Raw genomic sequence first — 51,593 nt, 5'->3', positions numbered from 1 at the left:
ATTTGATCTTCGCAAATCCAGTCCTACCAGGGGCCCCACGCCTCACCTCAAGACAACACGCACCCCACCAGCCCTACTGAGAAAACCTCATTGGGGCGCTCTGGTCAGGCGGGCGGGTCAGGCGGCGACGCTGTGCGGGACGCGCGCCGTCTGCGTCACGTGGGCGCCGCGGTCGGCGATCCACGCCAGCGCCGCGTCCGCCCGCTCGCCGCGGACACCGATGCGGAAGCGCGCGATCGGGGTGTCACCGATGCGCGTGAGTCCGCCGCCGATGGTGGCGACCTCCACGTCGAAGCGGCCGGCCGCCTCGGGCAGCAGGGCGCCGACGGACGCGAAGCCGATCAGCACGACATCGGCAGACCGGTCGTACTTCGCGGCCTGCGCGCGGGCGGTCTCGATCACCGGCAGCACCGCCTGCGCCGTCCAGCTGCCCGGCGAGGCGATGAGGTCGAGCACGTGACCGCGTTCGACGACCGCACCGTCTTCGAGCACCGCGACGTCGTCGCAGACGCGGCGGACGACACCGGCGTCCGGGGTGGTCAGCAGCACGGTGGTGCCCAGCTCGGCGCGCGCCCGGTCGAGCACGGCCAGCACGGCGCCGGCCTCCTCGGGGGCGATGCCGGCGGTGGGGTCGTCGGCGAGCAGCACGGCCGGGCCGGCGGCGAGCGCCCTGGCCACGGCGACGCGGCGGAGCTGGCCGGGCGTGAGGTCGGCCGGCTTCTGCGCGGCACGGGCAGTGAGGCCCACGAGGTCGAGCAGGTTGCCGACGCGGGTCTTGCGCTGCGGCCCGTCGATGCCGAGCTGCTCCAGCGGGGTGGCGATGTTGCCGGCGACGGTGCGCTCGGCGAGCAGCTCCGGCTTGGTGCCGACGACACCCAGCTGACGGCGGACCTCACGCAGCCGGCGGCCGTCGAGCGCGCCGGTGTTGAGGCCGTCGAGCCGCACGACACCGCGGTCCGGGCGCTCCTGCAGGGCGATGCAGCGGGCGAGCGTGGACTTGCCGGAGCCGGCGGGGCCCACCACGCCGAAGAGGGAACCGGCCTGCACGTCGACGCTCACATCACGCAGCGCGGCGACCGGATTTCCGTTGAGGGGAAAGGACTTGGACACGTTTTCGACAGTGATCACGAAGAGAGCTCCAGGCATGAGGCGCAGCACCGTTTCCGGGCGCGCCGGGCGTCACCGAATTACCGTCCTTTTCGGACGGTGCGCAGAATTGCGGAAGAAAGGATCAGGCGATGACTGTGGAGCGTCGACACGCACATACCGTGCGGCGACCTTCATCGACGACGCGCCGCCGGGTCAACAGGAGCGGGCGGGCTACCCTCTGCATCGGAAACAGCCTCCATCGGTCCTGGCTGTAGCACCTGCCCCATGGAGGGTGGTTGCTGCGACTTCGGCGAGCCAGGTCTCTCAGTCGCTCGGGATGGACGTTTCTGAGTAAAGCCGATCCCATTGGGTGAACGCAAGCGCGTTGGTGCAGATCACACGAGTGGTGGTGCCCGGATACCGGGACACCCGCAGCCACATCGTGGACCCCGAAAGCTCCGGCACCGAATTTCTTCCGCGCGGCGAATCCGGCACCTATTCCACTGTGGACTCTGCCGATCCCTGGTGGAGCCGCGATTCCGGGACGGGAATCGCGGGGCAGCTCGCGCGTGGGTAAATGACGGTTCGGCGAGGTAGTTCGCCACGGCGAGACACTTCGTCTTCCCGGCCGGACGTCCACTCCCGTCCACGAGCCGGATCCGGACGTCCGTCACGCCCGTTTGTGATACGTGCGTATCGGATACAGTTGTACCACTACAGCGGAGGAGGACCGTGGCGCACCGAGTCGACCACGAGCAGCGCCGGCGCGAGATCGCCACGGCGGTGTGGCGCATCGCGGCCGAACGCGGGCTCGACTCCGTGAGCATGCGCGAGGTGGCCGCCGAGGCCGGCGTGTCACTGCGGCTGGTGCAGTACTACTTCGAAACGAAGCACAACCTGCTCGTGCTGTCCCTGCGTTACCTCCATGAACGCGGCGAGCAGCGCACGCAGGCCCGCATCGCGGCACAGCTCGACCAGAGCGTGCGCGGCGTGGTCCGGACGCTGCTCACGGAGCTGCTCCCGCTGGACGCCGAGCGCGAACTGTCGCTACGCGTCCACCGCGCCTACTTCAGCCGCACCCACAGCGACCCGGCCCTGGCGAAGGTGTTCCTGCACGCCGAGACGCCGATCGAAGACCTGCTCACCAGCCTGTTGCGCCGCGTGGCGCTCCCGCCTGGCGTCCACCCGCGGCACGAGGCCAACCTGCTGGTCGCGGGCTTCACCGGCCTGGGCCTCGACGTCCTGCACGGCCGCTTCACCCCGCCCGAAGTCCTCGCAACGCTGGACTACCACCTGCGCCGGATCTTTCAGGCTTGAGCCGCGAGCCGGACGAAGTCGTGCACGTCGAGCTGCTCACCGCGCGTCTTCGGGTCGATTCCTGCCGCCACGAGGAGCTCGCCGGCGCGATCGGCCGAACCGGCCCAGCCGGCGAGGGCCGCGCGCAGCGTCTTGCGGCGTTGGGAGAACGCGGCGTCCACGACCGCGAACAGGCGTTGCCGCTCGACGCCCTCCATCGGAGTGCCGCGTTCGAAAGCCACGAGGGACGAGTCGACGTTCGGCACCGGCCAGAACACCGACCGCGGCACGGCACCGACCTTGCGCGCCGGCCCGTACCAAGCGAGCTTCACACTGGGCACGCCGTAGATGCGGCTGCCGGGACCGGCGGCCATGCGGTCGGCGACCTCCGTCTGGACCATCACCATCCCGCGCTGCAGCGAGGGCAGCTCGGCCAGCAGGTGCAGCACGACGGGGACCGCGACGTTGTACGGGAGGTTCGCGACCAGCGACACAGGTTCGGCCGGCAGATCAGCCGCGCTGATCCGCAACGCGTCGGCGCCGACCACGCTCAGCTGATCCGCGACGGAAGAAGCGCGTTCGGCGGCAGTGCGCGGAAGCCGCGCCGCCAGCTTCGGATCGATCTCGACGGCCACCACGCGCGCCCCGGCGTCGAGCAGGCCCAGCGTCAGCGACCCCAACCCTGGGCCGACCTCGAGGACGACGTCGCCCGGCTGAACTCCGGCCAGCTCGACGATGCGGCGAACCGTGTTGGGATCGTGCACAAAGTTCTGGCCGAGCTTCTTCGTCGGCCGGACGTCGAGCTCGTCCGCCAGCCCGCGGATCTCGGCAGGCCCCAGCAGTTCAACCACCGGCGAAGCCTACCGAGCCTCGGGAACCGCGGAACTCAGGCCCGCTTGCCGCAGACCGGCCAGGCGCTGTAACTGCCGCCGCGAGCGTCGCGGACCTTCTCCGCGATCGCGATCTGCTGGGCACGCGAAGCCTGGTTCGGGTAGGCCGCGTACTGGTCGCCGCCGTAGGCGTCCCAGGTCTGCTTGTCGAACTGGAGGCCGCCGTAGTAGCCGTTGCCGCTGTTGATGGCCCAGTTGCCGGTGGACTCGCACTGCGCGATGCGGTCCCACGCGGAACCGTCGCCGATCACCGGGTCGGCGGGCTTCTTCGTGCCCACCTTGAGGATCTTCGGCTTGGCCTCGAGGAGGACCTTGACCGAGACCTGCTCGCGGGAGATCTCTTCGCCGTTCTTCTTGGTGACCTTGTAGGTCACCATCTTCTGGCCCGCGGTGCCCGGGTCCTGAACGGTGGTCTTGCCCTGCTCGAGCGTCGGGTCGTCGACCTTCTGCACGTCGGGGTCGATAGTCTCCTGCTGGTTGACCATCGAGACGCCCATGCGGCTGACGTGGACTTCGGCGCCGTCCTTGAGGGAGACGTCCAGACCACCCTCGACCGCGTCGTCCGGGCCGAGGCTCATCTTGAAGTCGGAGAGGAACTCCTTGGTGGTCACCGCATTGGTGGCGACCTGGCGCGGCGCGTTGGTGCCGTCGAAGAGCGTGACGTGCTTGAGCGTCTTGACCTGCACGGTCGAGCCCTCGAGCGGCAGCTCGCCGGTGCCCGGCATCGAGGTCCAAGCGCCCTTGCCCATCATGTCGGCCATGCCGAGCTGGGTCATGGCCTCGCCGAGCGTGGTCGCGCGCACCCAGGACGGGCGGGACACACCGTCGACGACGAGGTTCAGCTGGCGGCCGCGCTCGAGCTTGATGACGCCGCCGTCGCCGACCTCGGCCTGCGGCGAGGGCGAAAGCGAGTCGTGGGCGCCGACGGAAAGCCCGGCGTCTTCCAGGACCTCGCCGACGGTGTCGCCGTAGCTGTGGACGGTGACCTCGTGGCCGTCGACGTCGACGGTCACGCTCTTGTTCATCGCCAGCGCCGCGGCACCGCCGCCGCCGACGGCGATCAGGACCGACAGCACGGCACCCTTGAGGAAACGGCGCTTCCAGACGCGGGTGGCCTCACGCAGGCCGTCCTCGACGGCGGCCTTCTTGGCCTCCGGAGAAGCGGTGCGGTCCTCGGCGAGCTCGTCCGGGAGGGCGAGCGGCGGGAGCATCGTGGTCTCGGCGTTGATCAGGCGGATCAGCTCGTCGACGTCGACGTCGATCTCGGCCATCATCGCGTCGGCGTCGGGCCCGAGGGCCGCGAGCACATCCTGTTGCGTCACATACAGCTCGTCGGAGAATTCAAGCTCTCCATAGGCGGTGTCGTCGAGCTCTCGCTCGAGCACGGCCACCGAACCGGCGGAAGAGAATAGGGTCTGCGCAGCACCACGGTTCTCGGTGCTATGGCGCGAGGCACCCTGCCTGCTACCAGTCACTGGGTCGTTCCCTTTCCCAGGACAGGACGTGTCACCACGACCTGTTCCTTCGTCGCGACGCGCCATTCGGCGCGCCTCTCAAGTCCGACACCCCCAGTCAGCGCCATCGTCACGGTCCCGAGTCGTACCAACCTCGGTGCCGCTTCCCCGACGTGCACTGACGTGACTGTGGGCGTATCAGCCAGATCCGCGTCTACGGTTCCGACCGGCACGATCACGGGACAGTAACGGAGGTCGCCGGGTTGCGCAAACACCCCCCGGAGTGTCGTGACCTGTGTCACTCGTCAGTGTGGGCTAGTGCGTTCCCCGAACGTCGCAATCCGTTCAACCCGTTGTGACACTGGGCAATTGGTAGACGCGTTCGGCAGTGGTCCGGACCGCTTGGGCCACTTCGTGGACCGCTTCGCCCCTCAGCGTCGCGAGGTGCCGGATGGTATATGCGGTGCAGTAGGGCTCGTTCGGGCGCCCACGGAACGGGTGGGGGGTCAGGAACGGCGCGTCGGTCTCGGCGAGGTACTGCCCCGTCGGCGCGAGCCGGGCGGCCTCGTGGAGCCCGCGGGCGTTCTTGAAGGTGACGGTGCCGGCGAACGAGAGCACGTAGCCCTTGTCGAGGCAGCGGCGCGCGATGTGCTCGTCGCCGGAGAAGCAGTGGAAGACGACGGTGTCCGGTGCGCCCTCTTCGTCCAGGATGCGCAGCACGTCCTCGTGGGCGTCGCGGTCGTGGATCATCAGCGTCTTGCCGAGGCGCTTGGCGAGGTCGATGTGCCAGCGGAACGCGTCCTGCTGGGCGTCGTGCGGCGAGTAGTCCCAGTAGTAGTCGAGGCCGGTCTCGCCGACGGCGACCACGCGCTCGGCCGACGCCAGACGCTCCACTTCGGACTTGTCGGCGTCCGAGAACTCCTTGGTACGCGTGGGATGGATCGCCACGGCGGCGAACACGCGCTCGTCCCACGTGGACGCGTCGACGGCCCAGCGCGCCGAGGCGAGGTCGTCGGCGACCGTGACGACGCGCGCCACGCCGGCGCGTTCGGCGCGGTCGACCATGGCCGTCACGTCGGCGGCGGTCACCGCTCCGCAGGCGTCGAGGTGGGTGTGGGCGTCGACCACGGCGGCCGGGAGGCGGTCCGGGATCGGCGGCAGTTCGCGCTTGTCTTCACCCATGCCCTGAACTTAGCCCGGACGGCGAAGGGCGCCCCGAGGGAGTCCTCGAGGCGCCCTTGACGGACCTAGCCGGCCGACCTTTTGCCAACCATGCCGCGAGATCGCTTGAGGCGATCTCGCACGCCCTGCCGGAGGCGGGGCCAAAAACACTGCTTACTTGACGATCGGAGCCCAGTCGGGGCCGTCTTCACCGAGCTTCGGGTCGAGCTTGGTGAACAGCGGCGTCGGCTTCTGCAGGGGACGACCGACCTCGATCGGCCGCGACTCCCACTTGGCCTGCTCGCCCGCGTAGTCACCGGTGAGGATCGGGTTGATCCGGCCCGGGATGTCGAGGTCCTCGACCTCCTGCAGCTCCGGCTGCGCGGCCCACACGCCCGTGCCGCCGAGCGCCTCGTGGACCTTCTGCGCCGAGTGGGGCAGGAACGGCGTGAGCAGCGTGTTCGCGTCGCTGACCACCTGCAACGCCGTGTGCAGCACGCTGTCGCGGCGCGCGGGATCGTCCTTGAGCTTCCACGGCTCCTGGTCCGACAGGTACCGGTTCGCGGCCGTGACCACGCGCATCGCCTCCGACGCCGCCGCCTTGAAGCGCGAGCGGCCCAGGTGGGCGCCGGCGACGTCGAACGCCTTGCGCGACAGCGCCTTCAGCTCCTCGTCGGCCGCCGTGGGGGCGTCCGGACGCGGGATGGCGCCGACGTTCTTGTGCGCCATCGAAATCGAGCGGTTCACGAGGTTGCCCCACTCGTTGGCCAGCTCGAAGTTGGTGCGGCGGACGAACTCGTCCCACGTGAAGTCGGTGTCCTGCGTCTCCGGGCCCGCCACGGAGATGAAGTAGCGCAGCGCGTCGGGGCCGAACTCGCGCAGGAAGTCGTGCACGTAGATGACCGTGCCGCGCGAGGTGGAGAACTTCGAGCCGCTCATGGTGAGGAACTCGCTGGACACGATCTCGTCCGGCAGGTGCAGCTTGCCGTACTTGCCCGCCTGGCCGCCGTGGTCGCCCTCGCCGTTGTGGCCGAGCAGCAGCGCCGGCCAGATCTGGGCGTGGAAGGTGATGTTGTCCTTGCCCATGAAGTAGTAGGACCGCGCGTCGGCGTTGTTCCACCACTCCTGCCACGCATCGGGGTTGCCGGTGCGCCGCGCCCACTCGACGCTGGCGGAGAAGTAGCCGATCACGGCGTCGAACCACACGTAGAAGCGCTTCATCGACTGGTCGCGCCAGCCGTCGAGCGGGATCTTCACGCCCCAGTCGAGGTCGCGCGTGATCGGGCGCGGCCGCATGTCGTCGATGAGGTTCTTGGTGAAGTTGAGGACGTTCGGGCGCCAGTCGTTCTTCGTCGACAGCCAGTCGCCGAGCGTCTTGGTGAACGCGGGCAGGTCGAGGAAGTAGTGCTCGGTCTCGACGAACTTCGGCGTCTCGCCGTTGATGCGCGAGTGCGGGTTGATGAGCTCGGCGGCGTCGAGCTGGTTGCCGCAGTTGTCGCACTGGTCGCCGCGCGCGAACTCGTAGCCGCAGATCGGGCAGGTGCCCTCGACGTAGCGGTCGGGCAGCGTGCGCCCGGTCGACGGGCTGATCGCGCCGCGAGTGGTCTTGGGGACCACGTACCCGTTGCGGTTGAGCGCGAGGAAGATCTGCTGCGTGACCTCGGCGTGGTTGCCGGTGGACGTGCGCGTGAACAGGTCGTAGGACAGACCGAGACCGCGCAGGTCCTCGTCGATCTGACGGGTGTACTTGTCGGCGGTCTGCTGCGGGGTGAGGCCCTCGTTGTCGGCCTGGACGGTGATCGGAGTGCCGTGTTCGTCGGTCCCGGACACCATGAGCACCCGGTTGCCGGCCATTCGCTGGTAGCGGGAGAAGACGTCGGACGGGACGCCGAATCCGGATACGTGGCCGATGTGGCGGGGGCCGTTGGCGTAGGGCCAGGCCACCGCTGTCAACACAGAGGTGCTCATACCTGTTTAGCCTACGGAAACCGTCCAAGGCGTTTGTGGGCGGTACGCGAAGGGAGAAGCGGTGTCGGCGACGCGTCTGCTCGTGCTCGGGGTCGTGCGCATGTTCGGCCGGGCGCACGGCTACCAGGTGCGCCGGGAGCTGCTCACGTGGTCGGCGGAGAAGTGGGCGAACGTCCAGCCGGGTTCGATCTACCACGCGCTGAAGAAGATGACGGCCGAGAACCTGCTGGAGAAGGTGGACGTCGAGCCGGGCGACTCGGGGCCCGACCGCGTCGCCTACCGGCTCACCGACGACGGCGAGCAGGAGTTCCAGCTGCTGCTGACCCGGGCGTTGTCCGATCCCGAGGTGGGTCATCCGGAGATGTCGGCGGGCATCGGGCTCATGCCCGCGCTGCCCCGCCAGCACGCGATCAGCCTGCTGCGGCAGCGGCTCGTGCACCTCGAAGGTGAGGAACGACGGGCGCGACTGATGCTCGACGATCAGGCCGACTGGGGCCAGCCGGCGCACGTCGTGGAGCTGTTCCGGCTGTGGGCTGGCATCTCGGGGGCGAGCCACACGTGGCTGGAGAACCTGATTGAGCGTCTGGAGAAGGGCGAGTACGTGATGGCCGACGACGACGAACCGTTGTTCCGCAAGCCGTCGGAGTAATCAAATTTGACTAGCGTTCGCGACTCCGGCACTGTGTGCTCGTCGATTAGTCAACTTTGACTAGTTGATCTCTGGGAGGAGAGGGGTTCTTCATGATCACGGCACGCGGCCTCGAGCGGCGGTTTCGCCGCAAGGGCCGGGGCGGGGGTGAAGTCCACGCCGTCAAGGGGGTCGACCTCGACGTGGAGGCCGGCGAGCTGGTGGGGTTCCTCGGCCCGAACGGGGCGGGCAAGACGACGACCCTGCGCATGCTCACCACGCTGCTGAAACCGTCGGCCGGGACGGCGACCGTCGGCGGGCACGACCTGCTCGCCGATCCACTGGGGGTCCGGCGCAACATCGGCTACGTCGCGCAGGGCGGGGGCGCGTCGCCGGAGGTGCGCGTCGCCGAGGAGATCGAGCTGCAGGGCCGGCTCTACGGCATGTCGAAGGCCGACGCGATCGCGCGCGGCGCGGTGCTGAGCGAGCAGCTCGACCTCGCGGGGCTGGACCAGCGGCTCACGAAGACGCTGTCCGGGGGTCAGCGCCGCCGGCTCGACATCGTGCTCGGGCTCGTGCACAACCCTGGCCTCGTGTTCCTCGACGAGCCCTCGACCGGGCTCGACCCGCAGAGCCGCGCGAACCTGTGGGACCACATCCGCCGGCTGCGCGCGGAGCACGGCGTGACGATCTTCCTGACCACGCACTACCTCGACGAGGCCGACGCTTTGGCCGACCGGCTGATCGTGATCGACGACGGCCGGATCGTCGCAGAGGGCACGCCCGATTCGCTGAAGTCCCGGGTTTCCGGCGACGGCGTGGTCATCGGCGTCGACCCTGCCGTGACGACGGAGGCCGCCGACGTCGCCCGGCAGCTGGCGGGCGCGCACGAGTTCGACGTGGCGGACGGGCTGATCCGCTTCCGCGTGCCGCGCGGCGACACGGCCATGCCGGAGCTGCTGCGCGCGCTCGACGCGAAGGGCATCGTGATGGAGTCCATGCAGGTCACGCGCCCGACACTCGACGACGTATTCCTCACTCTGACCGGCCGCACCCTGCGCGACGCCGAGCAGCCGAGTTCCCCGGAGGTGTCCGGTGTTGCTTGACACGTGGCTGATCTTCCGCCGCGACATGACCGCGGCGCTGCGCAATCCCGCGTGGCTGCTGATCGGGATCATGCAGCCGCTGCTGTACCTGTTCTTCTTCGGGCCATTGCTCGTGAAGACGCTCAACGCGCAGGGGATGTCCGACGTCGACGGCTGGATGGTGCTCACGCCCGCGCTCATCGCGCAGCTGGCGCTGTTCGGCAGCTCGTTCGTCGGGTTCTCGCTGCTGGCCGACTACCGCTCCGGCGTGGTCGAGCGGCTGCGCGTGACGCCGGTGAGCCGCGTGGCGCTGCTGCTCGGGAAGGTGCTGGCCAACGCGTTGCAGGCGGTGGTGCAGTCGGTGCTGATCATCGTGCTCGCGTACCTGGTGTTCGACCTCGACGCGCCGGTGGGCGGGGTGCTGCTGAGCCTGCTGATCGTGTTCCTGCTGGCGCTGACGCTGGCTTCATGCTCGTACGCGCTGGCGCTCACGTTGAAGAGTGAGGAGTCGTTCCCCGCGCTGCTCAACGCGGTGCTCATGCCGCTGCTCCTGCTGTCGGGGATCCTCATCCCGATCACGGCGGGGCTGGCGCCGAAGTGGCTTTACACGATTTCGCAGATCAACCCGTTCCGGCACGTCGTGGACGTGGAGCGCAACAGCTTCCGCGGCGACTACTCCATGGACGCGCTGTTCACCGGCAGCGTGGTGGTGCTCGTGATGGCCGTGCTCGCGATCTGGTGGGGCACGCGCACGTTCCAGCGGGAAAACGCCTGATCAAAGCCGGGACACGCCGGGTCTTCGGCCGCGCCGCTTTCGGGCCGGGGACGTAAGGTGGCCTCTCACCCGTAGTGGGGCTGGCAGGGGCGCAGAGTGACCGAACCGGAGTGCGAGCGTGGGCTCACCCTCACCCATCGAGAGCAAGTGCTCGACTGGGCGTCGGTGCGTGCCGCCGACGTCCGCTTCGCGTCGGTGACGATCAGCGAGAACGTGAACTGGAGCGACCCCGGCGCCGAGCGCATGCTCTCCTCGGCCCAGCACGCGGGCATCCACACGGGCGCGCGGCACTACGCGCGGCCCGGCGCCGTGCACGACCAGGCCGACCACTTCGTGCGGACGGCCAGCAAGCTGGGGGCGTTCGCGCCGGGGTCTCTCGCGCCTGCTCTTGAGGTGGACGCTGTCAGCGTCGACGACCGGTTCGTGAAGTCGTGGATCAAGCACGTGCGGCACGCCGCCCGGATCCGGCGCGTGCTCGTGTACGCCGGCCACGACTGCTGGGCCCGCCGCCTGCACCCCGACCGCTGGGCCGACCCCGACGTGGTGCTGTGGCTGGTGCGGCACAACGGCATTCCCGGCCGGCCCGGCTGGTTCCACGCGCGGCTGGGGCTGCACCAGCACGCGTTCTCGGCGCTGCCGGGCGTGGCGGGACCGGTGGCGCAGGACGCTGTGGTCTATCCGTTCACGATGTCTGACGTGCTGCTCTGATCACGGTTTCGGCTTTTTGTCGGTGTTCGTTGGCAAGATGTGCGAGTGCGCTTCTTCCGGCAGCGGTTGGCCACGGACGTGACACCTTCACGGGCCGTCGCGTTGTTGTCCGCTTTTGCCGCTTCCACTGGGCGCCCGCAGCCGGCGGCGTTGTGCGGGTCGTGGTTCGGGTCGTCGGCGGTGGTGGCTCCGTTTGTTTCGGTTTCCGCTCGGGCGTTTCCTGCCGGCTCTTTGGAGGTTGCCGCGCCGCCGGGGTGTGTCGGGGGCGGGTGGTTCGGTTACCTGTCGTACGACTCGGCTGACCCGTCGGGGCGGTCTTCGGGGGTGCCTGCTTCGGCGTGGGGGTGGGCGGATCACGTGCTGCGGTGGGATTCTTCGGGTGCGTGCTGGTTCGAGTCGCTGGCCGATGAGCCCGGGACGTCGTTGTCCACTGTGGAGTCTGCGCTTTCCGGCGCTGGCTCTTTGTCGTGGACTGCTTCGCCACTGGAGCGGCCTTCTGCCGCAACGCACGAGCAGGCCGTGAAATCGTGCGTCGCCTCTATCGAGGCCGGGGAGCTGTTTCAGGCGAACGTCTGCACGCGGTTCACGGGGACGTTCTCGGGATCTCCCGCCGCGTTGTTCTCGGAGGGAGTTTCTCGCCTGTCCCCTCGGCGCGCTGCTTTTGTCGCCGGCTCTTGGGGTTCTGTCGTTTCACTGTCACCGGAGCTGTTCCTGTCCCGGCACGACCGGCAGGTGCGTTCGACGCCGATCAAGGGCACGTTGCCGCGCCGGGGCGCCTTTGACGATGGGAACGCGGAGCTGCTGCGACAGTCGGTGAAGGACGTCGCCGAGAACGTGATGATCACCGACTTGGTGCGCAACGACCTCGGCCGGGTGTGCGCGGTCGGGAGCGTAGTGGTGCCTTCGTTGCTCAGGGTGGAGCCGGCGCCGGGGGTGTGGCACCTGGCGTCCACTGTGGAGGGTGTGCTGGCCGAGGGCGTCTCGGATCCGGCTTTGCTGGACGCGACTTTCCCGCCGGGTTCGGTGACGGGCGCCCCGAAGATCCGTGCGCTGGATGAGATCGCTTCGCTGGAACCAGTTGCGCGTGGGGTTTACACGGGCGCGGTCGGGATGTTGTCCCCGGTGGCGGGCCTGGAGCTGAACGTCGCCATCCGCACCTTCGAGATCTCCGGCTCCCGGATTTCTTTGGGCGTCGGCGGCGGCATCACGGCCGACTCGGACAGCGCGGCGGAGTGGCAGGAGTGCCTCCACAAGGCTGCGCCTCTGGAAGTTCTCCTGGCCACTCCACCTGTGGTTTAGCTCAGCGGCCGCCCTTCGCTCTGTCCATTGGGCGACGGCCCGGTCGTTCGTACCGGCGTTCGCTACTTGCGGGGGTCGAGCAGGAGCTTGCCGACCGTGCCGCGGGAGCGGAGGGCTTCGTGGGCCGCGCGGGCGTCGGCGAGGGCGTACTCGCCGCCGGCGATGGCGCGGAGCTTGCCGTCCTGGATGAGGGTGAAGAGCTCGGTCAGGGCGGTGCCGAAGACGTTGCCGGGCAGGCGGAAGACGTGCGGAAGCCACATGCCGGTGACCGTGGTGCTGTGGCCGAGCAGGTTGCGCAGCTCCACGGGCTTGGGCTGCTGGCGGCCGGCCATGCCGTAGAACGCGAGGCGGCCGAACGGGGCCAGCGCCGCGATGCTCTGGTCCGTGGTCGTGCCGCCGACCATGTCGAGGACGATGTCGACGCGCTTGCCGTTGTTGGCCTGCATGAGCGTCTCGGTCATGTTCTCGGCTCGGGAGTCGACCGCGACGTCGGCGCCGAGCTCCAGCGCCAGGTTTCGCTTCTCCTCGCTGCTGGCCGTCGCGATGACCCGCCCCGCGCCCCACACCTTTGCCAGCTGCACCGCGATCGACCCGACCCCGCCGGCCGCCGCGTGGACGACCACGGACTCGCCGGGCTGCAGGTGGGCGTTCTTACGCAGCAGGATCCACGCCGTCGCGCCCTGGACCAGCATGGACAACGCGTTGAGATCGTCGACGCCCTCGGGCACCTCGAACGCCATCGCCTCCTCGGCAACGGCCTTCTCCGCGTACCCACCCCCACCGTTGAGCAGCGCGACGACCCGCTTCCCGTCCTGCGTCCGCCCGACCACCTCGCCCCCTGGCACCAGCGGCAACTTGCTCGGCGCCAGGTACGAGTTCTCCGCCTGATGCGTATCCGCGTAGTTCACCCCGACGCGGTCCACGTCGATCAGCACCTGCCCGGCTTGGGGCGTCGGCTCCGGCAGCTCGACCGGGGTCAGGACCTCGGGACCGCCGAACTCGGTCACCTGCACAGCACGCATGGCTTCTTCTTTCGTCGTCGGGTGGTGAGACATTCTGCCAGATGTCTCATCAGTGCGACACTCCGTGGTAACGTCTTGCCCCATCGACACACCCTTCCCCTCCCGCCCGGACGCGGCTTCCGCGTTCACCCTGGCGCGCTCGTGGTTCGCCGCGGGCCGCCGCGTCGACATGCGCGAACTGGCCGTGTCTTTGGGTGTCTCCCGCGCCACCCTCCACCGCTGGGTCGGCAGTCGCGACCACCTGCTGGCGGAGATCTTGTGGGCCGAGACTTCCTTGGTGTTCAACACCGTCACCTTCACCGGCCGCGGCGGGGCTGGAGTGGCGGACGCGATCGGTTCGTTCGTCTCGACGGTCAACTCGTCGCCGGCCTTCCGCACCTTCTTGCAGCGGGAACCGGAGCGAGCGTTACGGCTTTTGACCACCAAGGCGAGCGTGGTCCAGTCTCGAACCATCGCTCAACTCCTCGACCTCCTGACAACGGAAACCTCAGCGCGCCGACTGTCTCCCCCGTTGCCCCTACCGGACCTCGCCTACGTCCTCGTCCGTCTGGGCGAATCCTTCATCTACACCGACGTGATCACCGGCGAGGAACCCGACGCGGAGAAGGCGCGGGCTGCGGTGTCCGCCCTACTCAGCTGACCGGCGCCAGTCACAATTGGCCCCTTTGCCGCCAACGCGCGAAGCCTTTGGCCAGTCGACTTTCGGGCTTCCCGTCTTCATCGACACTTCGACCAAGATCGGCTTCGGCCCGAATCACGCGGTCGACTTCGTCCTGCAGCAACGCCGTGAACGACGGCCACCCATAGGACGGCGCCTCTTCACCTTTGATGTACAGGACAACTTCCGAGCCGGCCGCGTGCGGGCCTCCGATGACGTAGAACTCGCGCTCCGAGTGCGTCCCGACCACAACGAGGTCATCGGCACGCGCGACCCGACCGCGAAGCGACGGGAACTCGTCGAGCGCTTCTCTCTTGATGCCGAGGATGTGCGGATAGAACAGATCGGTGTCCTCAAACAATAATCCACCGGCTCGACGCCCCATGAGGGACAGGAACCTCCGCCACTCCCGCGGAAGCGCGGCGACGCTCTGATCGCACCTGACCTCTTCGACCTCGGTATTCGACAGGCCGACGACGCCCGACTTCCCATACCGATCACGCAAGACGCGCGCGAGCGCATCGATGTCGGTCACCGAACCTCCCCACACGCCGAGAACGAGTCCATAACCCGCCCGCGGGCAACTGGGAACGAAGCGATCGCCCGCTCAACCGACGTCACTTCCGAGAAGCGACCACAGCGTCATAAAGGTCCTTTTTAGACACCCCAGCCCCCTCCGCCACCTCAGCCGCCACTGCCTTCAGTCGCTCCCCAGCCGCCACTCGGGCAGAAACCTCGCCCACGAGGTCCGATACCGACACCTCGGGCGCCACAGCCCCCTCAAGCACCACCGTGATCTCACCCCGGACCCCATCAGCAGCCCACTCAGCCAACTCACCCAGCGTGCCCCGTTTGACCTCTTCGTACGTCTTCGTCAGCTCACGACAAACCGCAGCCCGACGAGAAGAACCCAAAGCCGCGGCAGCGTCCGCCAACAATGACCCCACCCGGTGCGGCGACTCGAAGAACACCACCGTCCGCGGCTCCGACGCCAACGAAGCGAACCACCGAGAACGCTCCCCCGGCTTCCGCGGCGCGAAGCCCTCGAAGCAGAACCGGTCACAAGGCAAACCGGACAAAGCCAACGCCGTCGTCACCGCGGACGGGCCCGGCAGACACGTCACCGGGATATCCGCATCGACGCAAGCCGCAACCAGGCGGAAGCCCGGGTCCGACACCGAGGGCATGCCGGCGTCCGTCACGAGCAGCACCGTCTCGCCGGAGTGCAAGGCCTCCAGCAAGCGAGGCAGCCGGGCAACCTCCACGTCCTCGTAGAAGGACACCACGCGCCCGGAAGGGGTGACGCCCAAGGCCGTGGCCAGTGAGCGCAGGCGGCGAGTGTCCTCGGCGGCGATGACGTCCGCCGAGGCCAGGGCGGAGACCAGGCGCGGCGAAGCGTCACCCGGGTCGCCCAGCGGGGTGGCGGCGAGCACGAGACGTCCCATGCCCGCCAGCCTAACGACACGACCATCACACCCGGGGTCGTAGTATCAGGCCCCGTGACCGCGCTGCTGACCCGTCCCGACGACGAGAGCGTGCGGCCGGACCCGGTCGACTCGCTGCGACCGCCGACCGACCGCGAGGCCACCCTGCTGGGCCGCGGCATGCCGACCGACCGCCTGCGCGGCTGGCTCGTCACGCTGATCCTCACGGTGATCGGCGGCGTCGTGCGCCTGCAGAACCTCGGGGTTCCCACCGATCACGGCACGCCGGTGTTCGACGAGAAGCACTACGTGCCCCAGGCGGCGCAGATGCTGCGCAACGGCGGGTACGAGGACAACGCCGGCTACGAGCTCATCGTGCACCCGCCGCTGGCGAAGGACTTCATCGCGATCGGCGAGTGGCTGTTCGGCTACAACGGCTGGGGCTGGCGCATCATGCCGGCGCTCGCGGGCACGCTGATCATCCTGCTCACCATCCGCATCGCGCGGCGGCTCACGCGCTCGACGCTGCTCGGCGGCATCGCGGGCGTCCTCGTGATCAGCGACGGCGTGCTGCACCTGCAGTCGCGCATGGGGATGCTCGACATCTTCATCGCGCTGTTCGTGCTGGCGGCGTTCGCGTGTGTGCTGTGCGACCGCGACCAGGTGCGGCAACGGCTGGCTGTCGCGGTGCGTGAAGGCTGGGTCAACGAGTCGGTGTGGGGGCCGAAGCTCGGGTTCCGCTGGTGGCGCTTCGCCGCGGGCCTCATGATCGGGCTGACGTTCGGCGTGAAGTGGTCGGCGCTGTACTACATCGCGGCGTTCGGCCTGCTCACGGTATTCTTCGACGTCGCGGCGCGGCGCGCGGCGGGCGTCGAGCGGCCGTGGGTGGGGACGATCCGGCGGGACGTCGCGCCGGCGTTGTGGGCGATCGTCGCGATTCCGCTGCTGATGTATTTGGCCGCGTTCTGGGCGTGGTTCGCCAGCGAGACGGCCACCGACCGGCACTACACCGAGATCAAGGACATCGACCCCGGCCTGTTCGCCTGGGTGCCGCCCGCGTTGCGCTCGCTCGGCGACTACACGCTCAACGTCCTGCACTTCCACGAGACGCTGCTGACCCCCAAGGACAACCCGCACCCGTGGGAGTCGAAGCCGTGGACGTGGCCCATGGGCCTGCGCCCGATGCTCTACTACTACGACGGCGCCGTCACCGGCTGCGGCGAGTCGCGCTGCGTCGGCGCGACGATGCTGATCGGCACGCCCGCGATGTGGTGGCTCGCGCTGCCGATGCTCGGCTGGGGCCTGTGGCGCTGGATCTTCCGCGCCGACTGGCGCTACGCCGCCGTGCTCACGGCCTACTTCGCCGGCCTGCTGCCGTGGTTCACGAACATCGACCGGCAGATGTACTTCTTCTACGCCACGCCGATGGCGCCGTTCCTGGTGCTCGGCCTCGTGCTGGTGCTGGGCCAGATCCTCGGCGGCGCCCGGCGCGGGTTCGAGCGGCGGGGCACCGGTCTGCTCGTCGTGGCCCTCTACACGGGACTCGTGGTGGCGAACTTCGTGTGGCTGTGGCCGATCCTGAATGGGGTGCCGATCACGACCGCGCAATGGAACGCGGAGATGTGGTTGCCCTCCTGGCGATAACGGTTGTGGCGGTGAAGTAGGCGCCTGGCGGCACCCCGACGGCCCGCCGGAACGCCGCGACGAACGCGCTCGCCGTCGCGTACCCCACCCGGTGCGCGACGGTCGTCATCGGCAGGCCTTCGGCTAGCAACGGCAGCGACGCACGCAGCCGCGCCTGCGTGCGCCAGGTCCCGAACGTCATGCGGCAGTCGCGCACAAACGCGCGCGCCAGCGTCCGCTCGCTCGCCCCGACGGCGCGGCCCAGCGCGGCCAGCCCACGGCGGTCGGCGGGGTCGGCGAGCACCATCGTCTCGACGTCACGCGCCCGCGGATCCTCCGGCGACGGCACCACGATCGGCGCGACGTCCACCGGCTCCAGCACGTCGAACACCACAGCCTCGGCTCGTTCGCGGGCCTCCGGCGCGGGGTTGCCCGTGAGGTACTCCAGCAGCTCACGCAGCAGCGGTCCCACCGCGACGATCCGCGGCTGCGCCCACGTGACAGGGCAGCGCTGTGGGTCGGCGTAGACGCCGCGCAGCTCCGCGTTGGCCACGGCGCCCGTCCGGTGCGGCACGCCGGCGGGCACCCACAGCGCCCGCGTGGGCGGCAGCACCCAGTGCGCCTCGCCGATGCCGACCGCGACCACACCCTCGGCCGCCCAGACGAGCTGGTGCACCGGGTGCTCGTGCCACGGATACCACGCCCCCGCAGGCAACCGCAGCTCGCCGAGAAGCATCGCCCCGGCGTGACCGTCCCACGACATGACTTGGCAGCCTATCGCCTATCGGTCACGCGTGGCGGTTTCTACCGTTTGAGGCATGCCCATGAACCTCATCCACCGCCGCCTCTGCTCCTCCGACAGTGGGCGTCGATGATCGCCCAGGTGCTCCCGCCGTGGCTCGCGCAGTACGACCTCGGCGACGACGTTCTCGAAATCGGCCCCGGCTTCGGGGCAACGACGCGCGTCCTGCTCGACGCGGTGCCTCGGCTGACTTTGCTGGAGATCGACCTGGCGTCCGCTGGGTTGCTGCGCGCCGAGTTCGGGTCGCGCGCTTCCGTGGTCGACGGCAGCGGCGCGGACATGCCCTTCGACGCGGGGCGCTTTTCGGCCGTCGTGTGTTTCACGATGCTGCACCACGTGCCGACCGCTGACCTGCAGGATTCGATCTTTTCGGAGGCGTTTCGGGTGTTGCGTCCTGGTGGCGTGTACTGCGGGACGGACAGTCAGCTGAGCTTCCGCTTCCGGTTGTTGCACCTCGGCGACACGATGAACGTGGTCGACGCTTCGACGCTGCCTTCGCGGCTTTCTGCGGCGGGATTCGGGGAGGTGGACGTGAAGCACCGGCCGAAGGAGCGGCTGGAGTTCTCAGCGGTGAAGCCTGGTCAGTAGCTGATGCGGCGCTCCCACCACGGCCACTCCGGCGGGGCCGCCGGGTCGGGCAGGGTCTTGCGGCGGATCTCCTCGTCGAACTTCGCGATGACGGCCCGCAGAGCCTTGCGGCTTCGCGGTGGCAGTGCGCGCAGAGCTTCCTCGAGTGTCCAGCGGGTGTCGGGTTCGCAGCAGGGACATTCGAGCGTCAGGGAGGCCCCTGTCCGGTGGGCCACGCGAGCGTATTCGCGCAGGTCACGGACCGCTGTGGCGACGTGGCCAGGCCTCAGGTGGGTCGCCTCGACGCGGTGGATGTCGGCGAGAACCCAGCGCGGCAATCCGGAGATGACTGAGAACGGGCGTCCCTGGCGCGGCCGCACTGGCAGCCGAGCGCGAACGCCGGCAGGCGGTCTACGCGCCATGGCCCTTTCGAAAAGTCGTCATGGCTCGATCATCCCGCACGGCGCCACCGAATTTCAGCGGTGCAGCCGCCGCGGGACGATCTGCGTGACCGGGCCGTCCGGGGACTTCCCGGCACGAGACAGCCAGCCCTCGACCTCGCGGCGGACGGCATTCAACGTCGGACGACGGCGGGGCTCCTGGTCCAGCGAAGCACCCAAGATCCGCGCGTGCGCAGACCGCACCGGCAGCCGAGACACAGGCTCCGCCCGCGCAGCCGCCATCAAAGCCGCCATCGGCGTCTCCCGCGTGCCCCGCGGAGGCTGGCCGGTCAGCGCGTAACTGATGGTCGCCGCGAGCTGCCACGCGTCGGAGGCCGGGCTGGCTTGCGCGCCCATGGCCTGTTCCGGGGCGACGAAGTCGGGCGTGCCGATCATCATGCCGGTGGCGGTCATCTTGGAGTCGCCCTGGCTGCGGGCGATGCCGAAGTCGATGAGGTGGGCCAGGCCGGCCGGGTCGAGGACGATGTTGGACGGCTTGATGTCGCGGTGCAGCACGCCCTTCTCGTGGGCCGCGACGAGGGCGCCGGCCATCGTGGACCAGAGGCGGCCGGCGGCGACGTCGTCGAGGGGGCCCTGGCCGTCGACGACCTCGGCGAGCGGGCGGCCCTCCAGGTACTCCATCACCAGCGCGAGGCCGTCGGGTTCCTCGACGAGGTCGTACACCTTCACGCAGTTCGGGTGGTTCACCACGGCCAGCGCCCGGGCCTCGCGCTGCATGCGCTCCTCGGTGTCGCGGTCCGGCGCGTGCGCGATCTTCAGCGCGACAGTGCGGTTGAGCTGTGTGTCGACGGCCTCCCAGACCGTGCCGAATCCACCGTGGCCCAGGCGGCGGACACGGCGGTAACGACTACCGCCGGCACCGCGCGAGCCGGGAGGCAGCGGAACCGGGCCGGGTGCGGCGGCCAGCAACCCCGGCTCAGGCGCCGAAGCGAGCGCCGTGGCCGGATAAGGCTTGTTGACGGGCGGCGGAGGGGGCGGCAGCTGCGGACGAGGCGCGACCTGGGACACCGGCTGACGCTCCGGCGACGACAACGGCGCACGGTCCGGATCCCGGCGCGGCTCCGGCCGGTTGATCACCGACCAAGGCGGCGGCCCGACCAGGCCGACGGGGATCAGGCCCAGCACGCTGAACGGCAGGAACCCGAGCCAGAAGTGCACGGCCACGTTGGCCGTCATCCCGACGCTCGCCACCGCCATCACCACGAACGGGATCCAGAAGAACCGCGACGGCCACTTCGGCCCGCGCCGGAACGCCGTGCGCGCCTGCAGCATCACGAACAGCAGCGAGCCCGCGGGCAGCACCGTGAACGCGAGCAGGTAGATCCCGAACGACAGCTTCAGGCCCTGGTTGTAGAACAGCGCCTCGTAGACGTTGCTGCCCCCACCCAGGTACGTCTTCTGCACGCCGGCGAAACAGTAGTCGGTGCTCAGCGACGCGGCTTCGGCGTGCGACAGGCCGCCGCTCCCGCCCGCGGCGACCGAGCGGAACGACTCGGAGATGCCGTTGGACAGCAGCCACGGCAGCACCAGCACAGTGACCACGCCGATCAACCCGAACACGGTCAGCGTCGTCGCGTCGTAGCGGTTGCCCGTGCCCTTGCGGACGATGGCCACCACCAGCGCCCCCAGCGCGGGGAACAGCGCGACGAGCGCACCGGCTGTGGTCGTCGCCCAGACCCAGTCACCCGGGCAGAACCCCGGGCCGAACAGGGTGTGGGCGAACGAGAGCAGCGCGCTCGCGAATCCGCTCACCGCCTGGTTCCCCTCACTCTCGGTGGTCACGTGGTGCCACCACGCGGCCGAACTCCGTAGTCCAGCTTAGGACGCACGCCGCCTTCGCGGGGTTGCCGGGTCTATGGGTCGTGACCGTCGTGAAACCTGCGCGACACCCTCGCCAGGGCCATCATGAGTGACGGGTCCGGCCGACCGGATCGAGTGACGCTGTCGAGGGAGACACCGTGGGCGCTTATTCCGAGACCTACCGGCGCAGCCTGGACGATCCCGAGGGATTCTGGCTGGACGCGGCGAGGGCGATCGACTGGACGAAGCCACCGACGAAGGCCCTGGGCGCCTCACGGGAACCCTTCTACCGCTGGTTCCCCGACGGCGAGCTGAACACTGCGTACAACGCGCTCGACCGCCACGCCGACGGTGGCCGCGGCGCGCAGCCCGCGTTGATCTGGGACTCGCCGGTCACAGGGCAGAAGCGGCGCTACACCTACGCCGAGCTGCGCGACGAGGTGGCGGTGTTCGCGGGCGCGCTCAAGGCGCTCGGTGTGACGCGGGGCGACCGCGTGATCCTGTACCTGCCGATGATCCCCGAGGCGGTCGTCGCGATGCTGGCGTGCGCGCGGATCGGGGCGGTGCACTCGGTGGTGTTCGGCGGATTCGCGCCGAAGGAGCTCGCGGCGCGCATCGAGGACGCGAAGCCCAAGCTCGTGCTCGCCGCGTCGTGCGGGATCGAGCCGACGCGGGTGGTCGAGTACAAGCCGATCATCGACGCGGCGCTGGAGCTGACCGAGCACCAGCCGGACCACGTCGTGGTGTTCCAGCGCGAGCAGGCGCCCGCGGAGCTGTCGGGAACGGACCTGGACTGGGTGGACCTCGTCGAGACCGCGCGGCCGGCCGATCCCGTGCCGGTGAAGGCCACGGACCCGCTCTACATCCTCTACACGTCCGGCACCACCGGGAAGCCGAAGGGTGTGGTGCGCGACGCGGGTGGCCACGCCGTCGCGCTGGCCTGGTCGATGGGCGCGGTCTACGACGTCCACGCGGGCGACACGTGGTGGACGGCGTCCGACGTCGGGTGGGTCGTCGGGCACTCCTACATCGTCTACGCGCCGCTGCTGATCGGGGCGACAACCGTCCTGTACGAGGGCAAGCCCGTCGGCACTCCTGACGCCGGCGCGTTCTGGCGCGTGATCGCCGAGCATGGCGTAGAGGCGCTGTTCACCGCGCCGACGGCGTTGCGCGCGGTGAAGAAGGTCGACCCGGGCGCGGCGGAGCTCAAGAAGTACAACCTGGCCAAGTTCCGCACGCTCTTCATGGCCGGCGAGCGCCTCGACCCCGAGACCTACCACTGGGCGAGCGACATCCTCGGCACGCCGGTGATCGACCACTGGTGGCAGACGGAAACGGGCTGGCCGATCGCCGCCAACCCGCGCGGCCTCGAGCCGATGCCCGTGAAGCCCGGGTCGGCGACGAAACCCGTGCCAGGCTGGGACGTGCGCGTGCTCGACCAGGGCGGCGACGAGCTGCCCGCGGGCCGCGAGGGTGCGATCGTGATCAAGCTGCCGCTGCCGCCCGGCTCGCTGCCCACGCTGTGGGGTGACGACGAGCGCTACCGCGAGGCCTACCTGGCGCGCTTCCCCGGCTACTACCTCACCGGCGACTCCGGTTACCTCGACGAAGACGGCTACCTGTTCGTGATGGGCCGCACCGACGACGTGATCAACGTGGCCGGCCACCGCCTGTCGACGGGATCGATGGAGGCCGCGCTCGCGTCTCACCCGGCCGTGGCGGAGTGCGCGGTGATCGGGGTCGCCGACGAGCTCAAGGGCCAGGTGCCGCGCGGGTTCGTGGTGCTGAAGGCGGGCGTGGACGTCGACGAAGGGCAGCTGCACGACGAGCTCGTGGCCGTGGTGCGCCGCGATGTCGGGCCGGTGGCGGCGTTCCGTGACGTGGCCGTGGTCGAGGCGCTGCCGAAGACGCGTTCGGGGAAGATCCTGCGCAAGACCATGCGCGGGATCGCCAACGGACGCGAGGAGCCGGTGCCCTCGACGATCGAGGACCCGGCGGTGCTCGACGCCCTGCGGGCCGTGCTGCAGCGCTGACATTTCTCCAAGACGGGCGGCGGTGCGCGGGCGCATCGTCGCCGGTATGAACGACTACCTCCACGTGGTCCACGACGGCCCGGCCGACGCGCCGCCGCTGCTGCTCATCCACGGCTCGGGAGCAACGAGCGGCTCCTGGAGCGAGGTGGTGCCGGCGTTGGCCGAGCGCCACCACGTCATCCGCGTCGACCTGCCCGGCTGCGGGCGGTCGACGCCGCCACCGTCGTTCGCCGTGCCGCGGCAGGCGAGCCGGGTGGCGGCGGTGCTCGACGAGCTGGGCCTCGCCCACGTCGTCGTGGCCGGGCATTCGAGCGGCGGCTACGTCGCCACCTCGCTCGCCGAACAGCGGCCTGACCTGGTGGGCTCACTCGCGTTGGTCAGCACCGGCCCGCGGCTCGACGCACTCCTGCCGCAGCCGCTGATCCTGCGGATACTGCTGGCGCCGCCGTTCGGCCCGTTGCTGTGGCGGAGGCGTTCGGACGCGGTCATCCGACGCGGAATCGGGGCGACGATGGCCCGTCCCGTGGCCATCCCGGACGACATGGTCACCGAGCTTCGCGGGACCACCTATCGCGCGTTCCGGCAGGTGCTGCACCACAACGGCGCGTACCTCGCCGAGCGCGGCCTGCCCGAGCGGCTGGCGGCGCTCGACGTGCCGGCGCTGGTGGTGTTCGGCGCGGCGGACCCGCGGTGGGACCCGTCGTCGGCGCACGACTACGACGCCGTGGCGCGCGTCGAGTACCTGCCGGGCGTCGGGCACGTGCCGCTCGTCGAGGAGCCCGCGAAGACCGGCGAGCTGCTGCTGGCCTTCGCGGCAACCCGCCTGTGACCCACGCCGTCTAGCGTGGTCACGTGCAGGCCTTCGACTGGACGGGCGTGGACATCGCGGTCCCGCCGCGACGGCTGCCGGGCATCCGCATGGCCGGGTTCCGGCAGGCGGCGCCGGCGCCCGTCGACATCACGATGGTGGCGCACCCGGCCGTCACGGTGCTCGTGGACCTGAGCGACGGCCTCGGTTACGAGGCTTTCGGACGGCGTGGGCGAGGCAGCGTCGTCGTCGGGCTGTGTCCCGGCGAGCTGCGGGCCGCCGGCCGGATCGGCGAGTGCTTGCAGATCCGGCTCGAACCGGCCGTGGCCGCGGCGCTGCTCGGGGACACGCCGAGCGGGGCGGTCTCGCTCGAGGACGTCGTGGGCCGCGACGCCGCGCGCTGGGAGGATCGGCTGCGCGCGGCGACGTCGTGGGACGACCGGTTCGCACTCGCGGCCGAGCTGCTGAGACGGCGGCTGGGGTCCCGTCGCGTCGATCCGGAGGTGGTCCAGAGCTGGCGGCAGACGTTGGCGGCTCGGGGGCTCGCCCGCGTCGAGGCGCTGGCGGACGAGGTCGGGTGGAGCCGCAAACGGCTGTGGGCGCGGTTCCGGACGCAGCTCGGCATCACGCCGAAACGTGCTGCTCGCCTGGTTCGGTTCGACCATGCCGCGCATTTGCTGGCGTCGGGGCGGGCGCCTGCCGAGGTTGCCGCGGAGAGCGGGTTCGCCGACCAGTCGCACCTGCACCACGAGGTGAAGGCGTTTTCGGGACTGACGCCCGCGGCCGTCGCGGTGGCGCCGTGGCTGGCGATCGACGACGTCGCGTGGCCCGCCGAACCGAACCGTTCGCGATGGGCGTGACGGGGCAGGCAACCGGGTGCGGGAGGTCCGGGCGATCCTTTCGGCTGTTGTCCACGACCTGCCTAGTGGTCTATACCTCTTAGGGTCTGTCTTCTCCCCGACCGGAGGTAGTCCGTGAGGAAGAGCTTGTCCAGAGCCGTGCTGGGGGCGACCGTGCTGAGCCTCGCGGCGCTCGGCCTGCCGGCGTCGGCGACGGCCGCGACCGCCGCGCCCGAACGCAGCGTCACCGACATCGTCCCGCTGCCCGTGCAGGCCAAGGCCGACCCGAAGGCGAACTTCACGCTGTCCCCACTGACCGTGATCCGCGCGGGCAAGGGCACGAACCAGGTGGCCGACTACCTGCGCGGCCTGCTGCGCCCCGACACCGGCTACCCGCTGCCGGTCGTGCCGGTGAACGCCGGCCTGCCCGCCATCTCGCTCGACCTGGGTCACGCCGACAGCCGTGTGGGCACCGAGGGTTACCAGCTGTCCGTGGCGAAATCAGGCGTGACGCTGAAGGCCAACACCGCCGACGGCCTGTTCGAGGGTGTGCAGTCGCTGCGGCAGCTGCTGCCGTCGGCGATCGAGGCGAAGAGCGTGCAGTTCCGCAAGTGGACGATCGCGGGCGGCACCGTGCTCGACTACCCGCGCTTCGGCACGCGCGGCGCGATGCTCGACGTCGCGCGGCACTTCTTCAACCCGGCGCAGGTGAAGACGTACATCGACCAGCTGGCGCAGTACAAGATCAACACCCTGCACCTGCACCTGGCCGACGACCAGGGCTGGCGCATCGAGATCAAGAGCTGGCCGCGCCTGGCGACCGAGGGCGGCAAGGGCGCCGCGGACGGCGACCCCGGCGGCTACTACACGCAGGCGCAGTACAAGGACATCGTCGCCTACGCGGCGTCGCGGCACATCACGATCGTGCCGGAGATCGACATGCCCGGTCACACGAACGCGGCCCAGTCGGTGTACGCGGAGCTCAACTGCGACGGCGTCGCGGTCCCGCCGCGCACCGACACCGAGGTCGGCTACAGCTCGCTGTGCATCGACTCGCCGACGACGTACAAGTTCGTCGAGGACGTGATCCGCGAGCTGGCGGCCATCACGCCCGGCAAGTACCTCGGCATCGGCGGCGACGAGGCGCACTCGACGTCCGACCCGGACTACAAAGCCTTCTACGCCAAGGTGAACCCGCTCGTCGCGAAGTACGGCAAGCTCATCACGGGCTGGCACGAGATCGCGAAGTCGGACCTGCCCGCCACGGCCATGCCGGAGTACTGGGACCAGGGCGGCGCGAACCCCGACCTCGCCGCGTTCGCCGCGCGCGGCGGCAAGGTGCTGATGGCGCCGTCGAACCACGCGTACCTCGACATGAAGTACACGGAGGACACGCCGCTGGGCCAGGACTGGGCCGGCCTCGTGGAGGTCAAGGACTCCTACGACTGGGATCCCGCGACGCTCGTGCCGGGCGTCGGCGAGAGCTCCGTTTCCGGTGTCGAGGCTCCACTGTGGACGGAGACCATCCGCACGAACGACAACATCGAGTACATGGCGTTCCCACGCCTGCCGGGCCTGGCTGAGATCGGCTGGTCGCAGCAGTCCGGACGCGACTGGGACACCTACCGCGTGCGGCTGGCGAAGCAGTCGCCGCGCTGGGTGGCTCAGGGGATCGACTTCTACCGCTCCCCGCAGGTGGACTGGAAGTAGTTCGTTTGACGAAGGGCCCTTTCCCTGGGTTTCTCAGGGAAAGGGCCCTCCTTTCAGCCCGCGTTGCGCATCCGCCAGCGCTCCACCGACGAGCGGATGCCGCCGGAGTACGACGCCGAAAGCGCAGGCGTCGCCAGGATCTTCTCCGCGCGCTGGACTCCCACTTCCGCGATGCGCGGCTCGAGCTGCGCGAAATTGGCGAACGCGATCAGGTGCACCTCGGCCACGGTCGGCGCTTGGGCGTCGGACTCGACCACGCGGACGGCCCCGGACGTCGGCACGCGGCCTGGCCGCAGCACGCGCAGGTACCAGCCGCACCGTCCGGAGTCGATCATTGCCGGCACGACGTCCTTGCGTCTCGTCCGCATGGCCAGCTTGAAACACGGCTGCCGCGGCTGCGACACCTGCAGCCGCGCGGCGCCCCACTCCCAGACGTCGCCGATCCGCACGCGCGTCTCGTCCGCGCCGCTCACCGCGAGGTTCTCCCCGAACGCCCCGAGCTCGACGTCGAACCCGTCAGCCGCCCACGCCGCGTAGTGCTGCGCGGGGTAGACGTAGACGGCTTTGTCGACCCCGCCGTGCACCCTCAGGTCGGCCTGCTCGTCGCCGTCGAGGTTCAGCCGCGTGAGCTCCAGCTCGGGCGCGGCCACGCGGTCCTTGACGATCGCGCTGAGCACCGGGCGATCCCGTCGCTGCCCGAGCACGGCAGGCCGTCCGACGAAAACACCGGCGAGTTCGAGTGTGGTCACGTTCGCGAAGCTAGCACGCGGCCCGCTGCAGGTCAGGTGCTTTTGGCCGCCACTGAAGCCGGCCCGCGCGGCGTACCGAGGCAGTGGTCGCAAACGCTTGCGCCGAGCGTCGCAGAACCTACCCGGCACGGTCGGCACACGACCTGGCCCGACTGGTGCGATCGGCAGAATTCGGTCGTTTTGGTGACGACACGAGCCGATTGATCTTGATTCAGGGAGTTCTGCGGTGTGGTCTGGAGCACTACTGCACGCCGGCAGGAGGGTTCCGACGATGAGACTGTGGCCCCGGCGCCGCGCCTCCCGAGCTTCGCGGCGCGCCCGCGACGACATCGCAGCGCTGATGCCCTACGGCCCGTATTCCTCCGTGCGCGTCCGCGACGACGCCCTCGAGCCTGGTGCCGAAGGGCGGAACGTCGCGTATTGCTGTTTCACCGACCCCGACGAGGCAACGCGGTGCCACGCCGCGTGGCAGCAGCACGCTCCCGCTCTGACGAGCATGCTCCTCCACGACCGCCGCAGCGCTTTCGAGCCGGATGTCGAGGGCTCTTACCTCCACGCGGACGGAACACGGCACGTCGGGCTGCCGCCCGAGATCACCGCGCTGATGACCGAGCTGGCCCCGCCGAGCGCCAAGGATCTGGCTGACCGCCACGCCCTTGAGGCCGAGCAGGTCCTCGAAGCGGTGCGGGCGGAGAAAGCCGCGTGGGAAGCGCGCCAGCCGAAGGAGGTCGTGCTGGCCGAAGCGGGCGACGACTCCCCGATCGCGCACCACGACAAGTTCATCAAGGCCACCCGGATGACGGCCGGCGGGCAGCCCGTCGATCGGGTGAAGTTCCACTTCGCCGAGTTCACTGGCGACGAGCCGGAACCGGCCATGCCCGAGCGCGGCGACACCGATGACGATCGGCGGCGCCTGGTCTGCGACGAGTTCGACGTGGCTCGCGCGCTGTGGGCGAAGGCGGTCTACCGGCGTGAGGCCACGCCGGTGCTGCGCGCCGCCGCGTCCGCCTGGCCCGAGGTCGCCGAGTCCTTCGCCCGGATCGGCCAGGCCTGGTCGGACCTCGACGACCCGCCGCACGGCTGGGAAGTCGCGGTCAAGCGCCTGCTCGACGCCCATGACCACGCGAGGCCCATCGTGGAGAACTGGGAGCACCTCCACGCCCGCAAACTGGTCACCGTCGGCGCCGAGCTGACGTACAGCAGCGGTGAGCTGACCGAGCTTCGCAAACAGCTGAGCGTCGAGCTGGGTATCGACAACATCGAGGAGTGGCACATCGGCCGCGTCGAGGACGACACCGCTGATCCGCTCAACGCCGATATCCGGGACGGGGCGAGCGTGCAACTCGAAAACCTCATCCAGCCCCAGCGCGACCGGCTCGCCCTGATCGCCGACGTCGCGGGTCGCCTGACGGCGTGAGCACAGCGGCATCCGCGGCGGCACCGGTCTGAACCGGTGGATTCAGGGGATCGGCGGTGGCCGTCTCACCGAATCCGCTTCCTCCCATGGGAAAGGACACCGGTCCGCGGCTGGCGGTGGCGCGGACGCACCGTTCGCGGCTGAGTTGAGCCTCGGCCTTGTTCCGGCGTTGCGTCAGGCTTTCGCCGTCTCCCGGATGGCTTCGTCGACGGAGCGGTGGATGGGCGGGTCGACGAACAGCTCGCGCAGGAACAGCCCGTCGAGGTGCTCGATGGTGAGACCGGGCTGCTTTCCGGTGAGGCCGTTCACGCGACCGCCGAGGCGGAACATCGCCCGGACGACGCCGGCGGGCAACGTGCGGACCGAGCGAGGCTTTCCTGCGGCGCCGGCCATGCGGGTGAGCATGTCCGTCCAGCGCAGGTTTTCCTCGACCACGGGGAGGTCCGCGCCCGAGCTGTCCTCGAGAGCGTCGACGGTCACGATGCCGACGCCCCGCGCACTCGTCGCCGCGCTGCCGCCCCGGGGCGCGAACAGCGGCGCCGACGACCGCACCCACTTCACCACCGGCACCGACCACTCCGGCACCCGCCCGGGCGCGACGCCGAACACATACGGCACCTCGATGATCGCCACCGGCAGGTCCGGCCCGGCCGTCTCGCGGGCGAGCTTCGCCTGCTCGATCCGGCTGCGCACGTACGGGTGCTTCGCCGCCAGGCCCCACTCGGGGTGCACGCGGTCGAAATACGTGTAGTACGACGCGAGCACCGCTGCCCTCGTGCACCCGACCGCGCGCGCCGCCTTCAGCAGCGCGACCACCGGCGCGACGTTGCCCGCGTGCAGCCGCGGCGCGACCGGTCCTTTGTCGACCGTCCGGTCGTCGCTGCCGCCGGCGAACACCACGCCGTCGTGGCCGGCGAGGAGCTCACGCAGGTCGTCTTCCGAAGCCGTCGTGACGTCGAGGACTCGGTCGACGCCTTCGCGGGGCGTGCGGGCCACCGTGGTCGCCTCGTGCCCGCGCAGCCTCAAACGCTCCAGCACATGGTGTCCCAGCAATCCGCTTCCACCCACCACCATGATTTTCATGGCGAAGATCATCGCGGACTGGCCCGGCATGGTCCAGCGGCCTTCACCCCACCCTCACGCCGGGCCGCGGCGGCAAGGCCCGCAGCGCCCACACGGACACCAGCACCGCCACGACGAGCACCACCACGCCCTCGATCAACGCCGCGGCCGCCACTTCACCGGAGCCGGGGAACGACGCGAGGTCCAGCGCCGTCGCGAGCCGCACCACCGAGACCGCCGCCCCCAGCAACGCCAGCGCCAACGTCACCGGCCTGCCGTGCGCCGGCGGCCAGAACAGCGGCACCAGCGCGAGCCCGTACCAAGCCACGCAGCACACCGCGGGCCAATCGAGCACCGAGGCTTGGTCCGGCCGCGTGGCACCCACCAGCATCACCAGCACCGCCGCCCCGAACGCGACGGCCAACACCACCAGCCACGGCCGCGTGTCCCGCGCCGGCGCGTCCTCGTGGAACGCCGAGATCCCCAGCACCAGCCCGACCCCGAGCAACACGGCCACCCACTGGCTCACTACGAACGACGATGCCCCACCAACCGCCTCGACCGTCGTCCGCACCGCCGAGACAGCCGCGCTCGCGACCCCGACGAGCGCCGCCGCCCGCCCGGCCTGGAACCGTCCGAAGAGGACGAACAAGAACGCGACCAGCCACGGCCCCGCGAAGAAATCGAACGCCGACGGCGCGGCCAGCACGAGCAGCCCACCCAGCACCGCCACCCGCACCCCGGCCCCGACGGCCAGCGACCGCTCGGGCGCACCGCCGCCCCCGAGCCTGAGGCGCAACGCGAGAGCCGCGACGCTCGCCACCTCGGCCAGCGCGGGCCGCCCGAACTCGGCGGCGTACTCGGCTTGGTCGAGGGTGTCGGGATGGCCTACTTCGGTTGCCGCGACCGGGTTTCCGCTCTCGAACCCAGCAGAAGTCCCGACATCTCCGGTACCCGACGTCGGCCCTGTGGCGCCCACCAGCGTCACGTCTCCACCGGCTGTCTCTCGTGCCTCAGCAAGATCGTCCAGCGCGCTGCCCAGCCCAGCCTGATCGAAATCGACAACGCCGTCGTTGACGATTTCTCCTGTCACAAAAGGGTTTCCAACCTCGACCCGCCCCAGCTCACCCGCCAGGAAGGTCGCGACCATGTCCTCCTCCCAGCACTCCCGGTACCACCGCGGCAACAGCCGCAGGACGGCTCGGTACCGTCTCTCCAGTTCCGTCACTTTCCCTCCCCAGCTACGAAGTTCATGCGTGTCTTGCCTGCCAGCCGCGCAGGCGGGCCGTTGCCGCCTCGGCGTTGGCGTGTTGGCGGGCCGCCTCGGTCGCGACCGCGTCGGCGCCTGAGCGGGTCAGGCGGTAGTAGCGGCGCAGCCTGCCCTGCAGGACCTCTTCGCGGTCGTGCTCCACGAGGCCCTCCGCGGTGAGGCGGTCGAGGGCGCCGTAGAGCGTGCCGACCTTGAGCTTCACACGCCCCTCCGACAGTTCCGCGACTTCGCCGACGATGCCGTAGCCGTGCCGCGGCTCGCCGACCAGCGCGGTGAGGATGAAGAAGACCTGCTCGGACATCGCCATGAACCCAATGTATCGCCGAGCGATATATTTCGGCAAAACCCGTCCGGGTGAAACTCCGGAACCCCGAGGAAGTGAACCTCACGTAGACACCGTCTACTAGAGTTTGATAGACAGTGTCTACAAGGTGAACCACGGGTTACGGAGATCGACATGGGCTTTCAGAAATTCGTCGCCGTCGGCGACAGCTGCGCCGAGGGGCTCGACGATCCGTACCCGGACCACAGCCAGTACCGCGGCTGGGCGGACTTCGTCGCGGGCCGCCTCGCGCAGGATGAGCCCGATTTCCGCTACGCCAACCTCGCGGTGCGAGGCCGGCGTCTCGACCAGATCATCGTCGAGCAGTTGCCGGCCGCCGAGCGCCACGAGCCCGACTTGATCGCCCTGTTCGGCGGCGGCAACGACGTGATGAGCGGCGGCTGGAGCGCCCGCACCGTCGCGCGGCGCGTCGACGCCGCGATCCGCCGGTGCACGCACATCGCGCCCACGGTGGTCACCTTCACCTTGAGCGACATCGCCCACCGCATGCCCTTCGGTGCCCGTATGCACCCGCGCGTGACCGCCCTCAACGACGCCATCCGCGAAGCGTCCGTGAGCTACGGCGCCAAGCTCGTGGACCTGTGGCCCGATCACGCCGCCCACGACTCGCGCTACTTCGGCCCCGACCGCCTGCACCTGTCCGAGGCGGGACACCTGCGGGTAGCCGGCCACGTCCTGAACCGCCTCCACATCGGCCACGACCACGGCTGGCTCCAGCCGCTCCCCGGCTTCCCCGCGCGCCCGAGCCTGCGCGCGGACCTGCAGTGGTTCTGGCAGGAAGTCATGCCGGTCGCCATCACCCGCCTGCACAACCGTCTGATCGGCCGCTCGCCCGGCGACGGCTTTTTTCCCAAGCGCCCCGACCTGCTGCCCGTCGCGTTCTCCGAAGCGCAGCTGTGAGCGCCCGCCAGCGGCTGATCACCACCGCGGAGACCCTGCTCGCCGACGAAGGCGTGGACGCCGTGACATTGCGGGGCATCGCGAAGGCCGCCGGCGTCTCCCACGGCGCGCCCCTGCGGCACTTCTCCGGCCGCGCCGAACTGCTGTCGGCCGTCGCGACGCTCGGCTTCGTGGAGCTGCTCGAACGCGGCGCGAAGCTGCCCGAAGGCAACCCGCGTGAGCGGGTGACAGCCGCCTGCCACGCGTACGTGGCCTTCGCCCTGGCCAACCCCGCGATGTTCGAGCTGATGTTCCGCCGCGATCTCATCGACCCGGCCGAACCCGGGCTCGTGGCCGCGAGCAGCGCCGTCTTCGACTACTTCGCCGACCTCGTGCGCCTCGACCGCGAAGCCGCGCACGACGACCGGCTCAAGCCCGGCACCGACCCGCGGCTCGTCGCGGCTTCGCTGTGGGCAGCCCTGCACGGGCTCGCGCAGCTCTGGCTGTGGGGCGGCCTGGCCGGCGCCAGCTTCGCGCCGTCGCCGGAATCGGCCCTCGCGGTGACGCTCGACGCGTACCTGGGCTGACGCTCGGCGGGGAGCAGCTCCGTGGTCTCCCCGACCCCGGGCGCTCCCGTGACCATCTGCGCCAGAAGCCATCCGGACGAACCGCCCGCCCGAATCCTCCTTCGGCCGCAGCCGCCGGTAAACCTTGGCGGTACGCGCCGGGCCGGTGGTAACCGGCTGGGTTTCCGCCGGTCAGGCCGGTCGCTTCGCCTTCGTGCCGATGTACGGGGTGGAGGGTGGTGCGCGGGCTTCGCGTGCACCCGGTGCTGGCGGACAGCCTGCTCGCGGCGACTGTCGCCGCATTCCTGCTGACGGGCACGGCCGTGCGCGTCCGCACCGGCGCAACCAACGCGGGCATCGCGCCCGCGCGGCTGATCACCAGCCGGCGGGCAGCGCGAGGCCGAACTCCTTGCGCAGCGCGGTTTTCGCGGCGTGCAGGCCGGCCATGCCGTGCACACCGGGGCCCGGCGGGGTCGCGCTGGAGCAGAGGTAGACACCGCTCAACGGGGTTGTGTGGGGGTTCCAGCGGATGACCGGGCGGGCGAGCAGCTGCCGCAGCGTCACCGCGGCGCCGGAGATGTCGCCGCCGACGTAGTTCGCGTTGTAGTTCTCCAACTCGACCGCGGGAACCCCGCGTGAGGCCAGGATCGTGTCGCCGAACCCCGGGGCGAAGCGTTCGATGCGGCGGCGGACGAAGTCGGTGGCGTCGAGCGGATCGCCGTTGGGCACGTGCGCGTAGGCCCAGATCGGCTGTTTGTGCGGAAGTCCGCGCGAGGGATCGGCGGCCATCGGCTGGGCGAGCAGCACGTACGGCTCCTCGGCGCGCTGCCCGCCGGCCACGGTGTTCTCGCCGGCGCGGACCTGCGCGGCCGTCCCTCCGATGTGGACGGTCGCGGCCCTGGCCAGCTCTGGCTCGCGCCACGGGATCGGCTCCGACACGAGGAAGTCGACCTTCGCCGCGCCTGGTCCGTAGCGCACGTTCTCGAGCGCGCGACGATAGCCGGGTGGCGCGAAGGGACCCGCGAGTTCGAGCAGGCCACGCGGGCTGACGTCGAGCAGCACCGCGCGGGTTTTCGCGAACTCCCGCAGGTCCGTGGCGCGGCTGGAGGTGTGGACGCGGCCGCCGTGCGCGACGAAATCGGCGGCGAGCACGTCGGTGAGCACCTGCGTCCCCCCGCGCGGAACCGGCCAGCCGCCCGCGTGCGCGAGGTGCCCGAGCAGCACGGCGGTGCCCCCGCCGGCCAACGACGGCAGCCGACCCATCGGGTGCGCGGCGACGCCGGCGAGCAGCGCGGGGGCTTCGGGACCGCGGAACAGGACCTCGTCGATGCCGGTGCCGAGCGCGAGGATCCGCGGCGCGAGCAGGGCGGCGACGGAAGGCCGCGGCGGCCGTCTCAGGTCGCCGAGCAGCAGGTCGGTGATCTCGGCGGTGTGCTCGACGAGCGGTCCCATCAGGCGGCGCCAGCGCTCGCTGTCGGCGCCGAGGCGTGCGCAGGTGCGGTCGAGGTCCGCGTAGGCGAGGCCGGTGCGGCGCTCGTCGACGGGATGTCCGTACGCGACTTCAGGCCGGCACAGCTCGACGCCGTGCGCAGCGAGGTCGAAGCCGTGGAAGAACGGCGACGCGACGGCCATCGGGTGCACGGCCGAGCAGACGTCGTGGACCACGTCGGCGTCGAACAGCCGCGCCGACCGCGCGCCCCCGCCGAGCTCCGGCGCGGTTTCGTGCAGGTCGACCGCGAGACCGGCGCGGGCCAGCAGCACGGCGGCGGCCAGGCCGTTGGGGCCGGAGCCGACGACCACGGCGTCAGCGGGCGAATCCACTCACTGATCGTATCGACACGCGGGCACCCTGCCACGTATCCGAACACCTGATCGAATATTGTCGTACCCCGCGCCTACCTTGGACCCCACGCCGGCCCGCCCGGGCCCGGCCCAGCAGGAGAGGGGGATCATGCCCGCCCACGACACGCAGCTGGAGCGCATCCGCAAGCTGCTCGCCAAGGCCGAAGACCCGGCGGTGACCGCGGAAGAAGCCGAGCTGTACAACACGAAGGCGGCCGAGCTGATCGCCCGGTACGGCATCGACAACGCGATGCTCGCCGCCGCCGGGCAGGGCTCGGACGACATCGCCGTGCTGAAGATCCCCATCGAAAACCCGTACAGCCGTGACAAGGCGAGCCTGCTCACGAACATCGCGTACCCGATGCGCTGCCGCACGTTGCTGCACCGCGTGGGCCAGGGCGTGGACGCGGTCACGGTGTTCGGCTTCAAGTCCGACCTCGGGCGCGTGGAGCTGCTGTTCACGAGCCTGTTGCTGCAGGCGAGCACCCAGCTCACGCGCGTGCGGCCCGACGACCGGGTGTTCCGCGAATCGCTCGCCGCGTACCGCCGCACCTGGCTGCACGGCTTCGCGCGCGCCGTCCACGATCGGCTGGTGCGGGCGGAGGACACGGCGGCGCGCGAGCACCCGGGTTCGGGCGGGCAGTCGGCCGAGCTGGTGGTGCGCGACCGGAACACGCTCGTGCAAAGTGCGTTCGACCGCGAGTACGGCGACTTGCGCGCGGCCGCGCCGCGCCGGCTCTCGGGTTCGGGGTACCGCGAAGGCCATCAGGCCGGCACGCGCGCGACGCTCGATCCGGCCGCGCTGGCCCGGCGCAGGCAGGCTCTGCCGGTGCGCTGATCAAATTCTGGGGCTGTCCCGAGGATTCGCGGTTTACCCTGCGAGCCATGAACGTTGCCGGTCACCTCGTCCCTCGTCCGGAGCCGCCCTCGGCTTCCGGCGGGAGAAGCGGTGCCCGGTCGTGAGCGGCGAGCCGGCCGTGCGCGTCGAGGACCTCGCGATGCGTCCGGATCTGCGCCGTCCCGCGCTGGAGCTGGGGGTGGTTGGCGGGGAGTTCCTGGCGCACGACGTGATCGGCGACCTCGCTGCGTCCGCAAGGTTGGCGGCGCGCTGGCCGGAGTTCTTCTTGGTACTGCTGGAAGACGACGTGCCGGTGGCCCGCGCGGCGGCGATCCCCGTGGCGTATCCGACGCACGAGCGCACCGAGCTGCCCGACCACGGCTGGGACGGCGCACTGTTGTGGGCCGCGCAGGACGTGATGGACGACCGCGAGCCGACCACGCTGGTGGCGCTGGAGGTCAACGTCGCCGAGCGCGCGCGGGGCCAGGGCGTGGCGGCACTGGCGCTCACGGAGCTGAAGAACCGGGCCCGGCGCGCGGGGCTGTCGCGGCTCGTGGTGCCAGTGCGCCCGACGGGTAAGGCGGAGCACGCCGTTGAGTCCATTGTGGACTACGTCGCCCGGCGAGACGAGCAGGGCCGCCCGGCGGACCCGTGGCTGCGCAACCACCAACGGCTGGGCGCGCGGCTGGTGAAGATCGCGCCGTTCGCGATGACCGTGATCGGCACGCTGGACCAGTGGGAGGAGTGGACCGGCGTGCGGCCCGGCGACGGCCTCACGACCGTGCCCGGCGGGATCACGCCCGTGCTGGGGTCGGTGGCGCAAGACCTCGGTGTGTACGTGGAGCCGAACGTGTGGCTGGAGCACCCGCTCTGACCTGGGTTACCGTGGTGGCGTGTGCACTCGTCGGCAGGAGCTCGTGACGCCGATCTACGGCGACCACTCCTACCGGTGTGACTTCTACGGCTGACAACGTCTTCCGTCCCCGTTCGAACGTCACCACAACCGAAGAGGAACACAGTCATGCCCGAAACCCATCCCGCCACGGCCTGGGCTCTCAAGCACATGCCCCTCACCGCGCAGGCGGTCGCCGAACTGACCCCGGTGCTCGCCGGGAAGCGGCTGGCGATGTGCCTGCACGTCGAGCCGAAGACCGCCGCACTCGTCACGCTGCTCGTGCGCGCCGGCGTCGACGTGCGGCTCACCGGCTCGCCCGGCACCACCCACGACGACGTCGCCGACGCGCTCGGCGAGCTGGGTGTCGCCGTGTTCACCCGCCGCGGCGACGGCGAGGCCGAGCACGTCCGCAACATCGAGCGCGTGCTCGAGGTCGAGCCCGACCTCACACTGGACAACGGCGGTGACCTCACCGTTTCGCTTCTCGGCTCCGGCACGCCGGCGGGTTACCTCGGCGGCACCGAGGAGACCACGACCGGCGGAATCCGGCTGCGCGAAACAAAAGCACGGCTCGGCAAACCCGTGGTCGTGATCAACGACTCGCGGCTGAAGCTCCTGGTGGAGAACGAGTTCGGCGTCGGGCAGAGCGTGGTGCAGGGCTTCCTCAACGCCACCAACCTCATGGTGCCGGGGACGCGGGCCGCGGTGCTCGGCTACGGCCCGTGCGGCAAGGGCGTCGCCGACACGTTGAGCCGGCTCGGCGCGCGCGTTTCGGTCTGCGACACCGACCCGATGCGGGCACTGGAGGCGATCCTCAACGGCCACAGCGTCGGCACGGCCAGCGAGGTCGTGGCCGACGCGCAGCTGGTGTTCACCGCCACCGGCCACCCCGGTGTGCTGGGCGCGGCCGAGCTCGCGGCGTTGCGCGACGGCGCGGTGCTCGCCGGCGTCGGGCACTTCGCGTGGGAGATCGACCGGGCGGAGCTCGACGCGCGGACCGTCCACACCGTCGAGTACGGCGCGCCTTCGCGACGCACGGGCCACGTCCTCGACGACGGCCGCGAGATCGTGCTGCTCGACCAGGGCCGGATGCTCAACCTCACGGCCGCCAACGGGAACTCCATCCAGGCCATGGACCTCGGCCTCACGCTGCAGGCCCGCAGCCTCGCCGCCGTCGCCGCGGGCGGGCTGGCCGACGAGGTGCAGCCCGTGCCCGCGGACGTGGAGCATCGCATCGCGACCGACCTCGTGGCCGCGTTGCGCTAGCTACTTCTCCAGGCCCGGCGGCAGGAAACCGTGCTCGGACAGGTCGAACCAGTTGCCTTCCGGATCGATCGCGCGGTACTCGGCGAACGGGCGGTCCCCGCCGCGCAGCACCGGTCGGGGCACGCCCGCTTCGGCGAGCTTCTCCGCGATCGGCGGGATTTCCGGGACCTGGAAACCGAAGTGGTTGAAGCCGGTGGCGACGTCGCCGTCGAGCTGCTGCTGAATCAGCGCCAGGTTGAGGTAGCCGTCGGTCACGAAGTGGCTGCCGTCGGGGTCGGTGTGGAACAGCTCCATGCCGAACTGCTCGCAGTAGAACGCGGCCATGCGCTTCGCGTCCTGCACGACGAAGGCGAGGTGACGCAGGCGAGGGCGGGTCATGCGGTGGGTCCCTTCGGGATCATGTTGTGAAAGGCGGCGATCGTCGGCTCGCCGTCGTGGCGGACCACGGCTTGCGCGTGCGTCACCACGCCGGCGGGCCCGATCTCAGACGTCGCGTGCACGAGCGAAAGCTCCGGCGACAGCCGGCGGATCAACGTGACCTCGGCGGACAACGTGGTGCCGCGGTACGCCGTGGCGAACAGCTGCGCGTGGCCTGTCTCCACGGCTTCGCGACCGACGAGCGCTTCGCCGCGCACGTTGACGAAGTCGACGTCGGACGCGAAGACGGAAGCGAACTGCGTTGCGTCGCCGCGGGCCCAGCCGTCGGCCATGGTGCGCCAGAGCGCGCGAATCGACTCGTTCACGCCGTCACCATCCCCACGCGCAGCGGGAGCGATTCGCAGTCGCCGTTCCACGCGGCCAGCGAGTAGTAGAACTCGCCGTGCTGCCGTTCGAGGTAACACACGACGTTGAGCGGCCAGCCCGTGCTGCGGAAGACGTACGTGTCCATCGGCGTCGGGCGCTCGCTGAGCGGGCGGCCGCGTTCGCATTCAGGCCCGAGGCGATGCCAGTCCGGGTGCAGGTGGACGGACCCGAGCACGTCCAGACCACGCGCGTCGGCCTCGCGGGTGATGCGCAGCAGATCGGCGGGATCCAGCCACCACGCGCGCACCGAATTCTCATACGCAGAGCCGAATTTCGGCACGATCGTGGTCGCGAACTCTTCACGCGCGCTCGGGTCGGTGACCCGCGCGTTGCGGCCGAACGCGAGGTCCGAGACGATCAGCGCGTCTTCGGCGAAGGTGCCGAGCAGCACAGCGAAACACGGTCTCGGTTCCTCGGGCGTGATGAACGCGTATTCGATGGCTGCCGCGTCGAGGAACCGCTGCAGCACTTCGTCGGAGAACAGCACGGGAAGCGTTGTTTTCCCGATGAGCGGAACGGGGACCAAAGATGTCACGCCGGGCACCGTAACCAGGCGCGATGCGGCGTGGCCATGATCATCACGGGATCGGCCCTATTGCATCCGGCGATAATGTTTTCCCCATGCGCTTGGAAATCCGGCACCTCGAACTCGTGGTCGCGATCGCCGAGGCCGGCAGCCTGCGCAGAGCCGCGGCCCGCCTGCACCTCACGCAGCCGGCGGTGACCACGCAGCTCAAACGGATCGAGCAGTTCCTCGGCGGGCCACTGTTCGTCCGTTCGGCCGAAGGTGTACTGCCCACCCACACCGGCACCGAGCTGGTGCGCGACGCGCAAAAGGTGCTGCACAGCTTCGACGCCCTGCAACGCTCGGCGCGCCTCAACGCGCGACACGAAGCGGGCGCGCCGGTGCGCGTCGGCGGGATTCCGGCGCAGCAGTTCAGCCTGCTGGTGAACGCGTTGACGACCATGCTGCCCCGGCGCGACGTCACCAGCCGCACGATCCGCGAAACCACCGCTCTGACGGCGTTGCTGCGCTCAGGCGAGCTCGACGTCGCCGTGATGCGCGCGTTCCCGGGCTTCCCACTGATCCCGCCCGACGGCGTCGAGTACCGCGTGCTGCTGCGGGAACCGTTTTTCATCGGCGTCGCGGACCACCACGACTTGGCCGCGCGCGGCGAGGTCGCGCTGGCCGACCTGGCGGGCGAGAAGTGGGTGATGCCCGACCGAGACGACAGCGGGATGAACGAGTTCTTCGCCCGCACCTGCACGTCGGCCGGCTTCGACCAGCGCATCACGCACCTGACGAACGAGGCGCACGTCGCGTTCGCCCTCACCGCCGAGGGCCGCGCGATCTGCCTGCTCTACCCCATCGGCACCGACCGCACGGGCATCTCGACGGTGTCGCTGACCGGCACCCCGCTCTACCGCGAGCTCGTCCTCGCGTGGCGCACCGACTCCCCGATCGCTTCGCTGGTGGACGAGATGTGTGCCAAGATCGACGCCGGGTACCTCGCTCTGGTCGAGGACTCGCAGTTCTACCGGAAGTGGTGGCACGACGGCGGTTCCGCGTTCGCGCTGCCGCTGTGAAAATTGCCGCAGTGGTTGCCGCTGTGAAGCCGTCGCTGTAAAGGAGTCGCCATGCCGATCCGCGGTCTGAACCACGCCGTCCTCTGGGTCCACGACGCCGCCCGCAGCAGCGCCTTCTACGTCGACGTCCTGGGTTTCCGCGCGGTGCACACCTCGGACCGCGCCGTCTTCCTCCAGGCCCCCGACTCCCGCAACGACCACGACCTGGGCGTCTTCACCCTCCCGGACGCCGCAGCGGCCCCTTCGGGTTCCGTCGGCCTCTACCACCTGGCGTGGGAAGTCCCCACCCTCGCGGACCTCCAGACCTACCTCACCGCCCTCACCACCGCGGGCGCCCTCGTCGGCTCCACCGACCACGGCACCACGAAAGCCCTCTACGCCAAGGACCCGGACGGCCTCGAGTTCGAGATCTGCTGGCTCGTGCCGCAGTCGCAGATCACGGACGCCGACCGCGCCCACAACGGCCCCCTGGACCTGGCCACGGACATCACCCGTTTCGGCGCCGACACGCCTGGTGAATCGGCTCGCATCCCGGCGTAAGTTCAGGCAGCCGGCGCGAGTACGTAGGAGAACCGGCGGATCACCGGCACCCACTTCTGCAAGTGGGCGAGGCGGTCGACCTCCAGCGCGGCGGACACCTGCGCAAGTCCTCCCCGCTCGGGACGCCGTCGACCGTCCACTTCGGACCCGTCTTCGACGTCCGGACGGCTTGCTGCGTAACGGTCGACCGGGGCGGCGACTCGGGGAGGGATCGGTCTTCGGTGGTCTGTTCCGGCACGAGCGAGCGCAGCAACCGGCGCCGCCTGCCCGACGACATGCCCGGCAGGACCAGCGGCAGGTTGATGATCTTCTCCAGGTAGTACTGTCGCGGCGAAGTACGGATTCACAGCCCAGCCACAACGCATGCACGACGCCCCGGCTCGCACGACGCCTTCTTCCACAACCAGACCGACACCGGGTCCATCCAGTTCGGCACCGACAAATAGACCGTCATCGGGATCACCGTCGGCTGCCATCTCACCGCCACGACCATGAACCTCGGCCACATCCCGCCAACGCCCACCTAACGCAACCACGCTGGGGGGTCTGGGGCGAAGCCCTCCCGGACGGGGGCTTTGGGGGTTGCACCCCCAGAAAACACGCGGAACACAAAACGGCCCGCGCCCTTCGCGGGCACGGGCCATCTATTTGGGGTGGAGCTGAGGGGAATCGAACCCCTGACCTTCTCGATGCGAACGAGACGCGCTACCAACTGCGCTACAGCCCCCAAGGAGCGCAAGCCCCTTGTTCAGTGCTCGTAGAGCGTATCAGCTACCCCAAGAGCACCGAACGCTGGGGGTCACTCCCCGACCGCCCGGCGGTACGGGCTGGTCCCCGGCTCGTCGAGCTCCTCGAAGGCCGGGTCTTCGTCGTCCAGGTCGACCACGACGGCCTGGCGGCGGATGCGGGACATGGGCGATGGCTTGCGTTCCACGATGTCGCGGGGTGTCGGGGAGACGACCTCCAAGTCGTCGTCCTCCTCGGCGACCGGAGGCGCGACGGAGGCCGAAGCGGCAGGACGCTCCGTGCGGCGCGGTGCCGGAAGCGGCTCCCGAGCTTCTCGAGACTCCCGGCTATCCCGCGCATACCGCGCCATCCGCCGCTGACGGATGTCGTCTTCGATGCGGACCTGGCGGCGTAGGTACGCGAGGTACCCGACCAGGATCACGTCGACCACGGCGTTGCCCCACCACACCACGGACATCGCGAAGCCCGCGAAGGCGGCCGACGCGACGGCGAGGATCAGCAGGATCACCACGATCCGCTGGCGGAACGCGTACTTCGCCCGCGCGGCGATCTCCGCCGCTTCCGGGTCGAAGCCGCCGCGGCCCGGGCGGTAGCCGGAGGACCGCGTGCGCGACGGTTCGTCGCGCACGTCGGCGGCCGGCTGGGACAGCGGCTCGGGTTCCGGTTCTTCCTCTTCGAGGTCGGAGTCGAGCTCCGCCTCGAGTTCGGCGAGGTCGTCCTCCACCGAAGGTTTCGCATTTTCGGACATGGCGAACTCCTCCTGTCCTTCGCTGCGAGCTCCCCCGCTGCGCACGACGCGCGCGGCGAGCGCGGACGACGGCGTCCGTGCCACCTGCTGGCGCTTGCGAGCCACCATGGGCACGAGAACGACGAGCCATGCCGCGGCGAGCGCCACGATGATCAGCGAGCTGGGCATCCCCCGTCACCTCCCCCGATCCTCTGCTGTAGTCACGCTAGCCACAACAGTCACACACGGGACGCAGACTCGCCGGGTTCGATCACGAAATTGCCTCACCGGATTAGGTGAATCTCACAGTATGTGGTAACGCGTGATCGGAACCGGACCCGTAGTCACCATCAGAGCAGGTCGGCGCGTCCCAGAGCCACGAGCCGGGAGACGAGGCCGTCGCCGATCTCCTCTTTCGTCACGGCGAAGCAGAGGTGGTCACGCCAGGCGCCGGCGACGTCGAGGTAGCGCTCGAAGAGGCCCTCCTGCCGGTAGCCGGCCTTGGTCAGGACGCGGATGCTCGCGTTGTTCTCCGGCCGCACGGTCGCCTCGAGCCGGTGCAGGCCGGACGCTTCGAAGGCGTGATCCGTCACGAGGGCGACAGCCGCTGTCGCGACCCCGCCGCGCACGATGTCGGACGACACCCAGTACCCGATCCAGGCCGATCGCAGCGAGGCGCGGATGACGTTACCCACCGTGATCTGGCCCGCGAACTTTCCGTCGACCGTGATCGTGAACGGCAGGCATTGCCCGCGCCGCGCGAGACCTCTCAGGGCCGCCCACTGCGAGGGCCACGACCAGAACGCGTTGCGGTCGGGCCACGGCCCGATCCCCGTCGGCTCCCACTGTTCGAGGTGGTCGCGGTCGCGCAGGCGGATGCGGCTCCACTCTCCGGCGTCGCGCAGCCGCACGGGCCGCACGCTGACGACCCCGGCCGCCACGCGCAGTCCACCGAGCTTCGCGGGCCAGCCCGGGTGGCGGCTTTCGACCGGGTACGAGTACGAGCCCACTACGCCCGCTGCGCGAGGAACGTGACCTTCACCTGTTCGCCTGCCGCGACCTCGGTGAGGTCCTCGTCCACCGTGATCAGGCAGTTCGCCTCCGCCAGCGACGCCAGCAGGTGCGCGCCCGACGTGCCGAGCGGCTGCACGAGGTACTCGCCGTTGGCCTCGTCGCGCAGCAGCTGGCCACGCAGGTAGCCGCGCCGTCCCTTTGTCGACGTGATCGGCGACAGCAACCGTGCACCGACGATCCGCCGGTGCGGGTTTCGCGTGCCGCGCGCGGCGCGGATCAGCGGTCTGACCAGGACCTCGAACACCACCAGGGCGCTCATCGGGTTACCGGGGATGAGGAACGTCGGCACGGAGTCCGGGCCGAGCCGCCCGAAGCCCTGCACCGAGCCCGGGTGCATCCCCACTCGCGTCATGTCGATGTGGCCGAGGTCGGACAACGCGGCGTGCACCTCGTCGCCGGAAGCGCCGCCGGCACCGCCCGCGACCACCACGATCTCCGACATCAGCAGCCGGCCCTCGACGATCTCGCGCAGCCGCTTCGGGTCGCTCGGCACGATGCCGACGCGGCTCACCTCGGCGCCGGCGTCGCGCGCGGCCGCGGCCAGCGCGTAAGAGTTGACGTCGTAGACCTGGCCGGTCGAGGGCGTGCGGTCGACGTCCACGAGCTCGTCGCCCACGGACACGATCGACACGCGCGGCCGCGGGTAGACCAGCACCTTCGCGCGCCCGACGGCGGCCAGCAGGCCCACCTGCGCGGACCCGATGGTGTCGCCCTTGCGCACGGCGACGTCGCCGATCTGTACGTCTTCGCCCGCGCGGCGCACGTACGCGGCGGAAGGCACGGACTTGTGCACGGTGAGCTTGGCCTGGTGCCCGTCGGTGTACGCGGTGGGCACGACGGCGTCGGCGAGCGTCGGCAGCGGCGCGCCGGTGTCGACGCGCACCGCCTGCCCCGGCTGCAGCCGCCGCGGCTGGCGGGACCCGGCTTGGATCTCGCCGACCACCGGCAGCTGCACCGGCTCCTCGCCGGCGGCGCGGACGTCGACGCTGCGCACCGCGTAACCGTCCACGGCGGCTTGGTCGAAGCCGGGCAGGGCGTGCTCGGCGACCACCTCCTCCGCGCACAGCAGCCCCTGCGCCTCGGAGATCGCCACGCGGACCGGCCGCGGCCGGACGGCGGCGTCCAGCGTCAGCGCGATCTGCGCGTCGACAGAGCGCAGCTCCGCCTCCGCGGGTTCCGGGGCCTCTTCGGCCGGGGCAGCGTCGAGGGAGTCCGTCATGGGCGTTCGGTCCCGATCCGTTCGGTCAGCCACGTCCGTAACGATGGCCCGTATTCGGGCGTTTCAAGCGCGAAATCGACGGCGGCGCGCAGGAAACCACCCGGATTCCCCAGGTCGTGTCGTCCGCCGCGGTGCACGACCACGTGAACGGGGTGGCCTTCCTTGATCAGCAGCGCCACGGCGTCGGTCAGCTGGAGCTCGCCGCCGGAGCCCGGCTCGATCCGGCGCAGCGCGTCGAAGATCGCCCGGTCGAGCAGGTAACGCCCGGCCGCCGCGTAGGTCGACGGCGCGTCTTCCGGCCGCGGCTTCTCGACCATGCCGTGAACCTGCTTCACGTCCGGGTCGCCGGTGTCGGAGACGTCGAACACGCCGTAGGGCGAGATCTGCTCCTTGGGAATGTCGAACGCGCAGAGCACGCTGCCGCCGTACTGCGCGCGCACGGCCGACATGCGGTCGAGCACGCCGGTGGGCAGCACGAGGTCGTCGGGCAGCAGCACGGCGACGGCCTCGTCCTCGTCAGTCAGGTTCGGCTCGGCCTGCGCGACGGCGTGGCCCAGCCCCAGGGCCTGCTCCTGGATGGCGACCTCGACGTCGAGCAGCTCCGTGCCGCGGCGCACCTTCTCGAGCAGCTCGGTCTTGCCCTTGGCCTCGAGCGTCTTCTCCAGCTCGGGCTGCGCCTCGAAGTACTTGACCACGGCGTCCTTGCCGGGCGAGGTCACGATCACCAGGCGTTTCGCCCCCGCGGCCGCGGCTTCGCTCGCGACGAGCTCGATCCCCGGTGTGTCGACCACGGGCAGTAGCTCTTTCGGCACCGCCTTCGTGGTCGGCAGGAACCGGGTCCCGAGTCCGGCCGCAGGCACGATGGCTGTTCTGAACGTCTGGGAGGTTGAGGCGCCCGTCATGGGCGCAAAGCCTAACGTGGTCGCATGCTGGCACCGGGCAATGAGCACCTGAGCAAGGCGGAGTGGCGTGCGCGAGTTCTTCAGGCGCGCGCCTCAGTGAGCCCTTCGGAGCATGCGGCAGAGGCCGCGGCGCTGGCTTCCGCAGCCGCTTCGGTCGCGGCGGGAACCGTGTGCGCGTATGTGCCCTTCGACACCGAGCCGGGGTCCGTTTCGCTGCTCAACGCCCTGGTCAAGGCGGGTTCACGCGTATTGCTGCCGGTGATCCCGGACGTCGTCGGACCGCTGGATTGGGCCGTTTACACGGACGAGTCGACGCTCGTGCCCGGCCGGCTGCGCGGCATTCTCGAGCCCTCGGGGCCGAGGTTGGGGGTCGACGCCGTGTCGGAGGCCGATGTGGTGCTCGTGCCCGCGCTCGCCGTGGACCGCCGCGGGGTGCGGCTCGGACGTGGCGCTGGTCACTATGACCGGTCGCTCACTTCGGGCGACGCGGACCGGTTCGCCGTGGTCCGGGCCGAGGAGCTGGTGGATTCGCTCCCAGGTGAGGCCCACGATGTCCCGATGACCGGGGCACTGACCCCCGCGGGCCTGGTTCGGTTGCCCGCTTCCACAGTGATGTGAGCCAGGGGGAATTGCGCACGGGGAATGCCGTCCAGCACAATTGGGTTGGCACTCTTGTCTCACGAGTGCCAGTTGCATGAAGGAGCTCCAGTGCCCACGTACCAGTACGCCTGCAAGGAATGCGACCACCGCTTCGAGGCGGTGCAGTCCTTTTCCGACGCCAGCCTGACCGTCTGCCCCCAGTGCTCCGGTCCGCTGCGCAAGGTCTTCAGCTCGGTCGGCGTGGTCTTCAAGGGCAGCGGGTTCTACCGCACCGACTCGCGCGACGCGTCGAAGTCCTCGACCACGGCCGCCACCCCGGCGAAGTCCGAGACCAAGACGGAGACCAAGAGCGAGTCGAAGACGGACTCTTCATCGTCCTCCTCGACCACGACGAAAACGGCTTCGACCGCCTCCTGACCCCGGAGTTATCCACAAGGGGGTAGTTGTCCACAGGTCGCGGAAGATCCTCTTTCCGCTGGTCAACACCGTCCCTAACGTCGGTTTCGTGCGGCACCGCGCCGCACGGGAACCGACGAGGGGACGACCGTGGACACCTTGCTCAACCGCCTGACCGATCTGCACTTGCTGCGCGGCAGGCGTGCCCGGCTGCTTCGCCGGTTCCTGGCCGCGGCCCTGCTGTTGGCCGGCTTGCTCGTCCTTCTGCACCCAGCCTCCGCCCGTGGTGCGCCCTCCACCGCCACCGTCGTGGCCGCGCGGGATCTGCCCGCGGGCTCGGTGCTGCGCGCCGCCGATCTCCGGCTGGCCGACCTTCCCGACGACGTCCGGCCGGCCGGCGCGCTCGGTGACGTCGGCGCGGTCGTGGGCCGGTTGCTGTCCGGCGCCGCCCGTGCGGGTGAGCCGCTCACGGACGTCCGCCTGCTGGGAACCACTCTCCCTGCCAAGGGGGAATCCGGCACGGTCACGGTCGCCGTCCGGCTCGCCGACGCGGGCGTGGCGGAGCTGCTGCGGCCGGGTCAGCACGTGGACGTCGTGGCGGCTCCCGACGCCACGCACACCGCCGCTGAGCTGGTGAAGGACGCCACGGTGGTCACCGTGCACCGTCCCGAAGGCGGGGGCCAGGGGGTGATCGCACCCGACAAAGGCCCGTTGGTGCTCCTCGCGCTCCCTGTGAACGTTGCCACCGAGGTCGCTGCGACGTCGCTGGAACGACCGGTTACGGTTACTCTCCGCTAACCCGTCCCTGTTCCGATGGGCGACGGCACCCCCATCTGAACCTCTCGAGGAGTGGCACATGCTGAAGGGCTTCAAAGACTTCCTGATGCGCGGAAACGTCGTGGACCTCGCGGTCGCGGTCGTGATCGGCGCCGCGTTCACCGCGATCGTCACCGCGTTCACCACGGGTCTGATCAAGCCGCTGATCAACGCGATCGGGGGCAGCGACGCCGCTCAGGGCCTCGGCTTCTACATCTTCGAGTCGAACAAGGGCACGTTCCTGGACTTCGGCTCGGTGATCAACGCGGCGATCAACTTCGTGATCGTCGCCGCGATCGTGTACTTCCTGTTCGTGCTGCCGGTGAAGCACCTGCAGGAGCGCCGCAAGCGCGGTCAGGAGCCAGGTCCGGCGGAGCCCACCGACGTCGAGCTGCTCAAGGAGACCCGCGACCTGCTGCGCGCCCAGGCCACCAGGTCGGGCGACTGAGGGTCAGCGGTCGTGGTGCGGTGGCCGGTTCTCCAGGTACCAGGAGTCCGGGGTGTCCCCGCTCAGGCCTCGCTCATCCGAGGTGGTCTCGGGCAGCACGTCGCCGAAGATCTCGTCGACCCGGCGGCGCTCGGCCGCGGTGTCGGAGGGACGGGGTTCTTCACGTGGCATGACCCCATCGTCCCACCCGCTGTTTGACAACTGCACAGAGAGACGCCAATCGCCTGGCCCTCGTGGTGACGGGCCAGGCGCGGCGGCTGATGTGCGAGGGGTTCAGACCTCGTCGAGGCCGGAGAGCTCGTCGATCACGTGCGGCACGAGCGACGACAGGGTGGCCATGCCGTCGCGCACCGCGGCGCGCGAGCCGGCGAGGTTGACCACCAGCGTGCTGCCCGAGACGCCCGCGAGGCCTCGGGAGATGCCGGCGTCGACCGCGCCCGCGGCGAGGCCGGACGCGCGCAGCGCCTCGCCGATGCCCGGGATCGGCCGGTCGAGCACGCCGGCCGTGGCGTCGGGCGTGCGGTCGCGCGGCGACACACCGGTGCCGCCGACGGTGATCACGAGGTCGGCACCGCCGATCACCGCGGTGTTGAGCGCGTTGCGGATACCGGCGGTCTCGGCCTCGACCACCACGACGCCGTCGACGATGAAGCCGGCCTCTTCGAGCAGCTCGGTGACGAGCGGTCCGGTGTTGTCCTCGTGCTCCCCGTGGGCGACCCGGTCGTCCACGATCACCACGAGGGCCCGGCCCAGCCGCTGTGCGCTCCGTTCCATGCCGACACCGTATCCGGTGACGGCACCCGCCCGCCGCCGTGGGCGGGTGATTCCTGACGATTCGGTGACGTGGTCCGGTCGGAACGGGCGTGGTCCGGTCCGCGCGCCCTAGCGTCGGCGGTGTGCGAGTACTGATCACCGGTGGAGCCGGGTTCATCGGGTCCCACGTCGCGGACCGATTGGCCGACGCGGGCGACGAGGTCGTGGTGCTGGACACCCTCCTGTCCACCGCCCACGGCACGGCCACGCCGCCGGAGTACACGGGCCGCCACCTGTTCGTGCGCGGCGACGTCACGGACCCCGACGAGGTCGCCGAGCTGCTTGTCGGCGTCGATGCGGTGTGCCACCAGGCGGCCGTCGTCGGGCACGGCGTGGATCCGTCGGACGCGCCGTCGTACGCGCTGAACAACGACTACGGCACGGCGGTGCTGCTCGCCGGGATGCACGCGGCCGGCGTCCGCAAGCTCGTGCTGGCGTCGTCGATGGTCGTCTACGGCGAGGGCCGCTACTCGTGCCCGCGCCACGGGATCGTGCCGCCTTCGCCACGGCGGCAGTCCGATGTGGACGCCGGGCGGTTCGAGCCCACGTGCGGCGACTGCGGCGTGGAGCTGCATTGGCAACTTGTGCCCGAAGGTGCACCACTTCTGCCCAGGAGTACTTACGCCGCAACGAAACTGGCGCAGGAGCACCTCGCCGGCGCGTGGGCGCGCCAGACCGGCGGCACGGTGTGGGCGTTGCGCTACCACAACGTATACGGCCCGCGGATGCCGCAGAACACGCCATACGCCGGGGTGGCGTCGCTGTTCCGTTCGTCGCTCGAGCGCGGTGAGGCGCCGACCGTGCTGGAGGACGGGCGGCAGCAACGGGATTTCGTCCACGTCCACGACGTCGCCCGCATCAACGCCTTGGCGCTGCACGCCGAAGGGCCGAGCGGAGACATCACGCCGCTCAACGTCTGCTCGGGTGATCCGCACACCGTCGGCGACCTCGCGCGAGAACTGGCGCGTGCGTACGGCGGGCCGGAGCCGCGGATCGTCGGCGGCGCGCGGCCCGCGGACGTCCGGCACGTGGTCGCCGATCCCGCTCTGGCCAGGAAACTGCTGGGATTCACGGCGGAAACGACGTTCGAGGACGGCATCGCCTCGTTCGCCACGGCGGAGTTGCGCGCGCCCGTCGGCCCCTGAGACCCGCTTGAGACGAAGGTCACTTCCCGGAATTATTTCCGGGCGCGGTGATCTTGGTCGTGTGCATGCGGTCCATCGAGGTGGGGAACATCGAGATCCATGCGCTGGCCGACGGCCAGATCCGGCTGCCGGCGCCGTTCTTCCCGGGGCTCGACGCGGGGAGACATCCCGGCGCGTTCGCGGAAGACGGCACGGTCCACGTGCCCACGGGTGCGTTCCTCGTCCGCGGCAACGGCCGGACGATCCTCGTCGACGCGGGGCTCGGCCCGCGTGAGATCGAGTTCCCGGAGGGCCTGCGGCCCGACGACGGCGACATGGGCGCGGGCGGCGGCCTGCCCATCGCGCTCGCCGAGGCCGGGTGCTCGCCGGCCGACATCGACACAGTTCTGTTGACGCACTTGCATTCCGACCACGTCGGTTGGCTGGCTCCGCAAGGGAAGCCGTACTTCCCGAACGCCACGGTGCTCTACGGCGCGCAGGACTGGGCCGCGCTCGTCGAGCCGGTCGGGCGCCACGACTGGACGCGGATCGGCCTGGAAACCGTGCGCAGCCACGGACATCTGCGTGCCTTGAACGGGGACGCGGAGATCGCGCCGGGCGTCACCGCGCGGCACGCGCCCGGGCACACGCCGGGTCACTACGTCGTGGACATCACCGCGGACGACCGTCGCGTGGTGCTGCTCGGCGACGTGCTCCACACGCCGGCGCAGCTGGTCGACTCGAACATCCGGTTCATCAGCGACAGCGATCCGTCGCTCGCGCTGCTCACGCGCCAGCAGTGGCTGCGCCAGGTCGCGGGCACCGACACGGTCGTCGCGCCCGCGCACTTCCCGGGGATGCAGTTCTTCCGCGTGACCGCGGACCGGGTGGCGGAGCCGGTGGAGGCTGTCACCGTCGGCTGATCGCGTCCGTCCACTGTGGTCGGTTGTGCGATGGATCGGTCAGACGGACGCGGCGACCTTGGCCAGCGGCAGCCGGACCTCGAACCGGCAGCCGGGGCCGTGGTTGTGCACGCCGATGTGACCACTGTGGGCTTCCACGAGGCCCTTGGCGATCGCCAGGCCGAGGCCACCGCCGGAGGTCGTGCCGCTGCGGTCGGGGGTGCGGGCCTGGGTGCCGCGGAAGGCGACGTCGAAGACGCGGCCGATCTCGTCGTCAGGGATGCCGCCGCAGGAGTCGTCGACGGCGAGGATGGCCTGGTCGCCGTCGATGTCGAGCTGCACGGCGACCGTGCCGTCCGGCGGAGTGTGGCGGATGGCGTTGGAGACGAGGTTGCGCACGATTCGCGCGAGCTCCGGGTCGCTGCCGGACACGACCGGCCAGGCCTCGGCGTTCTCCAGCACACGCACGCGTTTGCGCTCGGCCACGGGTGACTGCGCGGCGACCGCGTCACTCACGACGTCGCGCAGCGGCACGGCGGACATGGTGAGTTCCAGCGCGCCCGCGGTGATGCGGGAGAGCTCGAACAGGTCGCCCACCATGCCCGAGAGCCGGGTGGTCTCGCTGCTGATGCGCTGCGCGTAGTCGGCGACCTCGTGACGTTCGGAGACCACGCCGTCGGCCAGCGCTTCGGCCATGGCCTGGATGCCGGCGAGCGGGCTGCGCAGGTCGTGGCTGATCCAGGCGACGAGCTCGCGCCGGGACGCTTCAGCGGCGCGTTCGCGTTCACGCGCCTCGCGCTCCCACACGCTGCGGCGCGCGATCACGCGGCCGAGCACGATCGCGGCGGGCACCGTCACGAGGGCGACGAGCAGGCAGACGAGCAGCTCCGTCATCAGGGCCTCGGTGAACATGAAGCCGCTGATGCCGATGACGCCGACGAGCAGAGCGACCACCGGGATGAGCACGAGCACCGTCATCGTGGTGGCCAGCGAGCGGTTGCGCAGCTTGTAGAGCACCAGCCCGCCCACCGCGGCCACCGGAAGCGCGAACAGGAGCGCGAACGGCAGGATGTGCAGGACGTGGGTGAGCATGTCCAGGGCGGATTCACCGGTATTGATCATGACTGCTCCCGGTCGTAGCGGTAGCCGACGCCCCAGACGGTGGCGACCCGCGTCGGCTTGGCCGGGTCGCGTTCGATCTTTTCGCGCAGCCGTCGCACGTGGACGGTCACCGTGGACTGGTCGCCGAAGTCCCAGCCCCACACCTTCTCGAGCAGGTCGGCGCGGGAGAAGGCCACGCCGGGGTGGCCGAGGAAGAACGCGAGCAGATCGAACTCGCGCGTGGTCAGCGGCAGCTCGGCACCGCCGAGGGTGGCCTGGCGGGCGGTCATCTGCAGGCGCAGGTCGCCGTCTACGAGCTCAGGCGCGGGAGGCGCGGCGCGCGGCATGCGGGCGCGGCGCAGCACCGAGGCCACGCGCAGCGCCAGCTCCTTGGGGCTGAAGGGTTTGGTGACGTAGTCGTCGGCGCCCAGCTGGAGGCCTGCGATGCGGTTCTCCTCCTCGCCGAGGGCGGTGAGCATCACGATGGGCACGTGGCTCACCTGGCGCAGGCGGCGGCAGACCTCGAGGCCGTTGATGCCCGGCATCATCACGTCGAGCACCACGAG

Annotated in this window: 53 protein-coding genes, 1 tRNA gene, 1 pseudogene and 1 riboswitch (1 of these 56 running past the window's edge); of the genes and pseudogenes, 27 read left to right on the top strand and 28 right to left on the bottom strand. The window is 70.2% G+C overall.

The window, feature by feature from the left end; genetic code table 11:
- Nucleotides 1-117: 117 nt before the first annotated feature.
- A complete protein-coding gene (locus ABZU76_RS29265) occupies nt 118-1,128 on the bottom strand; it encodes an ATP-binding cassette domain-containing protein (RefSeq protein WP_354875081.1) in 1,011 nt (336 codons plus the stop codon).
- Between the two features lie 214 nt (nt 1,129-1,342).
- Nucleotides 1,343-1,433, bottom strand: a riboswitch (SAM riboswitch).
- A 388-nt stretch (nt 1,434-1,821) separates the two neighbouring features.
- Here ABZU76_RS29265 and ABZU76_RS29260 point away from each other — a divergent pair.
- Complete coding sequence (locus ABZU76_RS29260; RefSeq protein ID WP_354875080.1) at nt 1,822-2,406, top strand: TetR/AcrR family transcriptional regulator; 585 nt, start codon at nt 1,822-1,824, stop codon at nt 2,404-2,406.
- Here ABZU76_RS29260 and rsmA read toward each other — a convergent pair.
- The 4 genes from rsmA to metG all read right to left on the bottom strand — a co-directional run bounded on the left by rsmA (nt 2,397) and on the right by metG (nt 7,858).
- Entirely contained in the window at nt 2,397-3,236 is an 840-nt protein-coding gene (gene rsmA / locus ABZU76_RS29255; protein ID WP_220244324.1) for a 16S rRNA (adenine(1518)-N(6)/adenine(1519)-N(6))-dimethyltransferase RsmA, read from the bottom strand. The genes ABZU76_RS29260 and rsmA overlap by 10 nt on opposite strands.
- Before the next feature lie 35 nt (nt 3,237-3,271).
- Nucleotides 3,272-4,660 (bottom strand): transglycosylase family protein, encoded by a 1,389-nt coding sequence (locus tag ABZU76_RS29250; RefSeq protein ID WP_354875091.1) that lies wholly within the window; start codon nt 4,658-4,660, stop codon nt 3,272-3,274.
- Nucleotides 4,661-5,074: 414 nt separating this feature from the next.
- The gene (locus ABZU76_RS29245; protein ID WP_354875079.1) at nt 5,075-5,911 is read right to left on the bottom strand and encodes a TatD family hydrolase; all 837 of its coding nucleotides are present in this window, start codon (nt 5,909-5,911) and stop codon (nt 5,075-5,077) included.
- Nucleotides 5,912-6,064: 153 nt separating this feature from the next.
- Nucleotides 6,065-7,858 (bottom strand): methionine--tRNA ligase, encoded by a 1,794-nt coding sequence (gene metG, locus ABZU76_RS29240; protein ID WP_354875078.1) that lies wholly within the window; start codon nt 7,856-7,858, stop codon nt 6,065-6,067.
- Nucleotides 7,859-7,919: 61 nt separating this feature from the next.
- Here metG and ABZU76_RS29235 point away from each other — a divergent pair, with 61 nt between their 5' ends.
- From ABZU76_RS29235 to ABZU76_RS29215, 5 genes are all read left to right on the top strand, one after another.
- Nucleotides 7,920-8,507 carry a helix-turn-helix transcriptional regulator gene (locus tag ABZU76_RS29235; RefSeq protein WP_354875077.1) on the top strand — a complete coding sequence of 196 codons (588 nt, stop codon included), beginning with the start codon at nt 7,920-7,922 and terminating at the stop codon, nt 8,505-8,507.
- Between the two features lie 92 nt (nt 8,508-8,599).
- Nucleotides 8,600-9,592, top strand: a complete 993-nt coding sequence (locus tag ABZU76_RS29230) for an ATP-binding cassette domain-containing protein (RefSeq protein ID WP_220244328.1) — start codon at nt 8,600-8,602, stop codon at nt 9,590-9,592.
- The gene (locus ABZU76_RS29225; RefSeq protein ID WP_354875076.1) at nt 9,582-10,346 is read left to right on the top strand and encodes an ABC transporter permease; all 765 of its coding nucleotides are present in this window, start codon (nt 9,582-9,584) and stop codon (nt 10,344-10,346) included. The genes ABZU76_RS29230 and ABZU76_RS29225 overlap by 11 nt, the downstream gene beginning before the upstream one ends.
- Before the next feature lie 96 nt (nt 10,347-10,442).
- Complete coding sequence (locus ABZU76_RS29220) at nt 10,443-11,054, top strand: GH25 family lysozyme (RefSeq protein ID WP_354875075.1); 612 nt, start codon at nt 10,443-10,445, stop codon at nt 11,052-11,054.
- Between the two features lie 45 nt (nt 11,055-11,099).
- Nucleotides 11,100-12,353, top strand: coding sequence for an aminodeoxychorismate synthase component I (locus ABZU76_RS29215; RefSeq protein WP_354875073.1), 1,254 nt, complete (start codon nt 11,100-11,102; stop codon nt 12,351-12,353).
- A gap of 62 nt (nt 12,354-12,415) precedes the next feature.
- Here ABZU76_RS29215 and ABZU76_RS29210 read toward each other — a convergent pair whose 3' ends face one another.
- The gene (locus ABZU76_RS29210; RefSeq protein WP_354875071.1) at nt 12,416-13,375 is read right to left on the bottom strand and encodes an NADPH:quinone oxidoreductase family protein; all 960 of its coding nucleotides are present in this window, start codon (nt 13,373-13,375) and stop codon (nt 12,416-12,418) included.
- A gap of 169 nt (nt 13,376-13,544) precedes the next feature.
- Between ABZU76_RS29210 and ABZU76_RS29205 the strand changes: the two genes are divergently transcribed.
- Entirely contained in the window at nt 13,545-14,015 is a 471-nt protein-coding gene (locus ABZU76_RS29205) for a QsdR family transcriptional regulator (protein ID WP_354875069.1), read from the top strand.
- Between the two features lie 10 nt (nt 14,016-14,025).
- On the opposite strand, the gene ABZU76_RS29200 is transcribed toward ABZU76_RS29205, so the two are convergent.
- On the bottom strand, nt 14,026-14,568 hold the full coding sequence (locus tag ABZU76_RS29200; RefSeq protein ID WP_354875067.1) for a hypothetical protein: 543 nt from the start codon (nt 14,566-14,568) through the stop codon (nt 14,026-14,028).
- 82 nt (nt 14,569-14,650) lie between these two features.
- Nucleotides 14,651-15,478, bottom strand: a complete 828-nt coding sequence (rsmI, locus tag ABZU76_RS29195; protein WP_354875065.1) for a 16S rRNA (cytidine(1402)-2'-O)-methyltransferase — start codon at nt 15,476-15,478, stop codon at nt 14,651-14,653.
- Between the two features lie 54 nt (nt 15,479-15,532).
- Here rsmI and ABZU76_RS29190 point away from each other — a divergent pair, with 54 nt between their 5' ends.
- A complete protein-coding gene (locus tag ABZU76_RS29190; protein WP_354875063.1) occupies nt 15,533-17,101 on the top strand; it encodes a phospholipid carrier-dependent glycosyltransferase in 1,569 nt (522 codons plus the stop codon).
- Here the strand turns inward: ABZU76_RS29190 and ABZU76_RS29185 are convergent.
- Nucleotides 17,052-17,843, bottom strand: coding sequence for a helix-turn-helix transcriptional regulator (locus ABZU76_RS29185; protein ID WP_354875061.1), 792 nt, complete (start codon nt 17,841-17,843; stop codon nt 17,052-17,054). The two genes, ABZU76_RS29190 and ABZU76_RS29185, sit on opposite strands and share 50 nt — an antisense overlap.
- A 55-nt stretch (nt 17,844-17,898) precedes the next feature.
- Here ABZU76_RS29185 and ABZU76_RS29180 point away from each other — a divergent pair.
- Nucleotides 17,899-18,470 (top strand): annotated as a pseudogene (locus tag ABZU76_RS29180) (class I SAM-dependent methyltransferase).
- Here ABZU76_RS29180 and ABZU76_RS29175 read toward each other — a convergent pair.
- On the bottom strand, nt 18,464-18,787 hold the full coding sequence (locus ABZU76_RS29175; RefSeq protein WP_354875059.1) for a hypothetical protein: 324 nt from the start codon (nt 18,785-18,787) through the stop codon (nt 18,464-18,466). The pseudogene ABZU76_RS29180 and the gene ABZU76_RS29175 overlap by 7 nt on opposite strands.
- A gap of 138 nt (nt 18,788-18,925) precedes the next feature.
- Nucleotides 18,926-20,662: a serine/threonine-protein kinase gene (locus tag ABZU76_RS29170; RefSeq protein ID WP_354875090.1), complete on the bottom strand. Its 1,737-nt coding sequence runs from the start codon at nt 20,660-20,662 to the stop codon at nt 18,926-18,928.
- Between the two features lie 206 nt (nt 20,663-20,868).
- Between ABZU76_RS29170 and ABZU76_RS29165 the strand changes: the two genes are divergently transcribed.
- From ABZU76_RS29165 to ABZU76_RS29150, 4 genes are all read left to right on the top strand, one after another.
- Nucleotides 20,869-22,743, top strand: a complete 1,875-nt coding sequence (locus tag ABZU76_RS29165) for a propionyl-CoA synthetase (RefSeq protein ID WP_354875057.1) — start codon at nt 20,869-20,871, stop codon at nt 22,741-22,743.
- 46 nt (nt 22,744-22,789) lie between these two features.
- Nucleotides 22,790-23,572 carry an alpha/beta fold hydrolase gene (locus ABZU76_RS29160; protein WP_354875055.1) on the top strand — a complete coding sequence of 261 codons (783 nt, stop codon included), beginning with the start codon at nt 22,790-22,792 and terminating at the stop codon, nt 23,570-23,572.
- Between the two features lie 23 nt (nt 23,573-23,595).
- Complete coding sequence (locus ABZU76_RS29155) at nt 23,596-24,411, top strand: helix-turn-helix domain-containing protein (RefSeq protein ID WP_354875053.1); 816 nt, start codon at nt 23,596-23,598, stop codon at nt 24,409-24,411.
- A 114-nt stretch (nt 24,412-24,525) separates the two neighbouring features.
- Nucleotides 24,526-26,100, top strand: coding sequence for a beta-N-acetylhexosaminidase (locus tag ABZU76_RS29150; protein ID WP_354875051.1), 1,575 nt, complete (start codon nt 24,526-24,528; stop codon nt 26,098-26,100).
- 53 nt (nt 26,101-26,153) lie between these two features.
- Here the strand turns inward: ABZU76_RS29150 and ABZU76_RS29145 are convergent, their stop codons facing one another.
- On the bottom strand, nt 26,154-26,849 hold the full coding sequence (locus tag ABZU76_RS29145; RefSeq protein ID WP_354875049.1) for an MOSC domain-containing protein: 696 nt from the start codon (nt 26,847-26,849) through the stop codon (nt 26,154-26,156).
- A 271-nt stretch (nt 26,850-27,120) separates the two neighbouring features.
- Here ABZU76_RS29145 and ABZU76_RS29140 point away from each other — a divergent pair, with 271 nt between their 5' ends.
- Complete coding sequence (locus tag ABZU76_RS29140) at nt 27,121-28,266, top strand: hypothetical protein (RefSeq protein WP_354875047.1); 1,146 nt, start codon at nt 27,121-27,123, stop codon at nt 28,264-28,266.
- A gap of 174 nt (nt 28,267-28,440) precedes the next feature.
- Here the strand turns inward: ABZU76_RS29140 and ABZU76_RS29135 are convergent, their stop codons facing one another.
- Genes ABZU76_RS29135 through ABZU76_RS29125 form a run of 3 tightly spaced genes read right to left on the bottom strand, consistent with a single transcriptional unit; the run spans nt 28,441 to nt 30,905 of the window.
- Nucleotides 28,441-29,349, bottom strand: coding sequence for an NAD(P)H-binding protein (locus ABZU76_RS29135; RefSeq protein ID WP_354875045.1), 909 nt, complete (start codon nt 29,347-29,349; stop codon nt 28,441-28,443).
- A gap of 43 nt (nt 29,350-29,392) precedes the next feature.
- Entirely contained in the window at nt 29,393-30,556 is a 1,164-nt protein-coding gene (locus tag ABZU76_RS29130) for a hypothetical protein (RefSeq protein ID WP_354875043.1), read from the bottom strand.
- 22 nt (nt 30,557-30,578) lie between these two features.
- Nucleotides 30,579-30,905 (bottom strand): helix-turn-helix transcriptional regulator, encoded by a 327-nt coding sequence (locus ABZU76_RS29125; protein WP_354875041.1) that lies wholly within the window; start codon nt 30,903-30,905, stop codon nt 30,579-30,581.
- Between the two features lie 150 nt (nt 30,906-31,055).
- On the opposite strand from ABZU76_RS29125, the gene ABZU76_RS29120 reads away from it, so the two are divergent.
- The gene (locus ABZU76_RS29120; protein WP_354875039.1) at nt 31,056-31,841 is read left to right on the top strand and encodes an SGNH/GDSL hydrolase family protein; all 786 of its coding nucleotides are present in this window, start codon (nt 31,056-31,058) and stop codon (nt 31,839-31,841) included.
- The gene (locus ABZU76_RS29115) at nt 31,838-32,407 is read left to right on the top strand and encodes a TetR/AcrR family transcriptional regulator (RefSeq protein WP_354875037.1); all 570 of its coding nucleotides are present in this window, start codon (nt 31,838-31,840) and stop codon (nt 32,405-32,407) included. The genes ABZU76_RS29120 and ABZU76_RS29115 overlap by 4 nt, the downstream gene beginning before the upstream one ends.
- Nucleotides 32,408-32,761: 354 nt before the next feature.
- Here the strand turns inward: ABZU76_RS29115 and ABZU76_RS29110 are convergent, their stop codons facing one another.
- Nucleotides 32,762-34,207 (bottom strand): NAD(P)/FAD-dependent oxidoreductase, encoded by a 1,446-nt coding sequence (locus tag ABZU76_RS29110; RefSeq protein ID WP_354875035.1) that lies wholly within the window; start codon nt 34,205-34,207, stop codon nt 32,762-32,764.
- A gap of 130 nt (nt 34,208-34,337) precedes the next feature.
- Here ABZU76_RS29110 and ABZU76_RS29105 point away from each other — a divergent pair, with 130 nt between their 5' ends.
- From ABZU76_RS29105 to ABZU76_RS29095, 3 genes are all read left to right on the top strand, one after another.
- A complete protein-coding gene (locus ABZU76_RS29105; RefSeq protein WP_354875033.1) occupies nt 34,338-35,066 on the top strand; it encodes a DUF2786 domain-containing protein in 729 nt (242 codons plus the stop codon).
- Between the two features lie 139 nt (nt 35,067-35,205).
- Nucleotides 35,206-35,940, top strand: coding sequence for a GNAT family N-acetyltransferase (locus ABZU76_RS29100; protein WP_354875089.1), 735 nt, complete (start codon nt 35,206-35,208; stop codon nt 35,938-35,940).
- A 147-nt stretch (nt 35,941-36,087) separates the two neighbouring features.
- The gene (locus ABZU76_RS29095; protein WP_354875031.1) at nt 36,088-37,227 is read left to right on the top strand and encodes an adenosylhomocysteinase; all 1,140 of its coding nucleotides are present in this window, start codon (nt 36,088-36,090) and stop codon (nt 37,225-37,227) included.
- Here ABZU76_RS29095 and ABZU76_RS29090 read toward each other — a convergent pair whose 3' ends face one another.
- Genes ABZU76_RS29090 through ABZU76_RS29080 form a run of 3 tightly spaced genes read right to left on the bottom strand, consistent with a single transcriptional unit; the run spans nt 37,228 to nt 38,566 of the window.
- Complete coding sequence (locus tag ABZU76_RS29090; protein WP_354875029.1) at nt 37,228-37,605, bottom strand: VOC family protein; 378 nt, start codon at nt 37,603-37,605, stop codon at nt 37,228-37,230.
- Nucleotides 37,602-37,970 carry an SgcJ/EcaC family oxidoreductase gene (locus ABZU76_RS29085; protein ID WP_220244352.1) on the bottom strand — a complete coding sequence of 123 codons (369 nt, stop codon included), beginning with the start codon at nt 37,968-37,970 and terminating at the stop codon, nt 37,602-37,604. Before ABZU76_RS29085 ends, ABZU76_RS29090 begins: the two co-directional genes overlap by 4 nt.
- Complete coding sequence (locus ABZU76_RS29080) at nt 37,967-38,566, bottom strand: hypothetical protein (RefSeq protein ID WP_354875026.1); 600 nt, start codon at nt 38,564-38,566, stop codon at nt 37,967-37,969. The genes ABZU76_RS29085 and ABZU76_RS29080 overlap by 4 nt, the downstream gene beginning before the upstream one ends.
- Before the next feature lie 86 nt (nt 38,567-38,652).
- On the opposite strand from ABZU76_RS29080, the gene ABZU76_RS29075 reads away from it, so the two are divergent.
- On the top strand, nt 38,653-39,618 hold the full coding sequence (locus ABZU76_RS29075; protein WP_354875024.1) for a LysR family transcriptional regulator: 966 nt from the start codon (nt 38,653-38,655) through the stop codon (nt 39,616-39,618).
- 51 nt (nt 39,619-39,669) lie between these two features.
- Nucleotides 39,670-40,158 (top strand): VOC family protein, encoded by a 489-nt coding sequence (locus ABZU76_RS29070; protein WP_354875022.1) that lies wholly within the window; start codon nt 39,670-39,672, stop codon nt 40,156-40,158.
- Nucleotides 40,159-40,812: 654 nt separating this feature from the next.
- Here ABZU76_RS29070 and ABZU76_RS29065 read toward each other — a convergent pair.
- The 5 genes from ABZU76_RS29065 to ABZU76_RS29045 form a co-directional block, all read right to left on the bottom strand.
- Nucleotides 40,813-40,885, bottom strand: a tRNA-Ala gene (locus ABZU76_RS29065).
- A 72-nt stretch (nt 40,886-40,957) separates the two neighbouring features.
- Nucleotides 40,958-41,821, bottom strand: coding sequence for a gephyrin-like molybdotransferase receptor GlpR (gene glpR, locus ABZU76_RS29060; RefSeq protein ID WP_354875020.1), 864 nt, complete (start codon nt 41,819-41,821; stop codon nt 40,958-40,960).
- Nucleotides 41,822-41,982: 161 nt separating this feature from the next.
- On the bottom strand, nt 41,983-42,642 hold the full coding sequence (locus tag ABZU76_RS29055) for a GNAT family protein (protein ID WP_220244402.1): 660 nt from the start codon (nt 42,640-42,642) through the stop codon (nt 41,983-41,985).
- Nucleotides 42,642-43,925, bottom strand: a complete 1,284-nt coding sequence (gene glp, locus ABZU76_RS29050; RefSeq protein ID WP_220244403.1) for a gephyrin-like molybdotransferase Glp — start codon at nt 43,923-43,925, stop codon at nt 42,642-42,644. Before glp ends, ABZU76_RS29055 begins: the two co-directional genes overlap by 1 nt.
- A complete protein-coding gene (locus ABZU76_RS29045) occupies nt 43,922-44,827 on the bottom strand; it encodes a UTP--glucose-1-phosphate uridylyltransferase (RefSeq protein ID WP_354875017.1) in 906 nt (301 codons plus the stop codon). Before ABZU76_RS29045 ends, glp begins: the two co-directional genes overlap by 4 nt.
- Nucleotides 44,828-44,851: 24 nt before the next feature.
- On the opposite strand from ABZU76_RS29045, the gene ABZU76_RS29040 reads away from it, so the two are divergent.
- The 4 genes from ABZU76_RS29040 to mscL all read left to right on the top strand — a co-directional run bounded on the left by ABZU76_RS29040 (nt 44,852) and on the right by mscL (nt 47,087).
- Nucleotides 44,852-45,445, top strand: coding sequence for a 5-formyltetrahydrofolate cyclo-ligase (locus ABZU76_RS29040; RefSeq protein WP_354875015.1), 594 nt, complete (start codon nt 44,852-44,854; stop codon nt 45,443-45,445).
- 90 nt (nt 45,446-45,535) lie between these two features.
- Nucleotides 45,536-45,844 carry an FmdB family zinc ribbon protein gene (locus ABZU76_RS29035; RefSeq protein ID WP_354875013.1) on the top strand — a complete coding sequence of 103 codons (309 nt, stop codon included), beginning with the start codon at nt 45,536-45,538 and terminating at the stop codon, nt 45,842-45,844.
- A gap of 129 nt (nt 45,845-45,973) precedes the next feature.
- Nucleotides 45,974-46,621 (top strand): SAF domain-containing protein, encoded by a 648-nt coding sequence (locus ABZU76_RS29030; protein WP_354875011.1) that lies wholly within the window; start codon nt 45,974-45,976, stop codon nt 46,619-46,621.
- 58 nt (nt 46,622-46,679) lie between these two features.
- Entirely contained in the window at nt 46,680-47,087 is a 408-nt protein-coding gene (gene mscL / locus ABZU76_RS29025) for a large-conductance mechanosensitive channel protein MscL (protein WP_354875009.1), read from the top strand.
- A gap of 3 nt (nt 47,088-47,090) precedes the next feature.
- Here the strand turns inward: mscL and ABZU76_RS29020 are convergent, their stop codons facing one another.
- Together ABZU76_RS29020 and ABZU76_RS29015 are read right to left on the bottom strand one after the other, a co-directional pair.
- A complete protein-coding gene (locus ABZU76_RS29020; RefSeq protein WP_285972276.1) occupies nt 47,091-47,258 on the bottom strand; it encodes a hypothetical protein in 168 nt (55 codons plus the stop codon).
- A 102-nt stretch (nt 47,259-47,360) separates the two neighbouring features.
- Complete coding sequence (locus ABZU76_RS29015; protein WP_220244409.1) at nt 47,361-47,861, bottom strand: MogA/MoaB family molybdenum cofactor biosynthesis protein; 501 nt, start codon at nt 47,859-47,861, stop codon at nt 47,361-47,363.
- Nucleotides 47,862-47,983: 122 nt separating this feature from the next.
- Here ABZU76_RS29015 and ABZU76_RS29010 point away from each other — a divergent pair, with 122 nt between their 5' ends.
- On the top strand, nt 47,984-49,045 hold the full coding sequence (locus ABZU76_RS29010) for an SDR family NAD(P)-dependent oxidoreductase (protein ID WP_354875006.1): 1,062 nt from the start codon (nt 47,984-47,986) through the stop codon (nt 49,043-49,045).
- A gap of 65 nt (nt 49,046-49,110) precedes the next feature.
- Nucleotides 49,111-49,947, top strand: a complete 837-nt coding sequence (locus tag ABZU76_RS29005; RefSeq protein WP_354875004.1) for an MBL fold metallo-hydrolase — start codon at nt 49,111-49,113, stop codon at nt 49,945-49,947.
- A 39-nt stretch (nt 49,948-49,986) separates the two neighbouring features.
- Here the strand turns inward: ABZU76_RS29005 and ABZU76_RS29000 are convergent, their stop codons facing one another.
- Both ABZU76_RS29000 and ABZU76_RS28995 read right to left on the bottom strand, forming a co-directional pair.
- The gene (locus ABZU76_RS29000) at nt 49,987-51,048 is read right to left on the bottom strand and encodes a HAMP domain-containing sensor histidine kinase (protein WP_354875002.1); all 1,062 of its coding nucleotides are present in this window, start codon (nt 51,046-51,048) and stop codon (nt 49,987-49,989) included.
- On the bottom strand, nt 51,045-51,593 hold the 3' portion of the coding sequence (locus ABZU76_RS28995) for a response regulator transcription factor (protein ID WP_220244413.1). It continues 153 nt past the right edge of the window; only the last 549 of its 702 coding nucleotides appear in the window; its start codon lies beyond the right edge, outside the window; the stop codon is at nt 51,045-51,047. The genes ABZU76_RS29000 and ABZU76_RS28995 overlap by 4 nt, the downstream gene beginning before the upstream one ends.

Source organism: Amycolatopsis sp. NPDC005232 (assembly GCF_040607795.1).
In the GTDB taxonomy this organism is placed as follows: Bacteria; Actinomycetota; Actinomycetes; order Mycobacteriales; family Pseudonocardiaceae; genus Amycolatopsis.
The sequence above is the reverse complement of the archived record's forward strand: the minus strand, read 5'-3'. Positions and strand labels throughout refer to the sequence as shown.

What these genes read in the sequence shown, in the direction of transcription:
- ABZU76_RS29120 (WP_354875039.1), top strand. Translation starts at nt 31,056, where the DNA reads ATGGGCTTTCAGAAATTCGTCGCCGTCGGCGACAGCTGCGCCGAGGGG.
- ABZU76_RS29105 (WP_354875033.1), top strand. Translation starts at nt 34,338, where the DNA reads ATGCCCGCCCACGACACGCAGCTGGAGCGCATCCGCAAGCTGCTCGCC.
- ABZU76_RS29040 (WP_354875015.1), top strand. Translation starts at nt 44,852, where the DNA reads ATGCTGGCACCGGGCAATGAGCACCTGAGCAAGGCGGAGTGGCGTGCG.
- rsmI (WP_354875065.1), bottom strand. Translation starts at nt 15,478, where the DNA reads ATGGGACGTCTCGTGCTCGCCGCCACCCCGCTGGGCGACCCGGGTGAC.
- ABZU76_RS29205 (WP_354875069.1), top strand. Translation starts at nt 13,545, where the DNA reads ATGCGCGAACTGGCCGTGTCTTTGGGTGTCTCCCGCGCCACCCTCCAC.
- mscL (WP_354875009.1), top strand. Translation starts at nt 46,680, where the DNA reads ATGCTGAAGGGCTTCAAAGACTTCCTGATGCGCGGAAACGTCGTGGAC.
- ABZU76_RS29245 (WP_354875079.1), bottom strand. Translation starts at nt 5,911, where the DNA reads ATGGGTGAAGACAAGCGCGAACTGCCGCCGATCCCGGACCGCCTCCCG.
- ABZU76_RS29045 (WP_354875017.1), bottom strand. Translation starts at nt 44,827, where the DNA reads ATGACGGGCGCCTCAACCTCCCAGACGTTCAGAACAGCCATCGTGCCT.
- glp (WP_220244403.1), bottom strand. Translation starts at nt 43,925, where the DNA reads ATGACGGACTCCCTCGACGCTGCCCCGGCCGAAGAGGCCCCGGAACCC.
- ABZU76_RS29075 (WP_354875024.1), top strand. Translation starts at nt 38,653, where the DNA reads ATGCGCTTGGAAATCCGGCACCTCGAACTCGTGGTCGCGATCGCCGAG.
- ABZU76_RS29015 (WP_220244409.1), bottom strand. Translation starts at nt 47,861, where the DNA reads ATGGAACGGAGCGCACAGCGGCTGGGCCGGGCCCTCGTGGTGATCGTG.
- metG (WP_354875078.1), bottom strand. Translation starts at nt 7,858, where the DNA reads ATGAGCACCTCTGTGTTGACAGCGGTGGCCTGGCCCTACGCCAACGGC.
- ABZU76_RS29185 (WP_354875061.1), bottom strand. Translation starts at nt 17,843, where the DNA reads ATGTCGTGGGACGGTCACGCCGGGGCGATGCTTCTCGGCGAGCTGCGG.
- ABZU76_RS29070 (WP_354875022.1), top strand. Translation starts at nt 39,670, where the DNA reads ATGCCGATCCGCGGTCTGAACCACGCCGTCCTCTGGGTCCACGACGCC.
- ABZU76_RS29125 (WP_354875041.1), bottom strand. Translation starts at nt 30,905, where the DNA reads ATGGCGATGTCCGAGCAGGTCTTCTTCATCCTCACCGCGCTGGTCGGC.
- glpR (WP_354875020.1), bottom strand. Translation starts at nt 41,821, where the DNA reads ATGCCCAGCTCGCTGATCATCGTGGCGCTCGCCGCGGCATGGCTCGTC.
- ABZU76_RS29160 (WP_354875055.1), top strand. Translation starts at nt 22,790, where the DNA reads ATGAACGACTACCTCCACGTGGTCCACGACGGCCCGGCCGACGCGCCG.
- ABZU76_RS29005 (WP_354875004.1), top strand. Translation starts at nt 49,111, where the DNA reads ATGCGGTCCATCGAGGTGGGGAACATCGAGATCCATGCGCTGGCCGAC.
- ABZU76_RS29210 (WP_354875071.1), bottom strand. Translation starts at nt 13,375, where the DNA reads ATGCGTGCTGTGCAGGTGACCGAGTTCGGCGGTCCCGAGGTCCTGACC.
- ABZU76_RS29095 (WP_354875031.1), top strand. Translation starts at nt 36,088, where the DNA reads ATGCCCGAAACCCATCCCGCCACGGCCTGGGCTCTCAAGCACATGCCC.
- ABZU76_RS29140 (WP_354875047.1), top strand. Translation starts at nt 27,121, where the DNA reads ATGAGACTGTGGCCCCGGCGCCGCGCCTCCCGAGCTTCGCGGCGCGCC.
- ABZU76_RS29230 (WP_220244328.1), top strand. Translation starts at nt 8,600, where the DNA reads ATGATCACGGCACGCGGCCTCGAGCGGCGGTTTCGCCGCAAGGGCCGG.
- ABZU76_RS29135 (WP_354875045.1), bottom strand. Translation starts at nt 29,349, where the DNA reads ATGAAAATCATGGTGGTGGGTGGAAGCGGATTGCTGGGACACCATGTG.
- ABZU76_RS29000 (WP_354875002.1), bottom strand. Translation starts at nt 51,048, where the DNA reads ATGATCAATACCGGTGAATCCGCCCTGGACATGCTCACCCACGTCCTG.
- ABZU76_RS29090 (WP_354875029.1), bottom strand. Translation starts at nt 37,605, where the DNA reads ATGACCCGCCCTCGCCTGCGTCACCTCGCCTTCGTCGTGCAGGACGCG.
- ABZU76_RS29020 (WP_285972276.1), bottom strand. Translation starts at nt 47,258, where the DNA reads ATGCCACGTGAAGAACCCCGTCCCTCCGACACCGCGGCCGAGCGCCGC.